Origin of the sequence: Lichenicoccus roseus (genome assembly GCF_005844085.1) — a bacterium.
Lineage (GTDB): Bacteria > Pseudomonadota > Alphaproteobacteria > Acetobacterales > Acetobacteraceae > Lichenicoccus > Lichenicoccus roseus.
This window is the reverse complement of the sequence record NZ_VCDI01000002.1, coordinates 571,518-627,728: the sequence shown is the minus strand read 5'-3', so window position 1 is coordinate 627,728 and position 56,211 is coordinate 571,518. Positions and strand designations below refer to the sequence as shown.

Below are 56,211 nucleotides of genomic sequence, written 5' to 3'. Positions count from 1 at the left end.
ATTCCGGCGTGCCGTCGGCGATGGGCTATTCGGTGGAGAGCGGCATCCCGTTCGAGCTCGGCATCATACGCAACCACTATGTCGGCCGCACCTTCATCGAGCCGACCGACCAGATCCGCAACCTTGGCGTCAAGCTCAAGCATTCCGCCAACCGCGCCACCATCGAGGGACGCCGCGTCATCCTGGTGGACGATTCCATCGTGCGCGGCACCACCAGCCGCAAGATCGTCGAGATGGTACGCGCCGCCGGCGCCACCGAGGTGCACATGCGCATCTCGTCGCCACCGACGACGCATTCCTGCTTCTACGGCATCGACACGCCGGAGCGCAGCAAGCTGCTGGCGGCGCAGCACACCGTCGAGGAGATGGCGCATCTCATCGGCGCCGACAGCCTCGCCTTCATCTCGCTCGACGGGCTGTATCGCGCGCTCGGCCGGCCGGGGCGCGATCCCGAGCAGCCGTTCTATTGCGACGCCTGCTTCACCGGCCAGTATCCGATCAGCCTCGCCGACGTGGATGTGGATAGCCAGGCGCGGCAGACGGAACTCGTCACCTCCCGCTGAACGTGCCGCCACCGCTGCAGGACAGCGTGGCGCTGGTCACCGGCGCCAGCCGCGGCATCGGCCGGGCCGTCGCCTGCGCGCTGGCGGCCCTCGGCGCGCACTGCGTGCTGACGGCGCGCAGCCCGGGCGGCCTCGAGGAGACCGACGATCTGGTCCGGACGGCGGGCGGGGCGGGCTGCACCCTGCTGCCGCTCGATCTCGAGGACGGCGCCGCCCTCGACGGCATCGGACCGAGCCTGGCCAGCCGGTTCGGGCGGCTCGACATACTGGTGCACGCCGCGGCCACCCTCGGCGCCCTCACCCCGGTGCCGCACGCCACCGACCGCGATTTCGCGCGTAGCCTGGCGGTCAACGCCACGGCGTCATGGCGGCTGATACGCACCACGTCGCCGCTGCTGCTGGCCTCACCCGCCGGTCGCGCCGTCTTCCTCACGGACGCCCATGCACGCTCCCCGGTCGCCTACTGGGGCCTGCTCGGCGCCGGCAAGGCGGCGATGGAGAACCTGGTGCTGAGCTGGGCCGACGAGGTCGCGTCGCACCGCCGGCTGCGCGTCAACCTGTTCGATCCCGGCGCGGTGGCGACCCGGCTGCGCGCGCAGGCGATGCCGGGCGAGGATGCCTCGGGGCTTCCCCGTCCGGAGGCGGTGGCGGATGCCGTCGTGGCGCTGTGCCTGCCAGGATCCGCGCGGCATGCCGATCTGGTGACGCCGGCCACCACGTCCACTCACCCCGACCGCCCCACGCGCGCGTAGAGAACCGGCGGCACGCCGACATGGCGGGTGAAGGCGGTGCTGAAGGTGCTGGCCGAGGCGTAGCCGACCTGCTCCGCGACCACCGCCACGCCGGTGCGCTCCCGGCGCAGCAGGTCCTTGGCCAGCGTCATGCGCCAGCCCAGCAGATACTCCATCGGCGCCACGCCGACCTCGCTGCGGAAGCGCTCGAAGAAGCCTGATCGCGACAGCGCCGCCCTGCGCGCCAGCTCGCCCACCGTCCAGGCCTGGCGCGGGCGGTCATGCATCTGCCGCAGCGCCACCGCCAGCCGGTGGTCGGCGAGACCGCGCAGCAGGCCGGGCGAAGCCGCAGGACCCGCGGTACAGCGCAGCGCCTCGATGAGCACGATCTCGAGCAGCCGCGCCAGCACCATGTCGCGCCCGGGTCGGTCGGCGCGCGACTCCTCGTTCAGGACGGTGACGAGCGTGGTGAGGCGCTGCTGCCCACGAACGTGCAGGAGGTGCGGCAGCAGCGATACCAGCAGATCGGCATCATCCGAGCCGAAGGCAAAATGTCCCAGCAGAACCCGTATGTCCGGCGGCGCATCGGCGTCGCCGAGCCGGAAAGTGCCGGGGCCGGTCTCGACCGGAACGAACTCGACGCCGGCCGGGGGCGCCTCGATGCTGCGCATGGTGAAGTCGTGAGCCGCCGGCACCAGCACGAAGTCGCCGGCTTGCAGGGTAAGCGGCGCCTCGCCCGGCAACAGCAGGCGGCAGGCGCCGTCGAGCAGCACGCAGTAGAACGGGCGCCCCTCCTCGGATCGGCGCACCGACCAGGCGCCGGAGGCGCTGACGCGTTTCGAGAACGAGGCATTGGGCTGCAGCAGGCCGACGACCTGGGTAAGCGGATCGGACATTTCTGGACTTTGGCCAATGCCTGGTGGACTGCGGATCGTATCACGTCCGTGGCTGCGGCCCTACCCTGCCGACTTCCCCCTTCGACAGGAGCCCCACATGGCAACTATCCTCATCACCGGATGCTCGTCCGGCTTCGGCCTCGACATCGCCGGGCTGTTCCTCGACCGCGAATGGAGCGTGATCGCGACCATGCGCACGCCGCGCCACGACCTGCTGCCGGCTTCCGACCGGCTACGCATCCTGCCGCTCGACGTGACCGACGCCGGCAGCATCGCGCAGGCGGTGGAGACCGCCGGCCCGATCGACGTGCTGGTGAACAACGCCGGCGTCGGGATGCTCAACACCGTGGAGGAGCTGTCGATGGCCAAGGCGCGCGAGGTCTTCGAAACCAACACGTTCGGCACCATCGCGATGACCAGCGCGGTGCTGCCGCAGTTCCGCCAGCGCCGGGCCGGCGTCGTCGTCAACGTGACGTCCAGCGTCACCCTGCGCTCGCTGCCGCTGCTCTCGGTCTACACCGCCAGCAAGGCCGCGGTGAACGCATTCACGGAGTCGATGGCGCTCGAGCTCGAGCAGTTCGGCGTCCGGGTCCGGCTGGTGCTGCCGGGCCGTGCACCGGATACCGCTTTCGGTGCCAACGTCCGTGCCCGCATGGGGCTGGACATCCCGCCTGCCTACACCGACCTGGCGGCGCTTGTGTTCGCCCGGTTGCATGAGACGACCGGTGCGGTGACCCACGCGGCCGACGTTTCCGAGGCGGTGTGGCGCGCAGCCACCGATCCGGCGTGTCCGATGAAGCTGCCTGCAGGGGCGGACGCGGTGGAGTGGTTCGGGCCGGCGTCGGCGGCGGCTTGAGCCGCGAACTTCAAGGTAGCGCCGGTCCGCCACCCGCCTGGATGCCGCCTTCCATGCCCATGCCGCCATTGGCGCCGCCCGGCCCCATCCCGCCATTGCCGAGATAGTCGGGCGTCGCCGGTCCGCTATCGTGGATGATCATCGGCGCCGGCTCGGATCCCGGCGGCAGCGGGCCGCAAGCGCACAGCCCGATGGTCAGGGCAAGGCAGGCAAGGATCGCGAGCGGCATCTTCATGGCGGGACCAAGCCTCCGGCACGCTGTCCGGTTGACGGCTCGCCACCTGTTGATGACCGGAACCCGGCCCCCGCGAACCGGCGCATCACCACTTCGGCCAGCAGGCTGGCGCCGGCGCCGGTCGCGCCCGGTGCGATACTGGCGCAGCGCCGCGCATCTGCAGGCGTTCGCCGGCGCCGCCGACCGCGCGCAGCTACCAGCCTGGCGAGCCTCCCGGCGTCGCGTCGGCACCGGTGGCGATCTCAGAATCTGGCATGAGACCTCCGTCATACCCGCCGGAGCCCACGGATCCCTCTACGTGAACATTCCGCCGCGCGGTCTCGGCCGGATCGGCAGGCTGGAACCGGCCCGGAAGCCGACGGGCCTCGGCGGCGGGGCGCCTCGCCGGGGCGGGCCGGCACGCCATGCCTCAGGCCGGGTAGCCCAGCACCGCCCCCTCGACCCGCAGGGCAACGATCCGGCCGGGTTCGGGCATCGCGTAGCCCGGCACCCGCGCCGAAACCAGCTCCCCCGAATGCTGCAGCCTGATCTCGACCAGCGAGTCGTGACCGCCGAAACCCGCGCGCTCCACCACGCCGCGCGGGCCGTCGTCCGAGGCAGTGGTCTCGATCAGCCGGATCTGCTCCGGGCGTATCATGACCTCGATGCGACCATGCGCCGGCCGCAGCAGATGGAGCGATCCCAGCGCACAATGCACCCGGGCGCCGTCTGCCTCGCCCGGTAACAGCACCGCCTCGCCGATGAAGCCGGCCAGCGCGGCATCCGCCGGCTGCCGGTACAGCACGTCCGGCGTCGCCACCTGCACCATCCGGCCGCTGCGCAGCACCGCTACCTGGTGCCCGAGCGACAGCGCCTCGGCCTGGTCGTGCGTCACCAGCACCGCGGTGGCGCCGACGGCGGCGAGCGCGGCGGCCACGCTGCTGCGGGTCTCCTCGCGCAAGGCGGCATCGAGCGCGGAGAACGGCTCGTCGAGCAGCACCAGCGCCGGCGACGGTGCGAGCGCGCGCGCCAGCGCCACGCGCTGCTGCTCACCGCCGGACAGCTCGTGCGGCTGGCGGGTGGCGAACCGGGCCGGCAGCCCGACCGCCTCCAGCAGCGCCGCCGCCCGCCCGAGGTCGCGACGCAAGGCGCGCGGCAGGCCGAACAGCACGTTCCCCGCGACCGTGAGATGCGGGAACAGCGCGCCATCCTGCGCCACGTAGCCGATCCGCCGCCGATGCGCCGGCACATGCAGGCCGTCCCCCGCCAGCAGCCGGCCGCCGACACGGATGCTGCCGGCATCGGCGCGCTCGAAGCCGCACAGCAGGCGCAGCAGCGTGGTCTTGCCGCCACCCGACGCGCCCAGCACGGCGAGCAGGCTGCCGGACGGCACCTGCAGGTCGATGCCGGACAGCACCGCGCGGCCCGCGAACGACTTGCCGAGGCCTTCGACGACGAGCTCGGCGGTCTCGGCCTGGCGGAGGCTCACGACATCCCCGCGACACCGGCGCCGTACCGGCGCACCAGCAGCCAGGTCGACAGCAGCGACAGCGTCACCATCAGCGCCGCGTAGGGCGCCGCGGCGGCGAAGGCCAGCGTCGAGGTGTCCACCCAGACCTGGGTCGCCAGCGTGCGGGTGCCGATCGGCGACAGCAGCAGCGTGGTGGTGAGCTCGGTCACGGTGGAGACGAACACCAGCGCCGCCGCCGCACCCAGCCCGGGTCCGGCCACCGGCAGCAGCACGCGCCGGAAAAGTTCCGGCCAGGCGAGGCCGAGCGACCGCGCCGCCTCGTCGAGACCGCGCGGCACCTGCGCGAAGGCGGTCCGCACGCCGACCAGCGCCAGCGGCAGGAACAGGATCGAGTAGGCCACCACCAGCAGGCCGGCGCTCTGGTACAGCGGACGCAGCAGCTGCACGGCGATGCCGACCAGCGCCAGCGCCACCACGATCCCCGGCACGCCCTGGGCCAGGAAGCTGGCACGCTCGAGCGTCGTCGCGGCGCGTCCCGGATGCCGCACCGCGAGGTAGCCGAGCGGGATTGCCAGTGCGACCGTAAGGCCGGCCGCCGCCGCCCCGAAGCCGACCGAGGCGAGCGTCGCCGACACCAGGCCGGACAAGGTCGCGAGCACCGGGCTGGACGCCGCCGAACCGGGCTGGGTCAGCCAGTACAGCACCATGCCGACCGGCACGCCGATGGTCAGCGCCACCAGCAGGGCGAGCCCGGCCAGCACCGGCAGCACGGTCCAGCCCAGTCCCAGCAGGGTCGCCGGGCGGCGGGTGAAACGGGCGACGCGGGCATAGCGGCTGCGGCCACGCAGGAAGGCCTCGCCGGCCAGCAGAAGCAGGCAGCCCAGCACCAGCACGGCGGCGAGCAGCGCGGCGCCGGATCCGGCAAAGCCGGTGCGGTATTCGGCATAGATCTCGGTGGTGAAGGTCCGGTAGCGCAGCAGCGAGAACGCGCCGAACTCCACCATGACGTTAAGTGCCACCAGCAGCATGCCGCCGAACAGGGCCGGGCGAAGCTGCGGCAGCACCACGCGCCAAAAGCAGGCCGACGGGCTGCAGCCGAGGGCGCGCGCGGTCTCCTCCAGTGCCGGGTCCATGCCGCGCAGCGCGGCCGCCACCGGCAGGTAGATCAGCGGATAGTAGGCGCTGGTGACCACCAGCAGGGCACCCGCGAAATCCTGCAGCCCGTCGCTCAGGGACACCCAGGCATAGGAGGTGACGAACGGCGGGATCGCCAGCGGCACCGCCACCAGCACGGCCCAGATCCGTCGCCCGGGCAACCGCGTCCGCTCGACGCACCAGGCGACGGCGGTGCCGACCAGGGCCGCTGCCACCGTGCTCGCCGCCACCAGCGACACCGTGTTTTCCAGCAGCCGGCCGACCAGCGGCCGGAACAGCAGCCCGGCCGCTTCCCCCGGGGCGATCCATGCCGCCTGGCCCAGGATGGTCAGGATCGGCACCAGCACGAGCAGCGGCCCGATGCAGGCGGCGGCCAGCAGGAGCCCGTGCGACGGCGGCAGCAGCCTCGCGCGGGCCGCCGCCGGGATCAGAGCAGGCCGGCCTTGCGCAGCAGCGCCACCGCCTGGCTGTCGTCGCCGAGCTTCGTCCAGCCGATTCGCGGCGGCGACAGCCTGTCGAGCGGCGTCAGCGCCGGGTTGGCGGCGATGCCGGGGCGCAGCGGATATTCGAAGGTGACGTTCGAGCGGCCCAGCCCGGCCTGCACCGGAGCGCTCACCAGGTAGGCCAGGAAGCGCTGCGCGGCGGCCTGGTGCTTGCTGGTCCTGAGCACCGCGGCGCCGGACACGTTGACCAGCGCGCCGACGTCGCCGGGGGCGAATTCGTGGATCGCGCTGCGCATGCCCTTGGCGCCGTGCTCCTCGCGCAGCCGCTCCCAGTAGTAGTTGTTGACGATGCCGGTGGCGACCGAACCGCGATCCACCGCCGCCACCACGGCCTCGTCGTCGTCGAAATTCTGCGCGTTGCGCTGCAGGCCGCGCAGCCATTGCAGCGCGCCATCCTCGCCCTTCATCGCGATCACCGCGCTGACCAGCGGCAGGAAGTCGCCATCGGACGGCGCGATGCCGACGCGCCCCTTCCAGGCCGGCTGCGCGAGATCGAGCACCGAGGCGGGCAGCGCGTCGGCGGCGACCTTGGAGGCGTTGTAGGCGAGCACGTTCTGGCGGGCGAGCACGCCGAGCCAGGCACCCTGGTCGGAGCTGTAGCGCGCCGGCACCTGCGCCAGCGTCGCCCGGTCCACCGGAGCCAGCAGCCCGTGCTCGGACAGCAGCTGCAGTTCCGGGGAGTTCTCGGTGAAGTAGATGTCGGCTGACGACGCCTTGCCTTCGGTCAGCAGCTGGTTGGCCAATTCCGGCCCCTCGCCGCTGTGCACCTTCACGACGATGCCGGTCTGCGTGCGGAAGCCCTCGACAAGCTGGTCGACGGTCTGCTCGTGCTGGCCGCTGTACAGCGTCAGGGTCTCGGCGGCGTGGGACGCGGCCGGCAGCGCCAGCGCCGCCAGCATCGCGCCGAGCAGGAAGGTGCGGCGGCCGGCGGCGGGCCGGCGCGGAAGATCGTGATGCATTCGGGAACTCCGCTACGGCGCGGCCCTGGGGCCGCGCCCTCGATCGCAGGTCAGACGCTGGCGAACAGTTTCTGGCCGATGAACTCGCCGGGCGCGACGCCGCCGGGGCAGGCGAACAGCCCGCTGGCGACATGGGTCGCGTACTGGTTGAGCAGGTCGAGCCTGGACATCCGGTCGAACATGCGCGTGAAGCCGGCGCGCGGGTCCTTCTGGTAGGCGACGAACAGCAGGCCGGCATCGTATTCGAGGCCCTGGCGCCAGGGCGGCCAGCGCTCGGCGACCATGCTGAGGCCGTCGTTGTAGGAGTAGGTGCGGCGCATGATGCGCGCGCCGTCGCTCTGCGACGCGGCGCCGAGGCGGACATGCGCGTTCTCTGCGATCAGCGGATTGCCGTCGGCGTCGGTGGCGTCGAGATCGATCGGATCGTATTCGTGCTGGCCGGTCAGCGGCGCGCCGGACGCCTTGCGCCTGCCGATCACCTGCTCCTGGAAATCGAGTTCGGTGCGATCCCAGTGCTCCAGCGACAGGCGGATGCGGCGCGCCACCATGTAGCTGCCGCCGCGCATCCAGTCCGGGCCCTGGTCCACCCAGACCACGTCGTCGAAGGTGCCGTTGCCGCTCAGCTTGCCGCCCGACTTCTCGGCCATGTGGCGGGAGCCTGGGTTCTGTGTACCGTCCTTGAAGCCGAGCAGGTTGCGCGGCGTCTCGCCGGCTGGGCTGTCGGGCAGGAAGCCGGTCTGGATCCAGCGCAGCCGCGCGGTGCCGGCATGCGCGCCGGTGGCGACGGTGGCACCTGCCCGCTTGCCGCCATAGCCCATCGCGGCATCGTCGGCGGACGCCATGCGGGCGAGCTGGCGGATGGCATGGAACGCCACGAAGCTGTCGTCGGCGCAGGCCTGGATGCAAAGGTCGCCGCCGCTGCGGGCGGGATCGAGCTGGTCGCCGGCGAACACCGGCAGGTCGGCAAGTTCGGGCGGACGCTGCCGCGCCAGGCCGTACCGGTCGCGCCCGTCCAGCTCGAACAGCCCGGGCCCGAAGCCGAACGTCAGCGTCAGGCGGCGCGCCCCGAGCCCGACGGTTTCGCCGCTATCCTCCGGGGCACGGCCGGCGGTGCCGCTGAGCGGCTCGACCGGCTGGCCCGCGGTTAGCCGGGCGGCGGCGCGCGTCCAGTCCTGCAGCAGGCTCACCAGGTCGGCCGCCGAGCGGGCGGTGAGGTCGAAGCTGGCGAACACCGTGTGGATCTGCTGCGGCGTCTCGATGCCGGCCTGGTGGGCGCCGAAGAACGGCACCGTGCCGTCCGCCGTGCTGGAGCCGGCGACGGCGGAGGCGGCCGGATTGACCGAGCCCGCAGGCGCGCGGCCGAGCGGCGAGGCGAGACCCGTGCCCAGCGCAGCGCCACCGGCCAGCAGGCCGCCGGCGGCGCCGAGCAGGCCGCGACGCGAGGTCGAGAAGGGACATCCACTCATTGCTATGGTCCGGCCGGTCAGTTCGCGAGCTGCAGCGTATTTACGTCGTCCTCGACGTAATAAAAGCCGTCGCCGGACGGTGTGGCGGCGATGCCGAACAGGTCGCCGCTGCCGGGGGGCGACTGCGCCTTGTCGCTGTCGAACCATTGCGCGCCGATCTGCCGGTGACCCTTGGGGTCGATCTCGACCACCTGGCCGTTCAGCCCGTTGGTGGTCAGCAGATGGCCTCCCGGCGCCTGCACCAGGGCGAGCGGCCGGTTCAGCAGCCCGTCGCGGCTGATCTCGCGCCCCTGCCCGGCGCTGGCGGTGCGGGTCAGCGCGTCGTCGATGGCGACGATGCGGTTGCCGAGAGCGTCCGAGGCATACAGCGTACCGTCGGCATCGAGCGCGAGGCCGGTCGGGCCGATGATGAAGACGCTCTTGTCGGCCTGCTCGCCGAGCCCGTCCGCCACCACCGTCTGGCCGGTCACGCGCGGCGGCTGCCCCGGCCCGAAGGCGAGCTCGATCCGCAGGATGGTGGCGCGCTGCACCACTGGCGGGGTGCCGTCCGCCGCGCCGACGCCGAAGCCGGTGTTGCTGACGAATAGCGTGGCGCCGCCGGGATGCTCGTGCAGCGCCATGTTGCCCCACGGCCCGTCGATCTGTGCACCGGTGATGCTCGACACCAGCTTGCCGGCACTGTCGAGCACCAGCAGGCAGCCCTGGCTCTTGGTCGTGGTGGTGCCGTCCTCGCTCGGCAGCGACCCCACGATCACATAGCCGCTGGAGAGCATGGTCAACGCCGTGGTCAGGCCGACGCCGCCCGGGCATTGCGGGCCGCCCGCGGGCAGGTGGCGAGGCAGCGTCGCGAAGGTCGACAGCGAGCCGCTGTCCGGATGGTAGGCGACGATGGTGGTGCCCAGGCCCTGCAGGTTCTTCGAGTTGTTGAAGTTGCTGATCAGGACGTCGTTCCTGTGGATGCTGCCGGCGCTCACCGGCGCCACCGCGATGCCGTACGGGTTCTGGTCGCCGTTGCGCGGCACCGTGGTGGTCAGCAGGTGATGATGATGCAGGTGACCGAGCACGGAGTCTGCTTCGAGCGCATGCGCCACCAGGGATTGCGTGCAGGCCAGCAGGGCAATGGCGACGACGAACGCTCGCCTGCTCCGCTGCAATCGCTTGCGGATGATGCCCAATCTGCCGCTCCCCCAACCGCTTCCATCCGCAACTGCGAATGATGATGAGAGTCATTCTCATCTCTGGGCGGGCGTGTCAAGCGATGTCCCGAAGCGAGGACGCCCGCCCGGATGGATCGGGCGGGCGCCTGTGACTTAAGGCATGGAGCGAATGCTAGGGATTGCCGGGGCTCTGCGGCACGCCCGCCGGCGTGGCGCCCGGCGCACCCACGAAGCGGTATACCGCCGGGGTGCCGACGCCGGTGGTGTAGTTGTAGAGGCGGCCCAGGCTGCCGTTGGCGACCACGCCGTCATAACCGGGGATCCCGCGGTGGAAGACGGTGGTCGGCTGGCTCGGCACCCCGCCGGCGATCGCCTGCGCCTGCGACGCGGCGTAGATGTAGTTGTTCAGGTTGCCCATCCGCCCGAACTGCTCGACCAGCAGCGCGGTCGCACCGGCGAGCTCCGGCGACGACACGCTGGTGCCGATCAGCCCGATGAAGGCGCCGTCCGATGCGACCCAGACATAGGAGCGGTCGGTGTTGCCGTTGCCGTCGATGGCCTGGTCGCCGCCGTTGCAGGGCAGCACCGCGATGCCGCCGGGGCAGCCGCCGACCTGCATGCCGATATCCGGCACCGCCCGCTTGGTCGACGAGCCGGTGTTGGAGGCGAACTGGAACAGCGGCTTGGCAAAGAGCGTGCTGACGCCGCCGCCGGCGCCCCAGTAGCCGCCCGACACGTTCGCCCCCTCGCCGTAGATGTCGTACGGGATCTCGGGATCGGACCACGCATTCTCGCCCACATAGGTGGAGTCGAGCGAGCCGGCGGTGCTGCGGGTCACCACGTTGGTGCCGCCGACGGCGGTCACGCTGGTGTCGGCGGCGGGCACCGAGACGCCGGGGACGAAGTTGCCGGCGGTGCCATCGACCGCGTAGTTGGCGCTCGGGCATTCCAGGCCGGCCTCGTCGCCGGAACTGGCCAGGAAGCTGATCCCCTGCGCGTTGCCCTGCTCGAACAGCTCGTGTTCGGTCTGCAGGATCGAGGTGTAGTCGACGCCGCTGTTGTAGGCGGCGGTGTAGGTCAGTTCGCAGCCACCGAACGACGAGCTCACCACGTCGGCCTCGTTGGCCTCGTCGATGGCCACGTAGCCGGCGATGACGTTCTGGTCCGAGAGGTCGGGGATGTCGTACAGCACGACATGCGCACCGGGTGCGCCGGTGATGCTCTCCTCGACATCAAGCGAGGCCTCGTCGATCGAGCCGCTGGCGATCCCCTCGGCGGTGGTGGCGCCGCCGTTCACAAGCACCCGCCTGTAGAGGGCCGGGTCGGCCACACCCGCATTGGTGCTGAAGTTCTCGTGGTCGAACACCGCCTTGATGTCGCTGTCGAACACGTCGCTCGACATCAGGATGCCGATGGTGGCGCCGGTCCCGTCAAGGCGCTGGCTCTTGCCGTTCACCGTCACCTTGGTCTGGTACGACGGATACTGGTAGGCCTGCTTGAGGTCGTCGTACCAATAGCCGCCGGTGCTGCTGGTGCGGTTCTGCGGCGCGACGCCCTGGGCTCCGATCGCGGTCCGGGTCCCGGCGACTTCCCTGGCGAAGGGATGCGCGAGATGCACGGTGTGGCCGAAATCGACCACGAAGCCCCCTGCCGCGGTGACCTCCGCCGGCAGGGACGGCGAGCGCGACGCCACCAGGTGCGGCCGTCCGTTCGGCAGGGTGCCGTGCATCAGGCTGATCGACAGCGCCCGGTTGACGGCGGCGGCACTGCCGGTGACGTGCAGGCTGCGCGAATGCGCCTCCACCGCGAGGCCGCGCGCCTGCAGGCTGGTGGTCACCCTGGCCACCGTCTCGGCGCCTGGCCCGTAGGCGGCGGCGAACTGCTGCGGCGTGATCCAGTGGTGGAACTGCGTCGAGGCCGGATCGTGCTGCGCTTTCAGCAGGGCCTCCAGCCCGGCCGCATCGCGCAGCGGCAGGATGATGTCGAAGCCCACGGATTGCGCCGCATCCACCGCGGTCGACATCCGTACCGTCGCCGCCCGGCCACCGGCCGCGGTCGCAGCCATCGCCAGGCAGGTCGCGCCGGCCAGTGCCGCGACCCGTCCGAGATCCCGCATTTCCATTATTTTATCCCACCTGTCCCGGCGCGACCCTCGCCCAGGCGGGGCATGATCTCAATAGGTTCGCAGGCAAAACGGGATCACGAACCTGCAAGCTTCCGGAGCGCGAGCCGGACAGGCTGGTCCTGGGCGGCGAGGCTGGCCGCCACCGCCTCCGCCGCCCTGATCCCGTCGACCCCGGCCGACAGGATACCGCCCGCATAGCCGGCGCCCTCGCCAGCCGGGAACAGTCCGGCGACGTTCAGGCTCTGGCCGTCGGCGCCACGCGGCACCCGCACCGGCGAGGAGGTGCGCGTCTCGACGCCGGTCATCACCGCGTCGGCGAGTGCGAAGCCACGCAGGCGACGCTCGAACTGCGGCAGCGCCTCGCGGATTGCTGCCACCGCATAGCCGGGCAGGCAGGAGGCAAGGTCGGTGGGGGTGACACCCGGCTTGTAGGAAGGCACCACCGCGCCAAGGGATTGCGACGCCCGGCCGGCCAGGAAGTCGCCCACCGTCTGCGCCGGCGCGTGGTAGGTGCCACCGCCCGCGGCGAAGGCGCGCTCCTCCCAGTGCCGCTGGAAGGCGATGCCGGCGAGCGGCCCCTCGGGATCGATGCCATCGGCCGTCTCGCCCGCACTGCGGAAATCATCCGGCACCAGGCCGACCACGATGCCGGCGTTGGCGTTGCGCTCGGCGCGCGAATACTGGCTCATGCCGTTGGTCACCACCCGCCCCGGCTCGGAGGCGGCGGCCACCACGGTGCCGCCGGGACACATGCAGAAGCTGTAGACGCCGCGGCCGTTGGCGGCGTGGTGCACCAGCTTGTAGTCCGCCGCACCCAGCATCGGATGGCCGGCCTGCTGGCCGAAGCGGGCGGCGTCGATCAGCGACTGCGGATGCTCGATGCGTACGCCGATCGAAAGCGGCTTGGCCTGGAGTGCGACGCCCGCGTCATGCAGCGCGAGCATGGTGTCGCGGGCGCTGTGCCCGGTCGCCAGCACCACCTGCCGCGCCTCAACGTAACCGCCGTCCGCCAGGTGCAGCCCCTCGATACAGCGCGCCCCATGGCGGTCGGCGCCGACCGAGAAGCCGGTGACGTGGGTCTCGAAGCGATACTCGCCGCCCAGCGCCTCGATGGTGGCGCGCATGTGCTCGACCATGCTGACCAGCCGGAAGGTGCCGATATGCGGCTTGGACACCACCAGGATCTCCTCCGGCGCACCGGCACGGACGAACTCCTCCAGCACCTTGCGGCCGTAGTGCTTGGGGTCGCTTATCTGGCTGTACAGCTTGCCGTCGGAGAAGGTGCCGGCGCCGCCCTCGCCGAACTGCACGTTGCTCTCCGGCGACAGCGTGCCGCGCCGCCAGAACGCGAAGGTGTCGACGGTGCGGTTCCGGACCAGCCGGCCTCGCTCGAGGATGAGCGGCCGCAACCCAATCTGCGCCAGTACCAGCGCCGCCATCAGCCCGCATGGCCCGGTGCCGATCACCACCGGCCGGGACGCGTCGGCGGCGGGACGCGGTACGAACCGGTAGGCGACGTCCGGCGTGCGGCCGAGGCGGCTGTCGCCGGCATGCGCCGCCAGTACGGCCTCCTCGTCGTCGAGGTCGAGATCCACGCTGTAGACCAGGCTGATGGCGCCGCGCTTGCGGGCGTCATAGCCGCGCCGGGCGATGCTGTGGCTGCGCAACGCGCCGGGCGGCAGCTGCAGGCGCTGCTGCACGGCCTGCTCGACGGCGTCCGGCGCATGGTCGAGCGGCAGCTTGATCTCGGTCAGTCTCAACATGCCGGTGACATACGCAGCGGCGCCCCGGTTCGCCAGGGGATGCCGGTAGCGCGGCGCTGGAGCGCCAGGGGCCGAGTTGCTAGGATCGCGCATCTCCAGATGGCGAGGCCATGGCCCACCTGCACTCCGACACGCACCTGCACCACGACCACGATCATGATGACGATCATCATGACGACGGTCACGCGCACGATGACGGGCATGCGCACGGGGGGCACTCCCACGCAGGGCATTCGCACGGACCGGGCGGCCACAGCCATGCGCCGGCGAGTTTCGGACGGGCGTTCGCGATCGGCATCGCGCTGAACACCGCCTATGTCGGCGGCGAGGCCGTGTTCGGCCTGCTCTCGCACTCCCTCGCCCTGCTGGCCGACGCCGGTCACAATCTCGGGGACGTGCTCGGCCTGGCCGCCGCCTGGCTGGCCCAGGGGCTCGGTCGCCGGAAGCCGACCGGCCGCTTCACCTACGGCCTGCGCCGTTCATCGATCCTGTCGGCGCTCGGCAATGCCGTGGTGCTGCTGGTGGTGACCGGTGCGATCGCCTGGGAGGCAGTGCGCCGCCTGCTGCTGGCGCCGTCCACGGTTGCCGGCGAGACGGTAATGGTGGTGGCGGCCGTCGGCATCGTGGTGAACGGCCTCACCGCGCTGATGTTCGCCGCCGGCCGCAAGGGCGACCTCAACATCAGGGCGGCGTTCCAGCACATGGCGGCCGACGCGTTGCTGGCCGCCGGCGTAGTGGTGGCGGGTGCCGTGATCTGGTTCACCGGGTGGCTCTGGCTCGATCCCCTGGTCAGCCTGCTGCTCAGCGGCGTGATCGTCGCCGGCACATGGTCGGTGCTGCGCCACTCGCTGGATCTCGCGCTCGACGCGGTGCCGCCGGGGATCGACCGGATCGAGGTCGAGATCTACCTCCGGCAACTGCCCGGCGTGGTGGATCTGCACGACCTGCACATCTGGGGCATGTCCACCACCGAGACCGCGCTGACCGCGCATCTGGTGCGCCCGGGTGCCGCCCTCGACGACGCCATGCTGCGCCAGGCCGCCGCCGACCTGCGCCGCCGCTTCGGCATCGGCCACGCCACCTTCCAGGTCGAGCAGGACACCGACGGACGCTGCACCCTGGCGGTGGCCGGCAGCGTCTAGGGCGACCCACTACTCCCCGGGGGACGCAACCAGGATCAGGCCGCGCAGCCGCTCGACGGTGACGCGCTCCGGCTTCGCGGTGCCGGGCACCGTGACGGCGGCGGCGCCGGCGGCGATCCCCCAGGCGAAGGCGTCCTCCGGCGCACGTCCATCGGCGAGTGCCATCACCATGCCGGCAAGGAAGCTGTCGCCGGCGCCGACGGTACCGTTGACCACCACATCCAGCGCCGGAAGTCGAAGGGTGCCGTGCTCCGAGGCCAGCACCGCGCCGTTCTCGCCAAGCGTCAGCGCGACCAGGCGGGCGCGGCCGCTCCGCACGATCTCCATCGCGGCGGCCTCCTGCGCGGCAGCGTCAGGCAGACGGCGGCCGACCACGCTCTCGAGCTCGGTCAGGCTCGACTTCACCAGCTCGACGCCACCCTCGGCCAGCCCCGCGCGCAACGCCGGCCCCGAGGTGTCGAGCACGAAGCGCATCGCCCGGCGCCGGGCCACCTGGCCGAGTTGCGCATAGAAATTCTCCGGCGTGCCGGGCGGCAGGCTGCCGCTGGCGATCAGCCAGCCGGCCTCGACGTGGCCGGCGGCGTCGAGCATCGCGGTCCAGTCCGCCTCGACCAGCGTCGGGCCCGGCGCGATGAAGCGGTACTCGTGCCCGGTCGAGGCATCGGTGACGGTGTGGCTGGTGCGCGTGCGGCCAGGGATCTGCACGATGCGGTGCGGCATGCCGCGCTCCTGCAGCAGCTCCTCGAGCAGCCGGCCGCTGGACCCGCCGGCCATCACCAGCGCCAGCGACTGCCCGCCGAGTGCATGCATCACGCCCGCCACATTGACGCCGCCGCCGCCCGGATCCTGCCGCTCGGCGAAGGTGCGGAGCTTGTGCGTCGGCCGCACGCTCTGCGCCTGCGAGGCGATGTCGATGGTCGGGTTCATCGTGACGGTGGCGATCAGGGGCAGGGTCGTGAATGGCGGCATGCACGGCACTCGGAGCGATTGCCGTCATCATGACGCGCCCGGCGACAATTGGAAGTCAGCCTCGTTGCAACCGGTCCGGCGGCGGAACGCCCGTCAGAACAGCGCCATCTGCGCCGGCACCGCGGCACGCACCCTGGACGCGGCCGCAGGATCAATCGGCACCAGGAACTGCGAGCTGTCCAGCGGCTGCCGCCCGGTCAGGCCGAGCTTGCCGGCGATGCGCCGGAAGCGTTGCGCCAGCATGTCGGCATAGACCCCCTGGCCGCGGAAGCGGTGGCCGAATCGGCTGTCGTTGAGCGCGCCGGCGCGGGTCTCGCGCACCAGGTTGAGAACGTGCCGCGCCCGCTGCGGATAATGCTGGTGCAGCCAGGTCTCGAACATCTGGCGCAGCTCGAGGGGCAGCCGCAGCAGCACGTAGCTCGCATCGGTGGCGCCCGCGGCGGCGGCGGCCTCCAGGATACGTTCCAGCTCGGCGTCGTTGAGGCCGGGGATCATCGGCGCCGCCAGCACGCCGGCCGGAACGCCCGCCGCATGCAGCCCGGCGATCGCCGCCAGGCGACGCTGCGGCGTGGCCGCGCGCGGCTCCATGCGACGCGCCAGCTCGGGATCGAGGGTGGTGACAGACAGCCAGACGCGCACCAGCCCGCGTCCGGCCATCCGCGCCAGGATATCGGTGTCGCGAAGCACGCCGGCGGACTTGGTGACGATGGTGACCGGATGGCCGAACCGCTCCAGCACCTCAAGCACCGCACGGGTCAGCGCCAGGGTGCGCTCGACCGGCTGGTACGGGTCGGTGTTGGAGCCGAGCTGCATGGTGTTGGCGACATAGCCCGGCCTGCGCAGCTCGCGTTCCAGCAGCCGCGCGATGTCTGGCTTGAAGGTCAGCCGGCTTTCGAAATCCAGCCCCGGGGAGAGCCCGAGATAGGCGTGGCTGGGACGGGCATAGCAATAGACGCAGCCATGTTCGCAGCCGCGATAGACGTTGACCGCGCGATCGAAGCCGAGATCCGGGCTCTCGTTCCAGGAGATCGCGCTGCGGCTGGCATCGCGCGTCAACGAGGTGGGGATGGAAGGCGGCGCAAGGCTCTCGGCGGCGATGCTCTCCCAGCCATCGTCGAACGGGGCCGACCCGTAGCGGTCGAACCGGTTGCCGACGTTGTCCGAGACGCCGCGGCCACGACGCAACGCCGGCACGGCGTCGGATTGCGGCCCGGCTTCAGGTTCGGCATCGAGGTTTCGCTGCATCGGCGGGTCCCCTGCAATGGGCGTCGGACAATCCGGAACATGGACCGAAGCCGCCCCCATGGCAAGAACGAAACATGAACTTGATTTGCCTGTTGCTGATTCCTCGCCGTGCGGGGCATGCGGGCGGCGGAAGCATCTCGCCCAAATGCGCCGCGCGGGATACAGCGCACGACGATGCAGGCCAGTCCCCTCAAGACCCTGCGCCGGATGCAGCGCCGCGCCCGGCACACGCGCGTGTTTTCACGCCAGCACGCCGGCCGGCGCGTGACCTACTGGCTTGGCGGAATCCTGGTCGGACTGATCGCGGTCGGCTTCGCCGGCGTCGCCGACTTCGTCGACCTGCAGCGCCGCCACCTGATTGCCGCCGCCGGGGGCTGGATCATGCTGCTGCTCGCGCCGTCCGGCCTGGCGCTGTCGATCTGGCTGACCCGCCGCTACGCCCCGGGAGCCCGGGGCAGCGGCATCCCGCAGGTGATCGCCACGCTGCACATGACGGAGCCGGGCCAGATCGACGATGTGCTGTCATGGCGGAACGCGGTCGGCAAGGTCGGCCTTACACTGCTCGGCCTGTTCTGCGGCGCCTCGATCGGGCGCGAGGGGCCGACGGTGCAGGTCGGCGCCACCCTGATGCACCTGCTCGGCCGCCGGCTCGGCGTCGTCGACGGCGCCGCCCGGCGCGCCCTGATCCTGGCCGGCGGCGCCGCAGGGATCTCCGCCGCCTTCAACACGCCATTGGCCGGCATCGTATTCGCGATCGAGGAGCTCAGCCACTCGTTCCAGAGCCGCACCAGCGGCACCATGCTGACGGCGGTGATCCTGTCCGGCCTCACCAGCCTCGCCATCCTCGGCAACTACACCTACTTCGGCCATGCCGGCGCCACCCTGCCGGTCGGCACCGCCTGGATCGCTGCGCCGCTCTGCGCGGTGGCGGGCGGCATCGCCGGCGGCAGCTTCAGCGCCCTGCTGGTGCGCATGTCGGGCGGGATCCCGGGCCGGGCGGGACGGCTGGCGGCGGCCCATCCGGTGCTGTTCGCCGCATCCTGCGGACTGCTGATCGCCGCCCTCGGGCTGGCCTCCGGCGGCCTGACCTACGGCACCGGCTACGCACAGGCGCGGCACATCGTCGACGGCGACGCGCACCTGCCGGCGGGATTCTTCGCGCTGAAGTTTGCCGCCTCGCTGATCTCGTACTGTTCGGGCATCCCGGGCGGCATCTTCGCCCCGTCGCTCGCCATCGGCGCCGGCATCGGCGGCTGGGTCGCGCATCTGCTGCCGCACGCTGCCCCCGGCATGGTGGTGCTGCTCGGCATGGCCGCGTATTTCTCCGCCGTAGTGCAGGCGCCGCTGACCGCGACCGTCATCGTGATGGAGATGACCGACAACCAGCAGGTCACCGTCGCCCTCCTGGCCACCTCCTTCCTGGCCTTCGGGATCTCCCGCCTGATCTGTCGCCGTCCGCTCTACGGCGCCCTCGCCCGGCACTTCCTGCGATCGCTCGCCCTCGCACGCAACCCGGGCGATGCGCCGACCTTAGGATCCGGAGAGCCGCCGCGGCATGATGCCAGGCCCGCCGGGTCCCAGCTTCCCCCAACGCGGCCTCCGGCCGCTCCGCACACGCCATGATGAGAGCCATGCCAGCTTCCGCGCTTCCGGAAGATCCCGCCCTGCGCCGGCATGTGCGGGAGACCGCGGCACATCGGGGGGACCGCGTCCGATGAGCCGCGACGATGACGCGATGTTCCAGGTGATCGATGCGGTCCCTGCCCTGGTCAGCGTCTGCGACGCCGACGGACGCTACGTGTTCGTCAATGCGCTGCATGCACGCCTTGCCGGCACGCATCCGGCCGCACTGGCCGGCCTGCGCCCTTCCGATGCCTTCGGCGAGGCGTATGAGAGCCGCCACCTGCCGCTGGACCGGCTGGTGCTGCGCACCGGCAACGCGCTGCCCAGCTTCGAGGAGGAGATCAGCGACCGCACCAACACCGTGCGCATCCTGCTCACCACCAAGACGCCGTTCCGCCCTCCCGTCCCCGGCGGAGGCGGAAGCCAGCCGCTCTGCATCCTGACCACCTCGCTCGACATCACCGAGCGGCGGCGTGCCGAGGCGCGGCTTACCCAGCTCGCCACCCACGACTCCCTGACCGGGCTCGCCAACCGACTGCTGCTGCGCTCCCGGCTGGAACGCCGGCTGGAGCAGCCGCGCAGCCGCACCACCTGCGCGGTGCTTTTCCTCGATCTCGATTTCTTCAAGCTGGCCAATGACCAGATCGGCCACGAGCAGGGCGACGCGCTGCTCTGCGAGGTGGCGCGACGGCTGGAAAAGGCGGTCGGCCCGGGCGACCTGGTTGCGCGCCTCGGCGCCGACGAGTTCGCCATCCTGCAGAGCATCCCCCAGCGTCCGGTGGATGCCGCCCCGGTCACCGTCCCCCCCGACTTTGCCACCCCCGACTCCGCCACCCCCGCTGCAGCAGCCGCACAGCCCGATGCCACCGAGAGCACGCCGAGCACGGTGCTGGCGCAGCGCGTGCTGCACCTGCTCGAAGCGCCGTTCCAGTGCGGCGGCGAAGCGGTGCACATCACCTGCAGCATCGGCATCGCGCTGCATCCGCAGGATGGCGCCACCGCCGGGGAGCTGCTGCGCAGCGCGGAGCTCGCCATGCACGGCGCCAAGTCCGACGGCCGCGCCTGCTGGCGGCTCTGCGTGCCGAACCTGAGCGAGCAGGCCGATCTCGCGGCCCGGCTGCGCACCGACCTGCGCGAGGCGCTGGAGCGTGGCGAGTTCGTGGTGCACTACCAGCCGCAGGTGGCGCTCTCCACCGGCCACATCGCCGGCGTCGAGGCGCTGCTGCGCTGGAACCGCCCCGGTGTGGGGCTGCTGCGTCCAGGCGACTTCCTGCAGGGCGCCAACGAAGCCGGGCTGACCGATGCGATCGACCGCTGGGTGCTGCAGCAGGCCTGCCAGGATGCCGCCGACTGGCACGCGATGGGGCTGCCGCGGGTGCGGCTCGGCATCAACCTGTCGCCACGCATCCTCGGCAGCGGCCAGGCACTGGATCTCGTCACCGAGACACTGGCGATCACCGGCCTGGAGCCGACGCTGCTGGAACTGGAGTTGACCGAGGGCGACCTGGTCGAGGATTTCGAAGCCGCCGGGGAGATGCTCGGATCGTTGCGCCAGCTCGGGGTCGCCATCGCCATCGACGATTTCGGCATGGGCTATTCGTCGCTGAACTACGTGAAGAGCTTCCCGGTCGACCGGCTCAAGATCGACCAGTCCTTCGTGCGCGACCTGGAGACCGAGGGCCAGGACGCCGCCATCGTGCATGCCATCATCGCCCTCGGCCACAGCCTGGGCCTGAGCATCGTGGCCGAAGGGGTCGAGACCGTCGGCCAGCTCAGCCTGCTGATGAACGACGGCTGCGACGAGATCCAGGGCTACTATTTCAGCGAGCCGCTGCCGCGCGGCGAGCTCGAGGACATCCTGCGGCGGGAGCAGGTGCTCGCCGGTCCGATGCCGGTGGAGCCCCTCTAGCAGCCCACCAGAGGACCTGGGCGCCTACTTCGGCGTCAGATCCACCACCGCCATCCGCCCGCCCTCGGTGCCGAAGGCAAGGCAGCCGCCGTCCGGCGAGTAGGCCAGCGCGGTCACCGCGGCATGGCCCTCGCCGCCATGCGGCCCACATACCGGCAGCACCTTCTTGGTGGCCACGTCCGCCATCAGCACGGTGCCGTCGACGAAGCCCGCCGCCACGATGTCGTGCTGCGGATGGAAGGCGACGCGGGTGCAGACCACGCCCTGGATGCCGGCGAGCTCCAGCGGCGGCTTGCCCATCGGGCCGCCGCCGAAGAACGGCCACAGCACGATGACGTCCGCCCCCGAGGTCGCCAGCCAGCGGCCGCTGCGCGAGAACGCGAACGACTGCGTCTTCTGCGGATAGCCGCTCATGCGCATGTTGTGGCCGTCCGGCAGCCGCCAGCCATGCAGCTCGTTCTCCTGCATCGCGGTGACCAGCGCGTCGCCGTTGGGATGCATGGCGATGCCGATATGGCTGCCCTTCCAGGCGAGCACGCGCGGCGCATCGGACTTCGTGTTCACGAAGCGCAGCGTGGCGCCGCCGTAGTGCGAGGTGGCGATGCGCTTGCCGCGTGCGTCGAACACCACGCCGGACACCGTGCTGTCGTGGTCGAGCGTGCGGGCCAGGGTGCCGTCCGCGTCGCGCAGCTCGACCTGCTTGCCGACGGCGGTGGCGATCAGGGCAGTGCGGCCATCGACCACGGTGGCGACATGCTCGACCCAGCGCCGGCCGCGCGACAGTTCGTGCACCGCGTCGTCGGCGTCGATGCGGCACAGCCGGCTGTCGTCGCCGCCGGTGAGGAAGCCCTGCGGCGTCACGTCCTGGGCGAGTGCGAGCGCACCACCGTCATGCACCTCGAGCCGGCGCCAGTGCTCCGCCTGGCCACGGCGCGGCGTCACGTGGACGATGCCGTCGCCGGTCGCGAACGCCATCCGGCTGGAGTCGCGGGAGATCGCGCAGGCGACGACGAAGCCCTCGGCCTGCTGCACGGCGCCGCGCGAATTCAGCAGCTCGTCGACCGGGACCGGCGCCGAACGATTGGCGAAGGTGGTGCTCATGCGGCGACACAGCTCTCGAAGCCGCGGCGCAGGCGCGGGCGGTTGAGGTTGCGGCCGATGAACACCAGGCGCGAGGTGCGCGTCTCGTCGGGGGACCAGGGTGCCACGAAGTCGCCGTCCGCCATCATGTGCACCGCCTGGAAGGCGAAGCGGCGGTTCTCGCCCTTGTAGGACAGGATGCCCTTCGAGCGCAGGATGTCCTGGCCCTGCTCCTGCAGCACGCTGCCGATCCAGGCCTGGAACTTCGCCGCATCGACCGGCGCCTCCAGCTCGAACGACAGGCTCTGCACCTCGTCGTCATGGCTGTGGCTGTCGCTCTCCAGGAAGTCCGGTGCGACCTCGAGTGCCCGCTTCAGGTCGAAGCCGCCCTGGTCGAGGATGGCCGCGACATCGACGTTGCCGCGCTGGGCACGATGGATGCGGGCGTACCGGTTGATGCCGCGTATGCGCGCCTCGACTGCCGCGAGGCCGGCCTCGTCCACCAGGTCGGTCTTGTTCAGCACGATGACGTCGGCGAACGCGATCTGGTTCTGCGCCTCGCGGCTGTCGGCAAGGCGGGCCGGCAGGTTGAGGGCGTCGACCACGGTCACCACCGCATCGAGCCGGGTGCGGGCCTTGACCTCCTCGTCGACGAAGAAGGTCTGGGCCACCGGCGCCGGGTCGGCGAGGCCGGTGGTCTCGACGATGATGCCGTCGAAGCGGCCGCGGCGCTTCATCAGGCTGCCCAGGATGCGTATCAGGTCGCCGCGCACGGTGCAGCAGATGCAGCCGTTGTTCATCTCGAACACTTCCTCGTCGGCATCGACGACAAGGTCGTTGTCCACCCCGAGCTCGCCGAACTCGTTGATCACGACGGCATACTTGCGGCCGTGCTCGGCGGTGAGGATGTGGTTCAGCAGCGTCGTCTTGCCGGCGCCGAGGAAGCCGGTGAGCACGGTGACCGGGATGAGGCCGGGCCCCGGGGCGGGGGCTGTGGCAGCGCCGGGTGGGGGTGCGGTCCGGGTCTCTGACATGAACTCAGCCTCGTGGTGGAACAGGAATCGGGGATGCAGGCCGCTGCATATAGGGCGTCGCCGCCGCCAGTCCCAACCCCAGGATCAGGAAGAACCAGCCACCGAGCGGCATGTTGGTGAAGGCGCTGGCCGAAGCGACCGGCCATTCCTGCAGCAGCACCGCGACGAACAGCCCGGTGCGCCAGGCGTGCTGCATGGCGCTCTGGGCGACGACCCTGCGACCTTCCATGCGACCCGGTCGCAGCGCCAGCAGCCAGGCCAGCACGAGCATGCAGAACAGCAGCAGGCCGGGCAGACCGGCATCGGTCAGCGCCTGCAGATAGTGGTTGTGCGGATGCTGCACGCAGAACGCGGCACCGCCGCCATCCGAGGCGGCGGGCGACAGTGGCGGCACGCCATGGAAATACGCCGGCAGCGGGCAGCCGGTGCGGAAGCCGTCGAAGCCGCGCCCGGTCAACGGGTTGGCGCGGGCGATCTCCAGCGCACGGCCCAGGATCAGGCCGTACGGGCTGCCGCCGAAATGCTCCATCTGCTGGCGGAACAGCAGCACGAGGTGACCGAAGCTGCGCGGCGAGACCACCGCCGAGATGCCCACCAGCACCGGCACCAGCGCCAGGCAGGCGAGCAGCGGCAGCCGCAGCCTCGGCAGGATGAGCCCGGCGACCAGCAGGCCGAGGCCGGCCAGCAGCAGCGGCACGCGCTGGCCGGCCAGCACCATCAGCGCGAGGCCGGCGAGCAGCACCGCGATGGCGGCGGCCACCACCGCCACCTGCCGCCCGCGACCGCCACCGGGACGCCGGCCGCGCATAATCAGCCAGGCGCAGGCCGGCAGCAGCGTCGGGAACAGCAGGCGGGACAGGGGTGCGGCGGCGCGGGGATGGTCGTATGGCCCGGTCAGGGTGCCGTCATGGAAGCGCGGCATGCCGAACAGGTTGTGGCCGATCACCGCCTGCAGCAGCAGCTGCAGCGCGATGTAGGCGAAGCTTGCCCAGAGCAGCCAGGCGAGCCAGCGCTGGTGCCGCACGTCGCGCAGCACCCAGCCCTGCAGGCCCGCCGCGAACAGCAGGAAGCGCACCGTCAGCAGCGCCTGGACGAACGACTTCTCGCCGCCCTGCCCGAGCGACGAGGTTGGGATCAGGTCCGGCGGTATCGAACAGAGCACCAGCCAGAGCCACCAGAGTGCTGCGATGCCGACCCAGGCCTGCCGGGTCCAGCGCCAGTCGCGTCGCACGGCAGAGCGCAGCAGAAACAGCACCGCGACCACGTCGATGCAGGCCTCGGCGAGGCCACGCCCATGCACCAGGAACAGCGGGCACAGCACTGTCGCACCCAGGGCGAGACGGTCGAGCAGACGGGTCATGCGGGTGCGCATTGGCCCGGAGCGAGGCTGCGCGCAAGGGCTTCGGCACGCATCGCCTGGAGCCGCCGCCGCGCCGGCTCGATGTCGAACTGCGGCGCCCGCTCGAGCGCCTGCCGGGAGAGGCTGGCCCGCAGCGCCGGATCGCCGGTCAGGCGCAGCAGGGCGTGCGCCAGCTGGTCCGGCTCGGCGCGCAGCGCGGCATCGCCCACCACCTCGACCAGGCCCGGACGCGGCGAGACGATCAGCGCGGCGCCGCATCCCATCGCCTCCAGGGCGGTCATGCCGAACGGCTCCTGCCAGCGGCTCGGCACCACCACGATGGCGGCCCGTGTCATCGCCTCGAGCACCGCCCGGTGCGGCTGGTGGCCATGCATGGCGATCCCCGCCGCCGCGGCAACCGGACGCAGCGCCGCCAGGAACGGCGTGTCGGCGGCGCTGGGCGAGAACCGGTCGGCGCCGATGATCTCCGCCCGCCAGCCTGGCCGCTGCGGCAGCACCTGGGCGCACGACGCCACGAAGGCATCGGCACCCTTGTCGGCGACCACGCGTCCCGCGAACAGGATCAGGTTCTCACGCTCCCGCTGCGGTGGCAGGGCGGCGAGATCGATGCAGTTCGGCAGCACCCGCACCTCGGCACCCTGTGGCAACCCGTCGAGGAACCGCGTGCGCAGCCACTCCGAGACGCAGGCGACCCGCATCCGACGCAACAGCGCGGCACGCTCCGACACGGTGCCCGCGCGGCGCATCGATCGTGGGTCGTTGTGCAGGATGAGGGTGAGCGACGTGCCGGGGAACCGGCGTGCCAGCTCGCGGGCGATCTCCGGGCGGTTATGAACCTCGATCAGGGCGGGCCGGACGCGATGCAGGACCGCGGCCACGGCGGCGGCATAGCGCAACGGGCCGAAGGGCGGCCAGAGGACCGGGGGGGCCGGCAGGAAGCGGCGCCCGGCGAAGGGTGGCGCGGCCAGCGGAGCGCCGATGATGCAGTCCGATGGCGGGCTCACCCGATCCACCAGCAGCCCGATCGCTCCCACCGCCTGCGCCGAGAAGCCCTCGCGCGGCGGCAGCACCACCGCAACGGGGCCGAAGTCGCTCAGGCGACTGATTCGTATCTGTCGAGCAGCCATGCCGCGGGTTCGCGTGCGGCCTCGTCGTACCAGCGCTGCATCAGCGGATGCGCGCGGATGCGGTCGCGATAGGTGCTCGCTGGCTCGCCAAGCGGCACGTCGTAGGACAGCAGGCGCGACACCACCGGTGCGAACATCGCGTCGGCGATGCCGAACGCCTCGCCATACAGGTAGGGTGACGCTGCCTCGCTCCAGATCGCCTCGATGCGGGCGATGTCGGCCGCCGCCTCGTCCGGGATCCCGCCCGCCAGCCTGCGCGCCTGCCGTCCGCAGTTCATCGGCATCGCGATGCGCAGGGCGCGGAAGCCGCCATGCATCTCGCTGGCGACGCTGCGCGCCGCTGCCCGTGCGACCGGATCCGACGGCCACAGGCCGGGCCTGTGCTCGGCGCAGTACTCGCCGATCGCCAGGCTCTCCCAGATCCGTGCGCCGCGATGCTCGAGATACGGCACCAGGCCGTTCGGCGTCGCCCGGGCGATCGCCTCGGTGCGGCCACCGGCGATCGGGATGACCTGCTCCTCAACATCGAGTGCTGCCAGATGCACCGCTAGCCACCCGCGCAGCGACCAGGAGGAGTAGCGCTTGGTGCCGATGACCAGCCGGCCGTCCGGCATGCCGCCGTCTCCCGTCAATGATCGTCTCGCCGGATGAAGCCGCCGCCCAGCACCCGGCTGCCCTCGTACAGCACGCAGGCCTGCCCGGGTGCGGCCAGCGCCGCGGTGTCGAGGGTGACCCCGGCGCCGTCCGCCGTACGCAGCACCGTCGCCGGACGCACGCCCTCCCGGGCGCGCAACTGTACCGTGCAGCGCAGCGGCGCATCGGGCGGCTCGATCAGCCAGTTCATGTCGCGCAGTCGAAGGCTGGTTCGTCCGGGCGCATCGCTGCGCGGTCCCACCACGACCCGCCGGCTGCCCGGCTCGACGCCCACCACCTGCTGGCGGACGCCGTCCTGCAGCGCGGCGGCACCGAGGCGCTTGCCCTGACCGATGGTGTAGCGCGCGATGCCCTGGTGGCTGCCGAGCACCCGGCCCGATGCATCGACGATCTCGCCCTCGCCGGCGATGCCGGGGCGCAGGCTCTCAACGATATCGGCATAGTGCCCGCCGGCCGGCACGAAGCAGAGGTCCTGGCTGTCCGGCTTGGCCGCCACCGCCAGCCCGAGCCGCTGCGCCTCGGCGCGCACCGCGGACTTGTCCGGCATGTCGCCAAGTGGAAACCGCAGGTATGCAAGCTGCGCCGGGGTGGTGGCGAACAGGAACCAGCTCTGGTCGCGGGAGGCGTCGACCGGACGATGCAGCTCGATGCCGTGCCCGGTCTCGACGCGGCGGACATAGTGCCCGGTCGCCATCGCTTCCGCGCCGAGTTCGCGCGCAAGCCCCAGCAGGTCGGTGAACTTGACCCCCATGTTGCACGCAACGCACGGCACCGGTGTCTCGCCGGCGGCATAGCTGTCGGCGAAGTTGCCGATCACGCTGTCGCGGAAGCGCTGCTCGGCATCGATCACGTAGTGCGCGAACCCGAGCCGGTCGGCGACGCGCTTCGCATCGCGTATGTCGCGCCCGGCGCAGCAGGCACCGGCCTTGGCCTCCGCCTCGCGCACGTCATACAGCTGCAGTGTCGCGCCGATCACCTCGTGGCCCTGCGCCGCCAGGGTGGCCGCCACCACGGAGCTGTCGACGCCCCCCGACATGGCGACCAGGATGCGCATCGCGGGCGCGCGTCAGCCGGTGCGCGGGAGGCGCACGACCAGGCCGTCGAGCGTCTCGGTCATGACGATCTGGCAGCCGAGGCGCGAGGTCTTCTCCAGCCCGAAGGCGAGATCGAGCATGTCCTCCTCGTCCTCGGTGGCGTCGGCGAGCTTGCCGGTCCAGGCCGGGTCGACCACGACATGGCAGGTGGCGCAGGCCAGCGAGCCCTCGCAGGCGCCCTCGAGATCGACGCCGTGGCGATGCGCGATCTCCAGAACGGACAGGCCGAGTGGCGCGTCCACTTCGCGCTGTCCGCCGTCGCGCTCGACAAAGGTCATCTTCGGCATGGTCTCATCTCAAGCAGTGGGGCATCGCGCGGGCTAGGTCGTGGGCCTGGTCGTGGGCGCGCAGCAGGATCGCGGACGCCTGCTCCAGATCGGCCGGTGAGGTAAAGCGTCCGATGGCCAGGCGCAAGCTTTCCGCCGCCTCGCCCCGGGTCAGTCCCATCGCCTGCAGCACCGCGGACGGCTCCACGGCGGCCGACGAACAGGCCGAACCGGTGGAGAGGCACAACTCCGGCGCATGCTCGATGATCGCCTGCGCCCGGACGCCGGGGAAGCGCAGGTTGAGATTGCCGGCAACGCGGTGGCGCAGGCTGCCATTGACGGCAAGCTCAGGGATGCCCGCCTGCAGATGCTGCAGCAGGCGGTCCCGCATCGTGCGCAGCCGGATCGCCTCTGCCGCCATCCCGTCCATCGCCACCGCCGCCGCGACGCCGAAGCCCACCACCAGCGGCACCGCCAGCGTGCCGGACCGGACCCCGCGTTCCTGGCCGCCCCCCGAGAACAGCGGCTGCAGGCGCACGCGCGGGCGGCGCCGGACATAGAGCGCACCGATACCCTTGGGACCGTACAGCTTGTGCGCGCTCAGCGAGGCGAGATCGAGATCGAGCGCCGCAACGTCGATGTCGATCTTGCCGGCCGCCTGGGCGAGATCGGAATGCAGCAGCGCGCCGGCTTCGCGCACCAGCGGCGCCAGGCCGGCGAGGTCCTGGATCACCCCGGTCTCGTTGTTCACCGCCATGATGCTGACCAGCAGCGTCGGTGTGCGCAGCGCATCGCGCAGGCATGCGGGATCGAGCAGGCCGTCGTAGCCGACCGGCAGCACCACCGGCTCGAACCCCTCGTGGCCGAGATCCCGCACGCTCTGCAGCACGCAGGGATGCTCGGTGGCCAGCGTGATCACCCGGCGGCGCGTGTCGCCGAACGCGCGCCGGTGACGCACCGCGCCCTTGATCGCCAGGTTGTTGCTCTCGGTGGCGCCCGAGGTCAGCACCAGGGCGCGCGGATCCGCACCGACCAGACGTGCGATGGCCGCACGGGCCTCCTCGCAGGCAGTGTCGGCATCCAGTCCCATGGCATGCTCCGCGCTGTGCGCGTTGCCGAAGCGCACCCCGAAGAACGGCAGCATCGCCTCGACCACGCGCGGATCGCATGCCGTCGTGGCCTGGTTGTCCAGGTAGATCGTGGGTGCGGGCGAAGTCATGCCGGGCGGGATCCTGCTTGGGTCGCCATGCGGATGTAAGCGGCGATGAAGCCGTCGACAGCCGCCTCCTGCACATCCCAGGGTAGCGACACCCGGATCGCCTCCCCCGCCAGTGAGCCGAGGCCCATCGCGGCCAGCACGTGCGAGCGCGCCACCTTGCCGGAGGAGCAGGCGCTGCCGGCGGACACCCCGTAGCCGGCGAGGTCGAGCGCGATCAGCTGGCTGGCCGCCGGACGCCCGGGCAAGGCGAGGCAGGTGGTGTTCGGCAGCCTGGGCGCCGCGGCGCCGCACGGGACGGCGCCGAAGGATATCGCGGCGTGCTCGATGCGGTCGCGCAGCGTCGCCTGCCGTGCGCCGGTCGTCGCCTGAGCCGCGACTGCCGCCGCCGCCGCCGCCGCGAAACCGGCGATCGCCCCGAGCGCCGGGGTGCCGCCGCGTCGGCCCTGCTCCTGGCCGCCACCCGCGATCATCGGCGGCAGCCGGCCGCGACGGGCGCCTGCGAGCAGCAGCGCGCCGGCGCCCTTGGGTCCGCCGAGCTTGTGTCCGGACAGCGCCACGCTGTCGGCCCCGAGGGACGCCACATCGAGCGGCAGGCGACCGGCTGCCTGCACCGCATCGACATGCAGCCAGGCGCCGTACCTGCGGCATAGCCGCGCGGCTCCGGCGACCGGATGCAGCACGCCGGTCTCGTTGTTGGCCAGCATCAGGCAGACCAGCGCCGGGCCGGGAGCTTCGGCCAACGCCCGGTCGATCGTCTCGAGCAAGATCCGCCCATCGGCCGGCACCTGGAGCGGGCGGGCGCCGGGCGGCAATGCCTGGCGGACCGCATCATGCTCGGTGGCGCCAAACAGTATTGGCCGGCCGACACCATGCAGCGCCAGCGCGTTGGCCTCGGTGCCACCCGAGGTGAAGACCAGATCGTCGGGTTCGCCGCCGAACAGGTCCGCCAGCTGCTCACGCGCCGACTCGAGTACGGCGCGGGCGGCCCGGCCGGCGCGATGCGGCGAGGCCGGGTTGCCGGCGAGGCGTTGCGCGGCGTCGGCTGCCGCAAGGGCAGCAAGACGCGGCGTCTCGGACGCGTTGGCGTCGAATAGCATAAATAAATCGTTAGACACATTTCTCATTCGGGTGACGAAACTGATCGAACACTGGAAGAAACTGGCTTGTTGTCACGCTGTCACAATCGCGTGTCTGTGTTTCCGCTGACGCAGGCCACGGGGCCATTGATTTCAGTGTAAATCTCCGGCGCACGTCGCTATACAGTCGCAAACGCATTGCCCGCGGCCCAATTTTGCAGCGTGGAGTCGCACTAAAAGGACTCGGTCAATGATTCTCTCCACCGCGACAACCGGGCTGCCTCTGTCGGCCTCGGAGCAGACCGGTATCGACGACAGGACAATTTGATACCGCCGACCCTTGCCCCATATACCGCCGCTCCGGTGCAGGTAGCCACCACGAGGCTGCGCAGCACCATTCGGCGCTAGTCGGCCGGTATCAGTCCAAACGAGTGAGAGCTGGACGCGTGGCGGAGCATCGCCGGGCGTTCGTAGCGCGTTACAACAATGCTCGTGCCCATGCCTCGAGGTGCGGCGAGAAACAAGAGCGGGACAAGATGCCTGAGGTCATGTTCGCTGGTCCTGATGGCCGGCTTGAGGGGCGCTACCATCATTCAAGTGAGCCGAACGCTCCGCTCGCTCTCATCATGCATCCGCACCCGCTGCACGGCGGGACCATGAACAACCGCATCACGTACGCGATGTATCGCTCGTTCGAGAAGCTCGGCTTCTCCGTCATGCGCTTCAACTTCCGCGGCGTCGGGCGCTCGCAGGGTCGTTACGACGGCGGCATCGGCGAGATCAGCGATGCCGCCGGCGCGCTCGACTGGATGCAGATGGTCAATCCGAACTCGAGCGGCCTGTGGATCTCGGGCTACTCCTTCGGCGCCTTCGTCGGGATGCAGCTGCTCATGCGGCGCCCGGAAGTGTCCGGCTGGGTCAGTGTGGCGCCCCCCGCGAACCATTATGATTTCGGCTTCCTGGCTCCCTGCCCCTGTGGCGGCCTCATGCTGCATGGCGACCAGGACGAGCTGGTGCCGGAGCCCGCGGTGCGCAAGCTGGTCGACAAGCTCAACACCCAGAAGGGTGTGCAGGTCGACTATCGGGTGTTCGCCGGCGCCGACCACGTGTTCGCCAACCATGCCGACCACGTCTCCGAGGCCATCGACGACTATGTCGGCCGCGTGGTGGCCCGCAAGACGATGGCGCTCGCCGCCGACTGAGGCCCATCCCGGCCTCCTGCCCGACATCCATGCGGCGCCGGTCTCCGGCGCCGCATTTTCTTTGCGCGCGGCGTATGACACGACCATCAGCCTATGTGCATTTGTACCATCTGCCTTGCAGATAGCGCATGACGGCACAACTAGGCAAGCCCGACCGCCGGATCGCATGCTACAGGCCGGTCGACCCAGCCAGAGCATCCAGGCCGCCCGCATGACCTCAAGCCCGTTCCGCAGCCCATTCCTCCAGGATGCCGAGGCACGCGGCTATATCTTCCAGGGCACGGACCTGGCCGGTCTGGACGCGGCCTTCGAGTCCGGCATCGTCGGCGGCTATATCGGTTTCGATGCCACCGCCGACAGCCTGCATGTCGGCTCCATGATCCAGATCATGATGCTTCGCCTGCTGCAGCGGCACGGCCATCGGCCGGTGGCGCTGCTCGGCGGCGGCACCACCCGGATCGGCGATCCGTCGTTTCGCGACGAGGCGCGGCAGTTGCTCGACGCGGCGGGCATCGAGCGCAACCGCGCCGGCATCCGCGCCAACCTCGCAGCGATGCTGCGCTTCGGTGACGGCCCGTCCGACGCGATCATGCCGGACAACGCCGAGTGGCTCGACCGGCTCGGCTACATCGACCTGCTGCGCGAGGTCGGCGTGCATTTCAGCGTCAGTCGCATGCTCGGCTTCGACAGCGTACGCCAGCGGCTGGAGCGAGAGCAGGGCCTGACTTTCCTCGAGTTCAACTATTCGATCCTGCAGAGCTACGATTTCCGCGAACTCTGGCGGCGCCATGGCGTGACCCTGCAGATGGGCGGCTCCGACCAGTGGGGCAATATCGTCTCGGGCGTGGACCTGGTGCGCCGCACCGACCAGAAGCAGGTGTTCGGCCTGACCACCCCGCTGCTGACCACCGCGTCGGGCGCCAAGATGGGCAAGACCGCAGCCGGCGCAGTCTGGCTCTCGGCGGCACGCCTTGCCCCGTTCGACTACTGGCAATTCTGGCGCAACACCGAGGACGCCGATGTCGGCCGGTTCCTCAAGCTGTTCACCGACCTGCCGGTGGAGGAATGCGACCGGCTAGGCGCACTCCCGGGGGCGTCCATCAACGAGGCCAAGAAGCGGCTCGCCACCGAGGCCACCGCCATCTGCCATGGCCGCGATGCCGCCGACCAGGCGCTTCAGGCAGCAACCGGGCTCTTCGAGTCCGCCGGGGGCGCCGCTTCGCGGGACGCGTTGCCGAGTCGCCCGCTCGACGCCGCGATCCTGTCCGCCGGCCTGCCGGCCTACCGCCTGTTCGCCGAGATGGGCCTGGTTTCGAGCAACGGCGAGGCGCGCCGGCTGATCAGGGGCGGCGGGCTCCGTGTGAACGACACGCCGGTGTCCAGCGAGGATCGCATGGTGTCGGAGGCCGACCTGCGGGACGGCGCGATCAAGCTCTCGGTCGGCCGCAAGCAGCACCTGCTGGTGCGGCCGGCCTGACGGCCTCGATCAGCCGGCGATCGCCTTGGTCGCCTTGCTGATCTGCATCGCGATCGCCTCGAGGGTGATGGCGGCCAGCGCATCGCGCATCGCGATCTCGGCGGCCCCGAAGCGTTCCCCGAAGATGCTTGGCACATGCCGTCCGACCGGGCATTCCGGATCCGGGTTGGCATGCAGCGGCAGCAACGGCAGCCGCACCGGATTAACCGCGAGCCAGACATCGTCCAGCGAGATCCGGCTCGGCGGCCGCCCGAGTGCTGCACCACCCTGACCACGGCGCACCCGCACCAGGCCGGCATGCGACAACAGCCGCATGATCCGCCGCACCACCACGGGGTTGGTGTTGACGCTGCCGGCGAGACGCGGGCTGGTGAGACGGCTGGCCGGTTCCAGCGTCATCAGCAGCATGATGTGGGTGGCGACTGAGAAACGGGTTGCGATCATCACAGGCTGAAACAGCTATCTCGCGGGAATGGTTGCGTTACCGTCGCATCATGAAATCGGGAAAGGCGAAGCGGAAAAGCCTGCGCCCGGGCATTGCGTTCGCCGGGCGCTTTCGGCATCACCGGGCCTGCATGCAGATCAGCCTGCCAGAGAACTCGCTCGCCATCCGGCGCGCCGCCGCCCGGCTCTGCGGCCAGCTCGGCTGGGTGCCGCTGCATGAAGTGCCGCTGCCGAACGGCAGGCGTGCCGACATCCTGGCGCTGCGGCCGGACGGTGGCTTCGCCTGCATCGAAGTGAAGTCCGGGCCACGCGACTTCCTGACGGACGGCAAGTGGCAGGACTACCGCGCCTACTCCGACGCGCTCTACTTCGCGGTCGACGAGCAGTTTCCGCAGACGCTGCTGCCGCACGATACCGGCCTCGTGGTGGCCTGCGTCGGGCCGCACTGCGCGCCCGGCTCGATGATCGCGCAGGATGCCGAGATCCTGCGCGAGGCGCCGGCGCACCTGCTGGCGCCTGCCCGACGTCGCGCGCTGATGCAGCGTTTCGCGACCATCGCCGCCCAGCGCCTCGCCATGATCGAGGACCCGGCGATCACCGCGTCGCTGCGCGCGGCGCTACGGGTCGAGTAGGGTGGCGGCTGCTTGCACCCGGGCATGCGCCAGCCCAGGGTGCCTGCCCCCGACATCTCCGAGGCATCCATGCAATCCAGCGCCCTGAACCAGCGGCTCGAAGCAGCCAGCGAGATCGTGGCCGAGGCGGCGACGCTTGCGATGCGGATGCGGCCGGCGGCAGGCAGCTTCACCGGCAACCTCAAGGGCGCGCAGGACTGGGTCACCGAGGCGGACGGCGCCGTGGAGGCGCTCATCGCCGGCCGCCTGCGGACCCTGTTCCCGGACGACGGCTTCAAGGGCGAGGAGACCGGCGAAAGCGCGGAAGGCGCCGGCGCAGCGTTGCGCTGGGTGGTCGATCCGATCGACGGCACCTCGAACTATGCCCGCGGACGGGATCGCTGGGCGGTCTCGCTGGGCCTGATGGACGGCGATCGGCCGGTCCTGGGCCTGGTGGCCGCACCGGTGCTCCGCGAGACCTTCATGGCCCGCGAGGGTGGTGGCGCCACGCTCAACGGCGCACCGATCCGGCCGGCCGATACCGCGGACATGCGGCGTGCCATGGTCGAGGTCGGCTGGAGCCCGAAGGTCACGGCGGAGGCGCATGCGGCGCTGACCGGTCGCATCGTCGCCCTGGGTGCCGCGCCGCGCACCGGCGGCTGCGGCGCCATCGCCCTGGTCGAGATCGCCTGCGGACGGCTCGACGCCTACATCGAGCCGTTCATCAACGTCTGGGACGTGGCAGGCGCGCTGCCGGTGCTGGCCGAAGCGCGGGTCAGGGTGTCGCCATTCCTGCGCGACGGCGGCATGACCGGCGCCTGGCCGATCCTGGCCGCCACCCCCGGCATCGCGGCTGCCGTCTCCGCCGCCAGCGGCATCGGCTTCGACTGACGGCATCGGACGGCATCGGACGGCTTCGGGGGCTCTCCCGGACGCCGGATTCTTGCTAGGCAAGACAACCTGGGCTTCCAGGCGGATTCGCCCCCTGGCGGGCGTTGGACGAGGATAGAGGATACGCCATGCGAACGCGCCGCGGCCTTGCAGCAGTCGCTTCGATCGTGCTGCCGTCGATGGTGGTCCTGCAGGCCCTGCCGACCGCCGCCCACGCCCAGGGCCAGCCTCCTACCGAGGCGCAGGAGCAGCAGCAGCGACTGGTCGATCGCGCGACGCTGACTGCGCAGGACATCCTCGACTGGCGCGCCAACGGCGACCAGGCCCGCCGTTTCCTCGCCCGTTCGCGCGGCGTGCTGATCTGCCCGAGCATCTTCCGCATGTCCTTCATCTTCGGCGGCTCCGGCGGCGGCTGCACGCTGCTGGCCCGCGACGGCTCCGGCTCCTGGTCGGCGCCGGCCTTCTACTCGATGGGTTCGGGCTCCTTCGGCCTGCAGGCCGGCATCCAGGATGCCGAGCTGATGCTGTTCATCATGAGCAGGCGCGGCCTCACCGCAATCATGGACAGCCAGTTCAAGTTCGGCGCCAACGCCGGCATCACGCTGGCCACCCTCGGCGCCGGCATGGAGGGCGACACCTCCGCCGCGTTCAACGCCGACATCGTGGTGATCGAGAAGAGCAAGGGCCTGTTCGCCGGCATCTCGTTGCAGGGCAGCATCCTGTCCTTCGACAGCATCGGCAACCGCGCCTACTACGGCCAGCCGGTCGGACCGCAGGACATCGCGGTGGCGATGCGGGTGAACAATCCCGGGGCCGATCCACTGCGGGCGGTGCTGATGCGCTACGGCGGCGCCGGCCCGGCCACGCCTCCGCCCGCCATCGGGCCGGACGCCGGAGAGGCGAGCAACCCGGACAACTACCCGCCCGCCTACCGGCGCGGTACCGCATACGGTGCTCCGAACGCCTACCAGGGATCGCCGGCCTACCAGGGCGGCCAGTCCTATCCGGCCAATCCCGACACCGGCCCGACCCAGCTGGCGCCGAGCGATCCGGTGCAGAGCCAGTCGCTGCCGCCGCCACGCTAGGATGCCCGGGGCATGACATCACCGGGCGTTGTACGGCAGGCGCTCGTCGCCGGCGCCAGCGGCATCATCGGACGTGGCGTGATCGAGGCCCTGCGATCGGCGCCGGGCTGGGAGGCGACGCGGTTGTCGACGCACGGCCTGCCGGATGGGCGCGCGATCGCCGCCGACCTGCTCGACCGCGAGGCGACCGCGCAGGCGCTGCAGGCCGCGTCGGGCACCACCCACCTGTTCTATGCGGCCTACCGGGCGCAGCCCGACTTCGTCGCCGAGGTCGCGGTCAACGGGCCGATGCTGGAGAATCTGCTGGACGGCTTGCGTCAGGTCGGCGCGCCACTGCAGCGCGTAGTGCTCTACCAGGGCGCCAAGGTGTATGGCGTGCATCTCGGCGAGGTGCAGGCGCCTTTCTACGAGGACAGCCCGCGGCACATCCCGCCCAACTTCTACTACACCCAGGAGGATACGCTGCGCCGTCGCGCGGCGGCGGGCGAGTTCGCGTTCTCGATCCTGCGGCCGGATGTCGTCGTGGGCGATGCCGTCGGCAATCCGATGAACATCGCCATGGTGATCGGCGTGTTCGCCACCCTGTGCAAGGCCACCGGCACGTCGTTCCGGTTTCCCGGCACGGCGCAGGTCCATGACGGCGTGCTGGCGCAGTTCACCGATGCGCGCCTGCTCGGCCAGGCCAGCCTGTGGAGTGCAACCGCCGACGCCGCGGCCGGCGAGGCCTTCAACTACGTGCACGAGCCGTTCCGCTGGCAGCGGGTCTGGCGGCAGGTCGCCGACGCCTTCGGCCTGGAGGTGGCGCCGCCACTGCGCATGAGCCTCGCGCAGCAGATGGCCGACAAGGCGCCGCTCTGGAACCGGCTGACGCAGGCGCACGGGCTGCAACCCGTGGCTTACGAGAAACTGGTCGGCTGGGCGTTCGGCGACTTCATCTTCAATACGCCGTTCGACATGATATCGGACATGGGCAAGATACGCCGCGCCGGCTTCAACGAGACGATCGACAACGGTGTGGCGCTGGTCGGCGCGATCCGCCGGCTGCAGGAGCAGAAGATACTGCCGCGCATCGACGAGATTTGACATTCTTCGAGATTAGCTGACGCCCCGACCCCGAGCGGCCGGTGGCGACAACAGCTTTTCGATGCAGCGATCGCAGACTTCATGCCACCTGAAACCGCAGAGTGGATGACAGGCACTTCCAACAGCGCGACAGACGAAGATCCTGCCCAGGGGTCCGGAAGCGGCGGCGCCAACTCGGCGCGGCATCGTGCTTCGGGGCGTGCCCGATCAGGTGATCTTCGGCAAGAACGAAGCCATCATCGAGAAGATGTCCGGCGACACGACTGTGTCGCGCGGGGTGGACGCGCTCCGGAAGCCTTCCAGCCACATCTCGATGGCCTCGCGCATACGCTCCGCCTGATCCGTGCAGTCAGGTCAGCAGATACGGACCCAACTGGCTCGGCCACTCGCCGCGAGGCTTCGCCTGCGTCACCGCCGACGGCAGCGTCACCGCCGAGCCACCGGCCGCGGACTGGTAGATCGCGGCAAGGATGCGCATGTCCTGCAGGCCCTCCTCGCCCGGCGTCAGCGGCACCGCCTTGTTGTGCAGGCTGAGCGCGAACGCATCCATCTCCACCGCGAACTGGTTCCTTGGCGTGAAGCGCCGTGTTTCCAGCGCACTCGCGCGCCCCGCCTTGCGGTCGATCTGCAGGGCGAGGTTGTCATAGCCGAACGCGGGATCGAGCCCGAGCCAGCCACGCTCGTTATGCACCCGCAGCTGACGGCTCTCGTGGAAGCTGTAGCCGGAACTGCCGGTGGCGATCACGCCCGACGGGAAGCGCATGGTGAACAGCGCCACGTCCTCGACCTCGCGGAAGCGCGGATCGTGCGGCGGGCGCGTCACCCGGCCGGTCACCTCGACCGGCTCCTCGCCGGTGATGTAGCGGAAGGCGTTGGTGCAATAGAGGCCGACGTCGGGCAGCGAGCCGCCGCCGGCCATCGCCAGGATCTGCCGCCACTGGCCGTTCGGCAGGTCATTCTGGCCATTCACCGCCTCGATCATGCGGATCGCTCCGTACTGGCCGCTGCGCGCCAGCCCGATCAGGGTGCGATGCGCCGGATCGTGCTGCAGCCGGTAGGCGATCATCAGCGTGCGCCTGGCCTGGCGGCACGCCTCGACCATCTGCTCGGCCTCGGCGACGGTCGCCGCCATCGGTTTCTCGCACAGCACGTGCTTGCCGGCGGCGGCTGCACGCAGGGTGAACTCGGCATGCATCGCGTTCGGCAGCACGATGTACACGGCATCGATGTCCGGATTGTCGCGTATGCCGTCGAAGTTGGCGTAGCTGTACAGGTTCTTCTCCGGCACCCCGTATTGCGCCGCGATCGTGCGGGCCTTCTCCGGCCGTCCGCTGACCAGTGCCGCGATGCGCACATGTGCCGCCTGGCCGAAGCCGGGCAGGATCTCCTCGAGCGCCAGTGTGCCGAGCCCGACCACCGCGATGCCCAGGCGCTTGCCCGGCGGAATCGGGTTCGGCACCTCGCCATTGGCCTCGCTCGGAGCATGCAAAGGCGGCAGGCCGACATGGCCGTCCGACACCGAGCCGCGCAGCGCGCCCGGTTCCTGCTGGCCCGCGCCGGGCGCCGCCGCGGCCACGGCGGTGGCGGCCAGCAGGGCAGTGCTGCCGAACAGGGTGCGGCGGGTCAGCTCGGTCATCGGCGGGCTCCATGTCGTGCTGGCTGACGGGCAGCCCTGCAGCCAACACGGCGCGGCAGAACGGGATTTACAGATGCACAGGCTTGTGTGGCATCTACCCGGATGGCTGAACGCTCCCGACCGCCGCCCGCACCCCGGGCCGCACCGCGCATCGTGATCATCACCGGCGGCTCGTCCGGAATAGGCCGCGCCGCCGCCGGCCTGTTCGCCCGGCGCGGCTGGTCGGTAGGGCTGATCGCGCGGGGAGCCGCCGGACTACAGGCCGCCCTTGCCGACGTGCAGGCCACCGGAGCCACGGGGGCCGTCGCAGTCGCCGACGTCGCCGATGCCGAGGCGCTCGACCAGGCGGCGCGCGCGCTGACCGCGCAGCTCGGGCCGGCCGATGCCTGGATCAACGCCGCCGGCAACGGCGTCTACGGCCGCCTGCTCGACGTGACGGATGCCGAGTTCCGCCGCGTCACCGACGTCACCTACATGGGCACGGTGAACGGCGTGCGGGCGGCGCTGCGCATCATGCTGCCGCGTGATGCCGGCGCCATCGTCAATGTCTGCTCCGGCATCGTGTTCCACGGCCTGCCGCTGATGTCGTCCTATGTCGGCGCCAAGGCGGCGGTACGCGGCTTCGGCCAGTCGATACAGGTCGAGCTCAAGATGGCGGGCAGCCGGGTGCGCCTGGCGACGATCTTCCCGCCGGCGGTCAACACCCCGTTCTTCAGCCACGCGCCCTCGCACATGGGCTTCCCGGCCCGGCCGGTGCCACCGGTGTACCAGCCGGAGATCGTCGCCGAGGCGCTCTATGTCGCAGCCACCGGGCGCTGCCGGGAGATGACGGTGACGTCGGTGGTCACCGCCTTCTCCTATGTCGCGCGGCTGTCGCCGGCGCTGGCGGCCTGGCTGATGGGGCGGCTGCGCTTCGATGCCCAGCTGTCGCGTGATCCCGAGGCGCTCGCCGCCGAGGAGCCGAGCCTGTTCCACCCGCCCTCGCGCGTGCTCGGCGTGCGCGGACCGTTCAACCGGCGCGCCCGTGGCTGGAGCGCGCAGGTCAAGCTGCTCGCGTTCCTGCAGCGCATCGCCGGCAGGGTTGGCGTCAATCCTGCGGCTGCAGATACGGCGCCGCCAGCGCCCGGCTCGCCGTCCATACCTGCGCCCGCAGCGACGGATCGACCGCCCGCCTGTTCGGCGGCACCGGCCGACGCCGTTTCAGGTAGGCTCCGCTGAGCCCGGCGCACTCCGGCGACAGTGCGGCATGGAGCGGAGTGTCGGCGCCCTCGCGCTCGCTCAGGATGAACGGCGCCATCAGCCGCCAGGCCAGGCCGACCATGCCGGGCTCGCGCACCAGACCGGTCGCCACCATGCCCGGATGCACCACGTTCACCGCGACCTGGGCCGGATCCAGCCGTTCGGCCAGCGTCATCTGGGTCATCAGCAGGGCGAGCTTGGAGCGGGCGTAGGCGCGCGTCATCCGCCAGCCCGCAGCCAGTTCGAGGTCGGCAGGGTCGATCCCGGCGCCGTCGGACGTCGAGGATCCGACGCTGACGACCCGGGCGCCGCCACCCTGGGCCAGCAGGGCCGGCAGCAGGGCGTGGGTCAGCACCAGCGGCGACAGGTGATTGACCGCGAGGGTACGCTCGTGGCCTTCCGCAGTCAGCACCCGGCGCGACTGCAAGGTGCCGGCGTTGTTCACCAGCAGCCCGACCGACGGTGCCTGGGCGCGTATGGCGGCGGCAGCCGCTGCCGTCTCGGCCAGCAGCGACAGGTCCGCCTGCACCGTGATCAGCCGGTCGCGGCTCTCCGGAACCCGGCCCGCGATCCAGTCACGTGCGCGCCCGAGGCGGGCGGGGTCGCGGCCGACGATGAACAGCCGATAGCCGGAGGCGGCAAGGCCGAGTGCGATCCAGCGCCCGATCCCGCCGGTCGCCCCGGTGATCACCGCCGCGCCGGCATGAGGCTCGTTCATCGGGACGGCTCCTTGGATGCGTGCGCACCTTCCAGTGCTCGCAGCCGCGCGACGTTCTGCAGGTGGGTGGGCAGGTCGGTGGCAAAGGCATGGCCGCCGCTGCCGTCGGCGACGAAATACAGCATGTCGCCGGCGGCCGGGTGCGCCGCCGCATCCAGCGCGGCCGGGCCGGGAGAACAGATCGGCCCGGGTGGCAGGCCGGTGACCAGGTAGCTGTTGTACGGATTGGGCTGCGCCAGATCGGCCCGGCTGAGCGGACGTGCGAGAGTTCCGAGCCCGCCTGATGCCCCGTAGATGACGGTCGGGTCGGATTGCAGCCGCATGCCGAGGTGCAGCCGGTTGAGGAACACGCGGGCCACCAGCGGGCGCTCCGCCGGCCTGGCGGTCTCGCGCTCGACCAGGCTGGCGAGGACGAGCAGGTCGCGAGGCGTCGGCAGCTCCGGCTGCGGCTGGCGGCTGGTCCAGGCCGACTGCAGCCGTCGCTCCATGGCCGCCTGCATGCGCGTCACGATCGCCGCGCGCGTGGTGCCGCGCTCATACGCGTAGGTCTCGGGCAGGATGCTGCCTTCCGCCACCACCGGGGTCGCACCCGCCAGCGCATCGGCGGACGCCAGCAGCAGCGCGATCTGCGCCACGGTCAGGCCTTCCGGTATCGTCAGCTGGTGCTGCACCGGGCGAGCCGTCCGCAGCACCAGCAGCAGTTCGCGCACCGAGGCGTGCGCCGGGAACTCGAACTCGGCGGCATGCACCGGACCGTCGCTGCGGGTAAGCCGCCCGGCGACGCGAAAGCCGAACAGGGCGGCCGGGCCATCGGGCAGTGCGTCCTCGCGCTGCAGGACGGCGCCGGCGCCGGCGAGCCCGCCATGCGGGATGACGATGGCCGTGGCTTGCGGCAGCGGTCCCGGCCTCCAGTACCACCAGAGCGCGCCGGCTGCCATGCCGGCGCCGAGCAGGACGCCTGCGAACAGGAAGGCCGCGATCAGGCCAAGCGTGCGGCGCATCAGGCCGGCGGCCCGGCGAAGGCGGGCGCGCTCAGGCGGCGCCGAGCACGATGCTGGCGTTGGTGCCGCCGAACCCGAAGCTGTTCGACAGCGCGTGCCGGATCGGCCGCCGTTGCGCCTCGCGGGCCACCCGGTCGATCACGCTCTCGCGGCTCGGGTTGTCCAGGTTGAGCGTCGGCGGCGCCACCCCGTCGCGGATCGCCAGCAGCGAGAAGATCGCCTCGATGGCGCCCGCCGCCCCAAGCAGGTGGCCGGTAGCCGACTTGGTGGACGACATCGCCAGGCCACGCGCCGCATCGCCGAACAGCCGCTCGACGGCGTCGAGCTCGAGATCGTCGGCCATGGTGGAGGTGCCGTGCGCGTTGACGTAGCCGATGTCGGCCGGTGACAAGCGGGCGCTCTTGAGCGCGGCCACCATCGCCCGGTAGGCGCCGACATGGCCTTCAGGCGGCGCGGTGATGTGATGCGCGTCGCCGGAGAGGCCGTAGCCGAGCACCTCGCCGTAGATCCTGGCCCCGCGCTTGCGCGCGTGCTCGTATTCCTCGAGCACCACGATGCCGGCGCCCTCGCCCATCACGAAGCCGTCGCGGTCGCGGTCCCACGGGCGCGAGGCGCGCTCGGGGGTGTCGTTGAAGTCGGTGGACAGCGCCCGCGACGCGCAGAAGCCGGCGATGCCCAGCGCGCACACCGCACCCTCGGCGCCACCGGCGATCATGACGTCGGCATCGCCCAGCATGATCAGCCGCGCCGCGTCGCCGATCGCGTGCACGCCGGTGGCGCAGGCGGTGACGGCGGAATGGTTGGGGCCCTTGAAGCCGTAGCGGATCGAGACGTGACCCGAGACCAGGTTGATCAGCGCCGAGGGGATGAAGAACGGCGACAGCCGGCGCGCGCGGCCCTCGTGGACCTGCACAGATGCCTCGTAGATGCTCTGCAGCCCGCCGATGCCGGACCCGATCATCACGCCGGTGGCGCACTGGTCTTCCTCGCTGGTCGGCAGCCAGCCGGAATCCTCGACCGCCTCGATGGCGGCGACCATGCCGAGATGGATGAAGCGATCCATCTTCTTCTGGTCCTTGTGCGGGATCCATTCGTCGAGATCGAGACCGCCGCTCGCGCGCGAGCCTGCCGGAACCTCGCCGGCAACCTGCGCCGGCAGGCCGGAGGCGTCGAACGAGCGGATCGCGCGGATGCCGCTCTCGCCTTCCACCAGCCGCGACCAGAACTGCCTGACGCCCACGCCGAGCGGTCCGGATATGCCCATGCCGGTCACGACGACCCGCCGTGCCCCGGCCCCGTTCAGCGTGGGGATCATGCTGGAAGCCCTGCAGCCGTTACGTCAGGCGGCCTTCTGCTTCTCGATGTAGTCGATCGCGTCCTTCACGGTCGAGATCTTCTCGGCCGCGTCCTCGGGGATCTCCACGCCGAACGCCTCCTCGAAGGCCATCACCAGCTCGACGGTGTCGAGGCTGTCGGCGCCGAGGTCGTCGATAAAGGAAGCCTCGGGGGTCACCTTGCTCTCCTCGACGCCCAGGTGCTCCACGACGATCTTCTTAACCTTGTCGGCGATCTCGCTCATCTGATCCTGCTTCCTCTCTGACCCGGAATAACCCGCGGTACGAACCCGTTCGTCCTGTTGATGCCGCCCGGCGCCGTGTCGTGGCACCCGACCATGCCGCCCGGCTCCGGACGAAGCAGCGGGCGATTAGCATGGATTTTCATCCCCCGCCAAGGCACCGGATCGATGCGCCTCCGCCGTCGATGGCGCAAGTGTTGCAGGCCGATGAATTTTCCGAAGCCTCAGGACATCGCCATGCCGCCATTGACGTGCAGCGTGGCGCCGGTGACCCAGGCGGCCTCGTCGGAGGCGAGGTAGGCAACGGCGGCGGCGATATCCGCCGGCTGCCCCATCCGGCCAAGCGGGATGGCGGCGGTCAGCTTCGCCCGCTGCGGCTCCGCCAGCGCATCGGTCATCGCGGTCTCGACGAAGCCGGGCGCCACCACGTTGACGGTGATGCCGCGCGAGCCGACCTCCTGCGCCAACGACTTGCTCATGCCGATCATGCCGGCCTTGGCGGCGGCGTAGTTCGACTGGCCGGCATTGCCGGTGACGCCGACGATGCTGGCGATCGAGACGATGCGGCCGGCGCGCCGCCGCACCATGCCCTTCAGCGCCGCGCGGCAGAGCCGGAACGGGGCGGCGAGGTCGACCTCCAGCACCCTGCCCCAGTCCTCGTCCTTCATGCGCAGGGCGAGGCCGTCGCGGGTCAGGCCGGCATTGTTCACCAGGATGTCGAGGCCGGTTCCGGTCGCCTGCTCGGCGGCCGCCACCAGCGCGTCGGGTGCCGCCGGATCCGAGAGGTCCGCCGGGCAGACATGCACCGGCGCCCCTGACGCCGCCGCCAGAGCCTCGGACAGGCTTTCGAGCGCCTCGCGCCTGGTGCCGGACAGCACCACCGCCGCTCCCTGGCCGTGCAGAGCGCGTGCGATCGCGGCGCCGATGCCGCCGGACGCTCCGGTCACCAGGGCGGTCTTGCCATCAAGCCTGAACATCGATGGGCCTCCTCGATTGCCGCGTGCCGGTCAGAGCAGCTTCAGCAGCTCTTCGATCTCTTCCGGGGTGCCGACGCTGCGCGTGGCGGCGTCCGGCGCGATGCGCTTGCACAGGCCGGACAGCACCTTGCCGGCGCCGAGCTCTATGAAGCTGTCGACCCCCAGCGCGGTCATCGCCTGCACGCTCTCGCGCCAGCGCACCGTGCCGGTGACCTGGCGCACCAGCAGGTCGCGTATCTCGTCGACGCCGGTCGCCTTGGCGGCGGTGACGTTGGCGATCAGCGGCAGCCCGGGTGCCGCGATGCTGGCCTCGCCGAGAGCCTCGCGCATGGCCTCCGCCGCCGGCGCCATCAGCGAGCAGTGGAACGGCGCCGAGACCGGCAGCGGCAGGGCGCGACGGATGCCGCGCTCCTTGGCGATCTCGATGGCCCTGGCGATCGCGCCGGTGGCGCCGGAGATCACCACCTGGCCGCCGCCATTGTCGTTCGCCACCTCGATGACTTCGTGACGGTCGGGCGCGCCTTCGGTGCGCAGCACCGCGGCGGCGGCGCAGATCTCGCGCGCCTGCTCGATCTCGGTGCCGAGCAGCGCCGCCATGCCGCCCTCGCCCGCCGGCACCGCCTGCTGCATCGCCAGTCCGCGGCGGCGCAGCAGACGGGCGGCGCCTGCGACGTCGAAGCTGCCGGCGGCGGCGAGTGCCGAGTATTCGCCGAGCGAGTGGCCCGCCACCACCGCGGCGCGGTCCGCCACCTGCAGCCCCGCCTCGCGCTGCAGCACACGCAGCACCGCGAGCGACACCGCCATCAGCGCCGGCTGGGTGTTCTGCGTGAGGGTAAGCTCCTCGATCGGACCGGAGAACATCAGCTTGGACAGCCGCTCGCCGAGCGCGTCGTCGACCTCCTCGAAGACCTCCCGGGCAGGTGCGAAGGCAGCCGCGAGATCGCGTCCCATGCCCGCGAACTGGCTGCCCTGTCCGGGAAAGATGAAGGCGTAAACAGGCATAGGTGCGGGATCCGATCCGGCCTGGCGCATGGAGCGTCACGCGCTGCTTGAGTTCGAGGCGGCGGTGCGCGCCCCCCGTGCGGAAGCTGGGACATGACGGACAGGCCATGAAGATGTCAATGTTGTGCCGGGTGAGGCAGAATTGTCGCAGCAGGCACGCGCGCCGGCCGAACCTCCGCCTGCCTGAACACCGGGGATGTCCGTCCGCATGAACGAACTCAGGGCCGTGCTGCGCCAGGGTACCCAGGCGGCGCATCAACGCCTGGACGCCAGGATGAGCACGCTGCCGCTGGACCGGCGGCCGTCCTATAGCCGCTTCCTGCACGTCCAGGCGGCGGCGCTGGTGCCGCTCGAGATCGCACTCGAACAGGCTGGCGTGGTCTATCTGCTGCCGGACTGGACCTGGCGCACGCGCCGCGCCGCACTGCTTGCCGACATCAGGCAGATGGACGGCGAGGAGGCGCCGATGCCAGGGCCGCAGGAGCAACCGGTCGACTGGATCGAGAGCCCGGCCGCGATGATCGGCGCCACCTACGTGCTGGAAGGCTCCCGGCTCGGTGGCGCCATGCTGCGCAAGCAGGTCATGGCGGCCGAGGATCCGGTGATCCGGCTGGCCAGCCGGTTCCTGAACCACGGCAACGGCGAGAACCTCTGGCTCAGCTACAACGACACCCTGAAGAACGCGCGGCTGGACGAGGCCGAGCGGGCGGTGATGGTGGACAGCGCCGTGCGCAGCTTCGCCCTGTTCGAGACGGCAGCCCCGGAAGCCGGTTCCTGAGCCACTCTCCCGGAGCTGCCGCAGGTATCCGGGTGCCGGATAGGGGCAGAGCGGGTGCGTGCAGGCGACCTGCGTGGGCGCCGCGTCGGCGAACAGCGGTCGTCCTTGTATCTGGTGGCGACGAACGGCCCCGGCGCGATCCCCGGCCCGGCGCTCGAGCGCCGCAATCACATCGTGGTCGGGATCGACACGCTCCGGTCGCGGGACGGCATTGCTGCCGGGAGAAGGCCGATAAGCGCCAGCCAGTACAGCGACCTCATCCACCTGTCTCCGGCATCTCGATCTCGAGCATCACCGCGCTCAGCGTCTTGCCGTGCGCATCGCGGGCCAGCGAGCGGGTGACGCCGCCGCCGAGCGCGCCCTCGAGGACGAAGTTGAGGGCGTGCAGCGCCGGCATCTCGTACCGGCGCACCGGCCCGCGCGCCAGCGACGAGAAATGCGCGGCGACGCGCTCGACGGTGACGGCGCGCAGCAGCAACGGGTAGTCCTGCGGCCGATATGCGATCACCGAGATGCTGGAAACGTCGCCCTTGTCCCCGGCGCGTGCATGCGCGATCTCCCGCAGCTTCATGTGCCGATCCATGTAGTGCTCGTCTCGACCAGCGCGCGATCGATCAGCGTGGAGACCACCGCGATCACCTCGCGCACCACGCTGCGCGCGCCGCCGCCGGCTGCCGGGCCATTGGTGTAGAGCGCCTCGACCTCGCGCCCGATGCGGGCGGCGTCGCGGCTGGTGGCGGCCCGGCCGGCGACCCTGATCCGGACCTCGCCGGGCTCGCGTCCGACGATGTCGACATGCAGCTCGGTGATCGGCGCGGCGGTCAGCTCGAGGCGCTCGCGCACGATGGCGATGGCGAGTGCGGCGCGCGCCCCGGCCCCCTCGCCGCGATACGAGATCTCGCCCTCGCCGACGAACGAGTCGCGGTAGCCGATCGATACCTTCAGCGTATCGGTCGGCGCGGTGCCGGTGGCGCCGGCGAGCGTCACCCGGTCGGCGCCGGCATAGGCCAGGGTGACCCGGCTGAAATCGGCGACCAGGTCGGGCTGCATGTAGCGGGCCGGATCGTGCACCTCGTAGAGCAGCTGTTCGGCGCAGATGGCGGCGTCCACCCGGCCGCCGCTGCCGGCGACCTTGGTGATGACCGCCGTGCCGTCCTCGGCAACCTCGGCCAGCGGAAAGCCGAGCCGGGCCAGCCCTTCGACGTCCTTGAGGCCGGGATCTGCGTAGTATCCGCCGGTGACCTGGCCGGCGCACTCGAGCATGTGGCCGACCGCGGTGCCGCAGCCGAGCCGGCGCCAGTCGTCGCGCGGCCAGCCGAAACTGTGCGCGATCGGCGCCAGGAACATCGCCGGATCGCCGATGCGGCCGGTGATGACGAGGTCGGCGCCGCCGGCCAGCGCATCGGCGACCGGCCAGGCGCCGAGGTAGGCGTTCGCCGAGATCATGCGATCCGCGACATCGCCGACCACGCCCTGCGTCTCGACCAGCGGGCTCTCCGGGCGCGCGCGCACGAGATCGGTGACGTCGTCGCCGGTAATCGCGGCAATGCGCAGCTTCAGACCCAGAGACCGGGCGATGCGTGCGGCCTCGCGGGCGGCGGCAAGCGGATTGGCGGCGCCCATGTTGGTCACGATCCTGGTGCCGTGGGCGATGCAGGCGGGCAGCACGGTCTGCAGCCGCTCGGCGAGGTACGGGTCGAAGCCGGCCTCCGCGTTGCGCTGCCGGGCGAGCTGGGCCAGCGCCACGGTGCGCTCGGCGAGGCATTCGAAGACCAGGAAATCCAGCGCGCCATGCCCGGCAAGCTCCAGCGCGGGCTCGATGCGATCGCCGGAATAGCCGGCGCCGGCGCCGATGCGGACGGTCCTCATAGCGGGAACACCCCGAACAGCACCGCGGCGAAGGTCATCAGCACCGAGGCGGCGAGCAGGAACGGGATGGTGAACCGCTGGTGCGCGGACAGGTCGATGCCGCACAGCCCGACCACCAGGAAGGTCGCCGGCGTCAGCGGACTGATCGGAAAGCCGGTGGTCATCTGGCCGAGCAGGGCCGCCTGCCCCACCGCCAGCGGATGGCCGCCGAGACGGTGGGCAACGTCGGCGATTACCGGCAGCACGCCGAAATAGAAGCTGTCCGGATCGAACACCAGGCTCAACGGCATCGAGAGCAGGCCGAGGACGAACGGGATCTGCCGTCCGGCGCCGACCGGCACCGCGGACACCGCCGCCTGCGCCATCGCGTGCAGCATGCCGGTATGGCCCATGATGCCGGTGAAGGCTCCGGCGGCGAGCAGGATCGCCGCCATCAGCAGCGCCGGCCTCGCATGCGCGTCGATGCGCGCGCGCTGATCCGCCGGGCGCGGGTAGTTGAGCATCAGCGCGATGACGGTGCCGACCATGAACGCCACCACCGGGGCAACGATGTCCGAGATCATCACCGCGAAGACGGCCACGGTCAGCAGGAGATTGACGACGAACAGGCGCGGCCGGCGCAGCGCCGGATCGCTCATCGCGGCGGCCGGCGCCGTTGTCGCCGGTGTTGCGCCGGTGGCGGCGATCGCGCCGATCCGCCGTGCCTCGCGCCGGCCGAGCACGATGGCGGTCGCGAAGACGAAGAGCTGGCCGGTGATCTGCACCCCGATCAGCGGCCGGAACAGCTCCAGCGGCGAGACATGCAGCGCGGCGGCGGCGCGCAGGGTCGGCCCGGTCCAGGGCAGGAAATTGACGCCGGCGGCCATCGAGGTGACGCAGGCGAGCACCCGCCGGTCCAGCCCCAGTCTCTCGTAGAGCGGCAGCATCGCCGGGATGGTGACCAGGAAGCAGACCGCGCCGGAGCCGTCGAGATGCACCAGCAGGGCGAGAGCCGCGGAGCCGACGACGATGCGGGTCGGGTCCGAGCCTGCCACGCGCAGGATGAAGCCGATGATCGGCTCCAGCAGCCCGGCATCGGCCAGGATGCCGAAATACAGGATGGCGAACACGAACAGGCCGGCGACCGGTGCGATGGCGGAGATGCCGGCGACCATGAAGCCCGCGGTCTTGAGACCGAAGCCGCCGAGCAGCGATGCCACCACCGGCACCCCGATCAATGCCACCAGCGGCGAAGCCAGGTCGAGGATGATCACCGCCAGCAGGACGAGGATGGTCAGCGCACCGAGGGTCGCGAGCATCGTGTCTCCCCTTCATCCGGTCTGGCGCCGATGCCGCGAACTCTGCCGCGACCAACCCATGCGGACAATGACGGGTGATGGATATATTGATGCGGAATGCGCCTGACGCCGACCATCGCCCGGCGCGAGGCGTTCCTTCAGGTGGCCGCGGCCGGCAGCTTCAGCCGCGGCGCTGTTGCGGCCGGGGTGGGGCAGTCGACGCTCAGCCGCACCGTGCAGGCATTGGGGCAGGCGCTCGGCCTCGTGGCGCGGCCGCTGGCCGCACCGGTGATGCGCCGCTCCATCGGGGTGGTGACGCGGTCCGGACGCCCGCTCCCGGTCGCCGCCACCGCTCTGCTGGCGGCGATCGGTACGGAGTTCCGCGCCGTGCAGGTAATCAGCCTCCGGGATGCACCCGATCACCCTGCATCCGGTCCCACAGGTCGCAGCGATGGGCGGCCCTGAACGCGGCGGCGGGTTCGGATACCGGCTGTCCGATCGTCAGCGACAGCAGCTCGTGGCTTTGGTTGAACGTCGGCCAGGCCACCTGGCCGCCGACGTCCGGACGGCCGTTCGCCACGAAGGCGCCCCAGTAGCGGACCAGCTGGTCGGACAGCCTGTGCTCTGCCGGGGTGAAACGGGCATAGTCGATGCCGCCATCGTGGCCGGGATACAGGTAGACCAGCTCGGTCGCATGGCCCGCACCCCACACGTAGTGCGGGATCGGATACCAGCCGGGGCCATTCCGGTAGGCGAACTCGTAGGCGTGCACCGGAACCTGACGCGCCAGCGTGTCGCGCAGCCAGGCCGCGCCGCAGCCGCCGATGCCCCACTCGACATTATCCGCGCCGAGAATGCCCGCATCCGTTGTCGCGGCGGCGAACCGGTAGGCCGGGGCCTGGGGGGACGGATCGGCGGGCGGGGGATAGGCAGCGAGCACCGCCGCGGCGTCGCGGCCGAAGCGAAGCCGGATGGCGGCCAGGTATTTCGCCCGGGTCCAGCCGATGTCGTTCATCGTGAAGGAGCGCTGCTCGTCGAGGGTGGAGCCGATCAGCACCGGGACATGCGCGAAATCGCCCTGCACGACGGCGACACGCGGATCCCTCGGCAGCACGTCGTTGTCGCGCGTCGGGACGTAGCCGGCGGCCTGGTGGTCGAGCAGCTCCACCACCGGCTTGCGGCGCAGGCAGGCGAGCATGGCACCCCGCTCGTCGCAGCCGAGGCTGCGCGCGTAGGCCTCGCCGTCCGTCGTGGAGCGCGCGAGGCTGCGGCTGAAGCAGGACCCGCTCTCGATGATCGCCTGCTGGAACAGGCCGCGCGAGCCGGGCGCCACCAGATGGGCGCACACCGAGTAGCCGCCCGCCGATTCGCCACCGATGGTGACATGGCCCGGATCGCCCCCGAAGGCGGCGATGTTGTCGCGTACCCAGCGCAGCGCCAGTTGCTGGTCGAGCAGTCCGGCATCCCCCGCCGCGCGATCCTCGCCCTGCATCCCCGGCAGGGCGAGGAAGCCGAGCGCGCCGAGCCGGTAGTTCAGCGTCACGCCGATGATGCCGTCGCGGCGCACCAGCAGGTCCTGCCCGTCGCGCGCGCTCGAGCCGGAGGTGAAGCCGCCGCCATGGATGTAGACGAACACCGGTAGCCGGGCCCCGGGCACGGTCCCCGCCGGGCGCTGCACGTTGACGAACAGGCAGTCCTCGTCGACGACGATGGTCGGCGAGCGCAGGCCGCGCGGCTGCGGGCAATAGCTGCCATAGGCGGCGGCGGAGCGTACGCCGGCCCAGGGCGCGACCGGGTGCGGCGCCCGCCAGCGCAGGTCGCCGACCGGCGGTTCGGCGTAGGGGATACCGAGGAAGTTCTCGATGCCGCTGGCCTGCTCGCCGAGCACCGGGCCGCCGGTGGTCCGGACCAGCAGGCGCTGCGACGGCGCCGGGTCCGCCGCCCGTGCCACCGTGGCACCTGCGATCGCCAGCATCAGGCCGGCCGCCACGCCGCGCCAGAGCGAGAGTTTCGACATGTGTTTCCTCCCGGTATCTCCGTACCGTCGTCGAGCCTGAGTCGTTTCAGGCCGGATGTCCATGCTTCACCATGAGCCGGGTTCTGCCAGCCGTCCGCATCGTCCACGGATCGAGGCACGAAGGGCCTGTCGGCATCAGTCCACCCGGTCGGGTGGAGAAGCCGCCACCGCTGCATCCATCACTCTCTGCGCGAGGTCGATCGAGGCGACAGGCGCTGCAGCCCGTCTACCCGGAAGAGTTCGGCTGTCGCGGGCAGTCTCCCGGCTTCAGCCTGCCGTTCAGATCATGGTCCGCGTATCGACAGGCCGCAGGGTTCGAGGTCTTCCGGCCGTCCGGCTTCGACCGGATCAATCCGCCGCCTCCGACAATTCCTCCACCGGCGGGCACGAGCAGATGAGGTTGCGGTCGCCGTAGCTGTTGTCCAGGCGGCCTACGGGGGGGAAATACTTGTCGGTGCGTCGCGCGCCGGCCGGGAAACAGCCCTCCTCGCGGGAGTACGCACGCTGCCAGTCGGTCGCAAGAAGATCGGCAACGGTGTGCGGAGCATGGCGCAGGGCGCTCTCCGCCGCCGTGATGCGGCCCTGCTCGACGGCGCGGATCTCGGCGCGGATCGAGATCAGCGCATCGCAGAAGCGATCCAGCTCAGCCTTGTTCTCGCTCTCGGTCGGCTCGATCATGAAGGTGCCGGCGACCGGAAAACTCACCGTCGGCGCATGGAAGCCGTGATCGACCAAGCGCTTGGCGATGTCGTCGACCGTGATGCCGGTGGCATCCTTGATCGGGCGCAGATCGATGATGCATTCGTGCGCGACCCGGCCATGATCGCCGCGATACAGCACCGGATAATGCGACGCCAGCCGGCTCGCGATGTAGTTCGAGTTCAGGATCGCGATCTCGCTGGCGCGACGCAGACCGGCGCTGCCCATCAGCATGATGTAGGCATACGAGATCGGCAGGATCGACGCCGAGCCGTATGGCGCCGCCGACACCGCATGGCTGTCGAACGCCTCGCTGTGCTGCGGCAGGAACGGTGCGAGATGCGCGCCGACGCCGATCGGACCCATGCCGGGACCGCCGCCGCCATGCGGGATGCAGAAGGTCTTGTGCAGGTTGAAGTGGCTGACGTCGGCGCCGTAATGGCCGGGGCGGCACAGACCGACCTGGGCGTTGAGGTTGGCGCCGTCGAGATAGACCTGGCCGCCCGCATCGTGCACGGCCGAGCAGATCTCGCGCACGCTCTCCTCGAACACGCCGTGCGTCGAGGGATAGGTAATCATGATCGCCGCCAGCCGGTCGGCGTACTTCTCGATCTTCGCGCGCAGGTCGGCGACGTCGACGTTGCCGCTGCTGTCGCAACCCACCACGACCACCTGCATGCCAACCATCTGAGCGCTGGCGGGATTGGTGCCGTGCGCGGAGGCCGGGATCAGGCAGATGTCGCGATGCGCCTCGCCGCGGCTTCGATGGTAGCCGCGTATCGCCAGCAGGCCGGCATACTCGCCCTGCGCGCCCGAGTTCGGCTGCAGCGAGACGGCGTCGTAGCCGCTGATCTCGCAGAGCGAGGCCTGCAACTCGGCGAACAGCCGCGCATAGCCCTGCGCCTGGTCGGTCGGCGCGAACGGATGCATGTCGCAGAAGCCGGGCCAGGTGATCGGCATCATCTCGACGGTGGCGTTCAGCTTCATCGTGCAGGAGCCGAGCGGGATCATGGTACGGTCGAGCGCCAGGTCCTTGTTGGCCAGCCGGCGCAGGTAGCGCAGCAGGTCGGTCTCCGAGCGATGCGCGTGGAACACCGCATGGTCGAGCAGGCGACCCTGCCGGCGCAGCGCCTCCGGGATGCCCTCCGGCATGGCGTCGAGTTGCGGCCGCGAATCGCCGGCCACCGCCTGCCACACCGCGCGCACCGTCTCCTGCGTGCTGGTCTCGTCGAGGCTGATGCCGATCAGGCCGCTCTTCTCGCCGACATGCCGGCGCAGGTTGAACCCGGCCGCCACCGCGCGCGCATGCACCGCGTCGGCATCCTTGCCGGCATCGATGGTCAGGGTGTCGAAGAAAGCGTCGTTGCGGACATCGACGCCGAGCTTCCGAAGTCCCGCCGCCATGATCTGCGTCAGCCGGTGCACCCGGCGCGCGATCGCGGTCAGGCCCTCGGGGCCGTGATAGACCGCATACATCGAGGCGATCACCGCCAGCAGCACCTGCGCGGTGCAGATGTTGGAGGTCGCCTTCTCGCGGCGGATATGCTGCTCGCGGGTCTGCAGCGCGAGCCGGTAGGCCGGCCTGCCGTGGCTGTCGATCGAGACGCCGACCAGCCGCCCCGGCAGCGAGCGCTTGAACCCGTCGCGGACGGCCATGTAGGCGGCATGCGGCCCGCCATACCCCATCGGCACGCCATAGCGCTGCATCGAGCCGATCGCGATATCGGCGCCGAGTGCGCCGGGCGGGGTCAGCAGGCACAGCGCCAGCGGATCGGCCGCCATCGCCACCACCGCACCGGCCGCATGCAGCGACGCGATAGTCGCGCGATGGTCGCGCACCGCGCCGGAGCTGCCCGGATACTGCAGCAGCGCGCCGAACACGCTGCCGGCTTCGAGATCGGTTGCCGGATCGCCGACCACCAGCGTCCAGCCGAGCGGCTCGGCGCGGGTGCGCAGCACCGCCAGCGTCTGCGGATGGGTGTCGGCATCAACGAAGAAGTCGTTGGCGCGGACCTTGGAGCTGCGACGCGCCAGAGCCATCGCCTCCGCCGCCGCGGTGGCCTCGTCGAGCAGCGACGCATTGGCGACATCGAGACCGGTGAGTTCGCAGACCAGGGTCTGGAAGTTCAGCAGCGCCTCCAGCCGGCCCTGGCTGATTTCCGGCTGGTATGGCGTGTAGGCGGTGTACCAGGCCGGGCTTTCCAGGATGTTGCGCTGGATCACCGGCGGCAGCACGGTGCCGTGGTAGCCCTGGCCGATCAGCGAGGTCAGCACCCGGTTCTCGCCGGCGATGCCGCGCAGACGGTCCAGCACCTCGGTCTCGGTCAGGCCCGGCGCCACGCCATCGGCCAGCGGCTCCAGGATGGAGGCGGGCACCGTCTCGGCGATCAGGCTGTGCAGGTCCGGCGCCTCGACCACACGCAGCATGGCGGCGACCTCGCCGGCATCCGGTCCGATATGCCGGCCCATGAAGGCCTGCGCGTCGGGGCCGGTGCCCTCCCAGATGGCAGCTTCGGTGATGGTCATGCTGCGGTCCTCTTGGCGTTTCGCTTGTAGCCGGGGGTGACGAATGGAAGCGGTGCGACGCGGACCGGCACCGGGCGGCCACGCAGCTCGGCGACCAGCCGGGTGCCGTCGGCCGAGTGACCGGTTTCGACCATCGCCATCGCCATCGGCGCGTTCAGGGTGGGCCCGAATGCCCCGGACCGGACGGTGCCGATCGAAGGCGCGTTGAAATCCTCGCTGGCGAACAGCCTGGTGCCGCCTCGCAACGGCGCGCGGCCTTCCGGCAGCAGCCCGACCCGCCGCCGCCCTGCCCCGGAGCCCAGTTCGGCCAGCACGCGGTCGGCGCCGGGGAAGCCGCCGGCGCGGACGCCGCCGATACGACGGCTCTTCTGGATCGACCATTCGAGCGCCGCCTCGGCCGGGCTGGTGCCGGCATCGAGATCGGTGCCGTACAGGCACAGGCCGGCCTCGAGTCGCAGGCTGTCGCGGGCGCCGAGGCCGATCGGCAGCACACCCGGTTGCGCCAGCAGCGCCTCGGCGACCCGCACCACATCGGTCTGCGGGATGCCGAGCTCGTAGCCATCCTCGCCGGTATAGCCGGAGCGCGAGACCATGCAGGACACGCCCGCCACGTCGAGCGGGCGGACGTCCATGAAACTCATCGCGGCGGCCTCCGGGGCGAGCGCCGCCAGCGCCGCTTCCGCGCCGGGGCCCTGCAGCGCCACCAGCCCGCGCTCGAACAGCGGCTCGACGGTGCAGGCGTCCGACAGGTGGGCGCGCAGGTGCAGCAGATCGGTCTGCTTGCAGGCGGCATTCACCACCAGGAGCAGGTGGTCGCCGAGATTGGCCACCATCAGGTCGTCGAGGATGCCCCCCTGCGGATCGGTGAACAGCGTGTAGCGCTGCCGGCCGGGTGCGATCGAGACGATGTCCGCCGGCACCAGCCGTTCCAGCGCCAGCGCCGCATCAGCCACCAGGCCCGAGCGCGGCCGCAGCCGGATCTGCCCCATGTGCGAGACGTCGAACAGCCCGGCCCTGGCGCGGGTGTGCAGATGTTCGGTGAGGATGCCGGCGGGATATTGCAGCGGCATCTCGTAGCCGGCGAACGGCACCATGCGGGCGCCGAGCGAGACATGCAGGGCGTGGAGCGGGGTGCGGGCGACGGCGACGTCGGACAGGGCCATGGGACACACCTCGCTGGCCGGCGTAGTGCCGGTCCGTTGGTGCCCCTTCTGTCGGTTGGCCTGAGATCGTTATCCCGTCGGCGGGCGCGCGAGACGCCACTTTCCAGAAGCTAGAGCTGGGCGGTCCTTTTGCCTGAGAGTTTCCGGGGCGGTTGCTCCTTCGGCGCCGGGTGTCACCGGTCTCTCCCGCGTCAGCCCATCCTAGATCGCGTTGCGCTGCACCAAAGTCAAGGAATTCCCGGGTGATCGGGCCCCGCTGCCTGCCGCCAGAAGCCGAGGCTGCGGGCGCCGATCGCCTGCGCGCCGCCGGGCGCCGCGTACACCCGCTCCAGCGCCGCCAGCGTCAGGGTCGCCTCGTGGCCCAGCCCGGCCAGCGCCAGGCAGCGCAGGATGCGGCTGATGCGCAGCATGTTGTGGTCGCCGGGCCGCATCCAGTGCGCGCGCACGACACTGGCCGCATCCAGCGCCGCCACCGGGGCGCCCGGGGCGGCGATGGCCTCCAGCCGGTAGAACGCCAGCATCCGCCGCCAGGATCGCCTCAGCGCCTCCTGCAGCCCGGGGTCGTGCTTCAGGGTGGCGATGTCGGTGCCGGTCAGGATCGGCGCGTCCGGGTTGAAGCCGCTGGCTTCCGGAAGCGGGAACAGCCACTGGATGTAGTCGTGCACCGCTTCGAGCCGGCGGTCGTCCCAGGCCTGGATCTCCTCGATCCGGCGTCCGCTGCCGTCGGTTCCGGCGCCGCTCAGGAAGTCGAGGATGCGGGAACTGGTCGCCATGAAGAAACTCCGCCGTGGCCTGCCTGGAGCTGTAAAGCTCCGGCGTGCCACGGCGGATGCATTCCGGAGTGTGTGACCAGGACCCGGCTTGCAGGCCGGATCGGTCGGTTCAGGCCGCGGTCGCGCTGGCGGAGTTGTGGTTGGCGACGATCAGCGTGCTGGCGCTGGCGGTGCCGGCGGGCATCAGCGCGGTGATGCTGCCGGTCGCGGTCTTGGTGAAGTCGTAGGTGGCGGTCGTGCTGGAGCCGTCGAGCGTCAGCTGCAGCACATGGGCGCCGGCGGTGACGTCCTGGATGTGCATGCTGAAGGCGCCGTCCTTCAGTCCGTCGCGCAGGGTGCCGAGATAGTGGCCGTCCATGGTCTCGCGCATGGTGGCGGCGCTGCCGATCTCCTTGTCGCCGGTCATCAGCAGCAGGCCCTTGTCCTCGGTGAGGCTGGAGATGGTGAGGCCGCTCGGCGTGGCGGTGCTGCTGGACGAGCCGCCGGCCGGCTGCGTGCCGGTCGGGGCGA

At 70.9% G+C, this 56,211-nt stretch carries 50 protein-coding genes, 3 pseudogenes and 1 riboswitch (2 of these 54 running past the window's edge); of the genes and pseudogenes, 17 read left to right on the top strand and 36 right to left on the bottom strand.

The features are described from left to right. A protein-coding gene (gene purF, locus FE263_RS08235) for an amidophosphoribosyltransferase (RefSeq protein WP_138325454.1) crosses the window boundary here: on the top strand, positions 1-563 show its final stretch. 958 nt of this gene lie to the left of the window's left edge; 563 of the gene's 1,521 nt are visible here — the last part of the coding sequence; its start codon lies beyond the left edge, outside the window; it ends in the stop codon at positions 561-563. Positions 564-565: 2 nt separating this feature from the next. Continuing rightward, a complete protein-coding gene (locus tag FE263_RS08230) occupies positions 566-1,315 on the top strand; it encodes an SDR family NAD(P)-dependent oxidoreductase (protein WP_138325453.1) in 750 nt (249 codons plus the stop codon). On the opposite strand, the gene FE263_RS08225 is transcribed toward FE263_RS08230, so the two are convergent. After that, on the bottom strand, positions 1,288-2,190 hold the full coding sequence (locus FE263_RS08225) for an AraC family transcriptional regulator (protein WP_138325452.1): 903 nt from the start codon (positions 2,188-2,190) through the stop codon (positions 1,288-1,290). The two genes, FE263_RS08230 and FE263_RS08225, sit on opposite strands and share 28 nt — an antisense overlap. Positions 2,191-2,287: 97 nt before the next feature. Between FE263_RS08225 and FE263_RS08220 the strand changes: the two genes are divergently transcribed. Then, complete coding sequence (locus FE263_RS08220) at positions 2,288-3,046, top strand: SDR family NAD(P)-dependent oxidoreductase (protein WP_138325451.1); 759 nt, start codon at positions 2,288-2,290, stop codon at positions 3,044-3,046. Positions 3,047-3,056: 10 nt separating this feature from the next. On the opposite strand, the gene FE263_RS08215 is transcribed toward FE263_RS08220, so the two are convergent. Further along, positions 3,057-3,281, bottom strand: coding sequence for a hypothetical protein (locus FE263_RS08215; protein WP_138325450.1), 225 nt, complete (start codon positions 3,279-3,281; stop codon positions 3,057-3,059). Between FE263_RS08215 and FE263_RS22910 the strand changes: the two are divergent. Further along, positions 3,181-3,591 (top strand): annotated as a pseudogene (locus FE263_RS22910) (monooxygenase family protein); the annotation flags it as partial. The gene FE263_RS08215 and the pseudogene FE263_RS22910 sit on opposite strands and share 101 nt — an antisense overlap. A 99-nt stretch (positions 3,592-3,690) precedes the next feature. Here FE263_RS22910 and FE263_RS08205 read toward each other — a convergent pair. The 7 genes from FE263_RS08205 to FE263_RS08175 all read right to left on the bottom strand — a co-directional run bounded on the left by FE263_RS08205 (position 3,691) and on the right by FE263_RS08175 (position 13,859). After that, the gene (locus tag FE263_RS08205; RefSeq protein ID WP_138325449.1) at positions 3,691-4,749 is read right to left on the bottom strand and encodes an ABC transporter ATP-binding protein; all 1,059 of its coding nucleotides are present in this window, start codon (positions 4,747-4,749) and stop codon (positions 3,691-3,693) included. Further along, positions 4,746-6,233, bottom strand: coding sequence for an ABC transporter permease (locus FE263_RS08200; RefSeq protein ID WP_205880308.1), 1,488 nt, complete (start codon positions 6,231-6,233; stop codon positions 4,746-4,748). Before FE263_RS08200 ends, FE263_RS08205 begins: the two co-directional genes overlap by 4 nt. An 80-nt stretch (positions 6,234-6,313) precedes the next feature. Further along, a complete protein-coding gene (locus tag FE263_RS08195) occupies positions 6,314-7,348 on the bottom strand; it encodes an iron ABC transporter substrate-binding protein (RefSeq protein ID WP_138325448.1) in 1,035 nt (344 codons plus the stop codon). 50 nt (positions 7,349-7,398) lie between these two features. Next, the gene (locus tag FE263_RS08190; RefSeq protein ID WP_138325447.1) at positions 7,399-8,814 is read right to left on the bottom strand and encodes a Dyp-type peroxidase; all 1,416 of its coding nucleotides are present in this window, start codon (positions 8,812-8,814) and stop codon (positions 7,399-7,401) included. Between the two features lie 17 nt (positions 8,815-8,831). Next, positions 8,832-9,989 (bottom strand): NHL repeat-containing protein, encoded by a 1,158-nt coding sequence (locus FE263_RS08185; protein ID WP_240759206.1) that lies wholly within the window; start codon positions 9,987-9,989, stop codon positions 8,832-8,834. 154 nt (positions 9,990-10,143) lie between these two features. Further along, positions 10,144-12,093 carry a S53 family peptidase gene (locus tag FE263_RS08180; RefSeq protein ID WP_138325446.1) on the bottom strand — a complete coding sequence of 650 codons (1,950 nt, stop codon included), beginning with the start codon at positions 12,091-12,093 and terminating at the stop codon, positions 10,144-10,146. 77 nt (positions 12,094-12,170) lie between these two features. Next, positions 12,171-13,859 carry an NAD(P)/FAD-dependent oxidoreductase gene (locus FE263_RS08175; RefSeq protein ID WP_138325445.1) on the bottom strand — a complete coding sequence of 563 codons (1,689 nt, stop codon included), beginning with the start codon at positions 13,857-13,859 and terminating at the stop codon, positions 12,171-12,173. 110 nt (positions 13,860-13,969) lie between these two features. Here FE263_RS08175 and FE263_RS08170 point away from each other — a divergent pair, with 110 nt between their 5' ends. Continuing rightward, entirely contained in the window at positions 13,970-15,001 is a 1,032-nt protein-coding gene (locus FE263_RS08170) for a cation diffusion facilitator family transporter (RefSeq protein ID WP_138325444.1), read from the top strand. Between the two features lie 9 nt (positions 15,002-15,010). Here the strand turns inward: FE263_RS08170 and FE263_RS08165 are convergent, their stop codons facing one another. Next, on the bottom strand, positions 15,011-15,970 hold the full coding sequence (locus tag FE263_RS08165) for a 1-phosphofructokinase family hexose kinase (RefSeq protein ID WP_138325443.1): 960 nt from the start codon (positions 15,968-15,970) through the stop codon (positions 15,011-15,013). A gap of 93 nt (positions 15,971-16,063) precedes the next feature. Next, entirely contained in the window at positions 16,064-17,215 is a 1,152-nt protein-coding gene (locus tag FE263_RS08160) for a PA0069 family radical SAM protein (protein ID WP_138325442.1), read from the bottom strand. Between the two features lie 174 nt (positions 17,216-17,389). Between FE263_RS08160 and FE263_RS08155 the strand changes: the two genes are divergently transcribed. The 3 genes and pseudogenes from FE263_RS08155 (at position 17,390) to FE263_RS08150 (ending at position 20,747) form a co-directional block, all read left to right on the top strand. Further along, positions 17,390-18,838: a chloride channel protein gene (locus FE263_RS08155; protein ID WP_171034001.1), complete on the top strand. Its 1,449-nt coding sequence runs from the start codon at positions 17,390-17,392 to the stop codon at positions 18,836-18,838. Further along, positions 18,771-19,301, top strand: a pseudogene (locus FE263_RS22905) (PAS domain-containing protein); the annotation flags it as partial. The gene FE263_RS08155 and the pseudogene FE263_RS22905, both read left to right, overlap by 68 nt. Beyond that, positions 19,275-20,747, top strand: a complete 1,473-nt coding sequence (locus FE263_RS08150; RefSeq protein WP_408886175.1) for a putative bifunctional diguanylate cyclase/phosphodiesterase — start codon at positions 19,275-19,277, stop codon at positions 20,745-20,747. The pseudogene FE263_RS22905 and the gene FE263_RS08150, both read left to right, overlap by 27 nt. Positions 20,748-20,771: 24 nt before the next feature. On the opposite strand, the gene FE263_RS08145 is transcribed toward FE263_RS08150, so the two are convergent. The 9 genes from FE263_RS08145 to FE263_RS08105 are packed head-to-tail and all read right to left on the bottom strand — an operon-like array spanning position 20,772 to position 29,678. Beyond that, a complete protein-coding gene (locus FE263_RS08145) occupies positions 20,772-21,848 on the bottom strand; it encodes a WD40 repeat domain-containing protein (RefSeq protein WP_138325440.1) in 1,077 nt (358 codons plus the stop codon). After that, on the bottom strand, positions 21,845-22,861 hold the full coding sequence (locus FE263_RS08140; protein ID WP_138325439.1) for a CobW family GTP-binding protein: 1,017 nt from the start codon (positions 22,859-22,861) through the stop codon (positions 21,845-21,847). Before FE263_RS08140 ends, FE263_RS08145 begins: the two co-directional genes overlap by 4 nt. A 4-nt stretch (positions 22,862-22,865) precedes the next feature. Continuing rightward, entirely contained in the window at positions 22,866-24,221 is a 1,356-nt protein-coding gene (locus FE263_RS08135) for an O-antigen ligase family protein (protein WP_240759204.1), read from the bottom strand. Further along, on the bottom strand, positions 24,218-25,348 hold the full coding sequence (locus FE263_RS08130) for a glycosyltransferase family 4 protein (protein ID WP_138325437.1): 1,131 nt from the start codon (positions 25,346-25,348) through the stop codon (positions 24,218-24,220). Before FE263_RS08130 ends, FE263_RS08135 begins: the two co-directional genes overlap by 4 nt. Then, entirely contained in the window at positions 25,315-25,962 is a 648-nt protein-coding gene (locus FE263_RS08125; protein ID WP_138325436.1) for a glutathione S-transferase, read from the bottom strand. The genes FE263_RS08130 and FE263_RS08125 overlap by 34 nt, the downstream gene beginning before the upstream one ends. Positions 25,963-25,976: 14 nt before the next feature. Next, positions 25,977-27,056 (bottom strand): tRNA 2-thiouridine(34) synthase MnmA, encoded by a 1,080-nt coding sequence (gene mnmA, locus FE263_RS08120; protein WP_138325435.1) that lies wholly within the window; start codon positions 27,054-27,056, stop codon positions 25,977-25,979. Between the two features lie 12 nt (positions 27,057-27,068). Next, complete coding sequence (locus tag FE263_RS08115; RefSeq protein WP_138325434.1) at positions 27,069-27,383, bottom strand: ferredoxin family 2Fe-2S iron-sulfur cluster binding protein; 315 nt, start codon at positions 27,381-27,383, stop codon at positions 27,069-27,071. Positions 27,384-27,387: 4 nt separating this feature from the next. Continuing rightward, the gene (locus FE263_RS08110) at positions 27,388-28,581 is read right to left on the bottom strand and encodes a cysteine desulfurase family protein (RefSeq protein WP_138325433.1); all 1,194 of its coding nucleotides are present in this window, start codon (positions 28,579-28,581) and stop codon (positions 27,388-27,390) included. Further along, positions 28,578-29,678, bottom strand: a complete 1,101-nt coding sequence (locus FE263_RS08105; protein WP_138325432.1) for a cysteine desulfurase family protein — start codon at positions 29,676-29,678, stop codon at positions 28,578-28,580. The genes FE263_RS08110 and FE263_RS08105 overlap by 4 nt, the downstream gene beginning before the upstream one ends. A 515-nt stretch (positions 29,679-30,193) precedes the next feature. Here FE263_RS08105 and FE263_RS08100 point away from each other — a divergent pair. Both FE263_RS08100 and tyrS read left to right on the top strand, forming a co-directional pair. Then, positions 30,194-30,859: an alpha/beta hydrolase gene (locus FE263_RS08100; protein ID WP_138325431.1), complete on the top strand. Its 666-nt coding sequence runs from the start codon at positions 30,194-30,196 to the stop codon at positions 30,857-30,859. Positions 30,860-31,070: 211 nt separating this feature from the next. Beyond that, positions 31,071-32,336 carry a tyrosine--tRNA ligase gene (gene tyrS / locus FE263_RS08095; protein ID WP_138325430.1) on the top strand — a complete coding sequence of 422 codons (1,266 nt, stop codon included), beginning with the start codon at positions 31,071-31,073 and terminating at the stop codon, positions 32,334-32,336. 9 nt (positions 32,337-32,345) lie between these two features. On the opposite strand, the gene FE263_RS08090 is transcribed toward tyrS, so the two are convergent. Then, positions 32,346-32,780, bottom strand: a complete 435-nt coding sequence (locus FE263_RS08090; protein ID WP_138325429.1) for an Rrf2 family transcriptional regulator — start codon at positions 32,778-32,780, stop codon at positions 32,346-32,348. Between the two features lie 131 nt (positions 32,781-32,911). On the opposite strand from FE263_RS08090, the gene FE263_RS08085 reads away from it, so the two are divergent. From FE263_RS08085 to FE263_RS08070, 4 genes are all read left to right on the top strand, one after another. Next, positions 32,912-33,412, top strand: a complete 501-nt coding sequence (locus FE263_RS08085; RefSeq protein WP_138325428.1) for an MmcB family DNA repair protein — start codon at positions 32,912-32,914, stop codon at positions 33,410-33,412. Positions 33,413-33,436: 24 nt separating this feature from the next. Next, on the top strand, positions 33,437-34,282 hold the full coding sequence (locus tag FE263_RS08080) for an inositol monophosphatase family protein (protein ID WP_408886165.1): 846 nt from the start codon (positions 33,437-33,439) through the stop codon (positions 34,280-34,282). A gap of 128 nt (positions 34,283-34,410) precedes the next feature. Further along, positions 34,411-35,367: a lipid-binding SYLF domain-containing protein gene (locus FE263_RS08075; protein WP_138325427.1), complete on the top strand. Its 957-nt coding sequence runs from the start codon at positions 34,411-34,413 to the stop codon at positions 35,365-35,367. Positions 35,368-35,379: 12 nt separating this feature from the next. After that, positions 35,380-36,450 (top strand): SDR family oxidoreductase, encoded by a 1,071-nt coding sequence (locus tag FE263_RS08070; RefSeq protein WP_138325426.1) that lies wholly within the window; start codon positions 35,380-35,382, stop codon positions 36,448-36,450. Between the two features lie 349 nt (positions 36,451-36,799). On the opposite strand, the gene FE263_RS08065 is transcribed toward FE263_RS08070, so the two are convergent. Continuing rightward, the gene (locus FE263_RS08065; RefSeq protein WP_138325425.1) at positions 36,800-38,086 is read right to left on the bottom strand and encodes a Gfo/Idh/MocA family protein; all 1,287 of its coding nucleotides are present in this window, start codon (positions 38,084-38,086) and stop codon (positions 36,800-36,802) included. A gap of 102 nt (positions 38,087-38,188) precedes the next feature. Here FE263_RS08065 and FE263_RS08060 point away from each other — a divergent pair. Further along, positions 38,189-39,130: pseudogene (locus FE263_RS08060) on the top strand (SDR family oxidoreductase); the annotation flags it as partial. A 43-nt stretch (positions 39,131-39,173) separates the two neighbouring features. Here the strand turns inward: FE263_RS08060 and FE263_RS22515 are convergent. The 6 genes from FE263_RS22515 to fabD form a co-directional block, all read right to left on the bottom strand. Beyond that, the gene (locus FE263_RS22515) at positions 39,174-40,043 is read right to left on the bottom strand and encodes an SDR family NAD(P)-dependent oxidoreductase (RefSeq protein WP_138325423.1); all 870 of its coding nucleotides are present in this window, start codon (positions 40,041-40,043) and stop codon (positions 39,174-39,176) included. Beyond that, a complete protein-coding gene (mltG, locus tag FE263_RS08050; RefSeq protein WP_171033998.1) occupies positions 40,040-41,044 on the bottom strand; it encodes an endolytic transglycosylase MltG in 1,005 nt (334 codons plus the stop codon). The genes FE263_RS22515 and mltG overlap by 4 nt, the downstream gene beginning before the upstream one ends. Positions 41,045-41,075: 31 nt before the next feature. Then, positions 41,076-42,359 (bottom strand): beta-ketoacyl-ACP synthase II, encoded by a 1,284-nt coding sequence (fabF, locus tag FE263_RS08045; protein ID WP_138325422.1) that lies wholly within the window; start codon positions 42,357-42,359, stop codon positions 41,076-41,078. A gap of 24 nt (positions 42,360-42,383) precedes the next feature. Next, on the bottom strand, positions 42,384-42,623 hold the full coding sequence (locus FE263_RS08040; protein ID WP_138325421.1) for an acyl carrier protein: 240 nt from the start codon (positions 42,621-42,623) through the stop codon (positions 42,384-42,386). A gap of 221 nt (positions 42,624-42,844) precedes the next feature. After that, a complete protein-coding gene (fabG, locus tag FE263_RS08035) occupies positions 42,845-43,597 on the bottom strand; it encodes a 3-oxoacyl-[acyl-carrier-protein] reductase (protein WP_138325420.1) in 753 nt (250 codons plus the stop codon). Positions 43,598-43,627: 30 nt separating this feature from the next. After that, positions 43,628-44,599, bottom strand: a complete 972-nt coding sequence (fabD, locus tag FE263_RS08030) for an ACP S-malonyltransferase (protein WP_138325419.1) — start codon at positions 44,597-44,599, stop codon at positions 43,628-43,630. Between the two features lie 208 nt (positions 44,600-44,807). Between fabD and FE263_RS08025 the strand changes: the two genes are divergently transcribed. Then, positions 44,808-45,377, top strand: coding sequence for a biliverdin-producing heme oxygenase (locus FE263_RS08025; protein ID WP_171033997.1), 570 nt, complete (start codon positions 44,808-44,810; stop codon positions 45,375-45,377). Between the two features lie 256 nt (positions 45,378-45,633). On the opposite strand, the gene FE263_RS08020 is transcribed toward FE263_RS08025, so the two are convergent. The 3 genes from FE263_RS08020 to FE263_RS08010 are packed head-to-tail and all read right to left on the bottom strand — an operon-like array spanning position 45,634 to position 48,544. Further along, positions 45,634-45,948 carry an AtuA-related protein gene (locus FE263_RS08020; RefSeq protein ID WP_138325417.1) on the bottom strand — a complete coding sequence of 105 codons (315 nt, stop codon included), beginning with the start codon at positions 45,946-45,948 and terminating at the stop codon, positions 45,634-45,636. Next, positions 45,945-47,246: an acyclic terpene utilization AtuA family protein gene (locus FE263_RS08015; RefSeq protein ID WP_138325416.1), complete on the bottom strand. Its 1,302-nt coding sequence runs from the start codon at positions 47,244-47,246 to the stop codon at positions 45,945-45,947. Before FE263_RS08015 ends, FE263_RS08020 begins: the two co-directional genes overlap by 4 nt. Beyond that, positions 47,243-48,544 (bottom strand): CitMHS family transporter, encoded by a 1,302-nt coding sequence (locus tag FE263_RS08010; protein WP_138325415.1) that lies wholly within the window; start codon positions 48,542-48,544, stop codon positions 47,243-47,245. Before FE263_RS08010 ends, FE263_RS08015 begins: the two co-directional genes overlap by 4 nt. 96 nt (positions 48,545-48,640) lie before the next feature. Between FE263_RS08010 and FE263_RS22900 the strand changes: the two genes are divergently transcribed. Beyond that, positions 48,641-48,988, top strand: coding sequence for a LysR family transcriptional regulator (locus tag FE263_RS22900; RefSeq protein WP_138325414.1), 348 nt, complete (start codon positions 48,641-48,643; stop codon positions 48,986-48,988). Here FE263_RS22900 and FE263_RS08000 read toward each other — a convergent pair. The 5 genes from FE263_RS08000 to FE263_RS07980 all read right to left on the bottom strand — a co-directional run. After that, positions 48,921-50,540 (bottom strand): carboxylesterase/lipase family protein, encoded by a 1,620-nt coding sequence (locus FE263_RS08000; RefSeq protein ID WP_205880307.1) that lies wholly within the window; start codon positions 50,538-50,540, stop codon positions 48,921-48,923. The two genes, FE263_RS22900 and FE263_RS08000, sit on opposite strands and share 68 nt — an antisense overlap. A 348-nt stretch (positions 50,541-50,888) precedes the next feature. Then, complete coding sequence (gcvP, locus tag FE263_RS07995; protein ID WP_138325413.1) at positions 50,889-53,765, bottom strand: aminomethyl-transferring glycine dehydrogenase; 2,877 nt, start codon at positions 53,763-53,765, stop codon at positions 50,889-50,891. Beyond that, a complete protein-coding gene (gcvT, locus tag FE263_RS07990; protein WP_138325412.1) occupies positions 53,762-54,928 on the bottom strand; it encodes a glycine cleavage system aminomethyltransferase GcvT in 1,167 nt (388 codons plus the stop codon). Before gcvT ends, gcvP begins: the two co-directional genes overlap by 4 nt. Before the next feature lie 111 nt (positions 54,929-55,039). After that, positions 55,040-55,127: riboswitch (glycine riboswitch) on the bottom strand. Between the two features lie 28 nt (positions 55,128-55,155). Then, positions 55,156-55,701: an opioid growth factor receptor-related protein gene (locus FE263_RS07985; protein WP_138325411.1), complete on the bottom strand. Its 546-nt coding sequence runs from the start codon at positions 55,699-55,701 to the stop codon at positions 55,156-55,158. 109 nt (positions 55,702-55,810) lie between these two features. Continuing rightward, a protein-coding gene (locus tag FE263_RS07980; RefSeq protein WP_138325410.1) for a family 16 glycosylhydrolase crosses the window boundary here: on the bottom strand, positions 55,811-56,211 show its 3' end. Its footprint extends 2,335 nt past the window's final position; 401 of the gene's 2,736 nt are visible here — the last part of the coding sequence; the start codon falls outside the window, past its right edge — the gene reads right to left on this strand; the stop codon is at positions 55,811-55,813.

Coding starts and splice junctions, on each gene's coding strand:
- FE263_RS08160 (WP_138325442.1), bottom strand. CDS start 17,215: ATGCAGCGAAACCTCGATGCCGAACCTGAAGCCGGGCCGCAATCCGAC.
- FE263_RS08130 (WP_138325437.1), bottom strand. CDS start 25,348: ATGGCTGCTCGACAGATACGAATCAGTCGCCTGAGCGACTTCGGCCCC.
- FE263_RS08180 (WP_138325446.1), bottom strand. CDS start 12,093: ATGGAAATGCGGGATCTCGGACGGGTCGCGGCACTGGCCGGCGCGACC.
- gcvP (WP_138325413.1), bottom strand. CDS start 53,765: ATGACCATCACCGAAGCTGCCATCTGGGAGGGCACCGGCCCCGACGCG.
- FE263_RS08015 (WP_138325416.1), bottom strand. CDS start 47,246: ATGAGGACCGTCCGCATCGGCGCCGGCGCCGGCTATTCCGGCGATCGC.
- FE263_RS08110 (WP_138325433.1), bottom strand. CDS start 28,581: ATGACTTCGCCCGCACCCACGATCTACCTGGACAACCAGGCCACGACG.
- FE263_RS08100 (WP_138325431.1), top strand. CDS start 30,194: ATGCCTGAGGTCATGTTCGCTGGTCCTGATGGCCGGCTTGAGGGGCGC.
- tyrS (WP_138325430.1), top strand. CDS start 31,071: ATGACCTCAAGCCCGTTCCGCAGCCCATTCCTCCAGGATGCCGAGGCA.
- FE263_RS08000 (WP_205880307.1), bottom strand. CDS start 50,540: ATGTCGAAACTCTCGCTCTGGCGCGGCGTGGCGGCCGGCCTGATGCTG.
- mnmA (WP_138325435.1), bottom strand. CDS start 27,056: ATGCGCATCCTGGTCGCCATGTCGGGGGGCGTCGACAGCTCCGTGGTG.
- FE263_RS08145 (WP_138325440.1), bottom strand. CDS start 21,848: ATGAGCACCACCTTCGCCAATCGTTCGGCGCCGGTCCCGGTCGACGAG.
- mltG (WP_171033998.1), bottom strand. CDS start 41,044: ATGCGCCGCACGCTTGGCCTGATCGCGGCCTTCCTGTTCGCAGGCGTC.
- FE263_RS08105 (WP_138325432.1), bottom strand. CDS start 29,678: ATGCTATTCGACGCCAACGCGTCCGAGACGCCGCGTCTTGCTGCCCTT.
- FE263_RS08155 (WP_171034001.1), top strand. CDS start 17,390: ATGCAGGCCAGTCCCCTCAAGACCCTGCGCCGGATGCAGCGCCGCGCC.
- FE263_RS08220 (WP_138325451.1), top strand. CDS start 2,288: ATGGCAACTATCCTCATCACCGGATGCTCGTCCGGCTTCGGCCTCGAC.
- FE263_RS08010 (WP_138325415.1), bottom strand. CDS start 48,544: ATGCTCGCGACCCTCGGTGCGCTGACCATCCTCGTCCTGCTGGCGGTG.
- FE263_RS08215 (WP_138325450.1), bottom strand. CDS start 3,281: ATGAAGATGCCGCTCGCGATCCTTGCCTGCCTTGCCCTGACCATCGGG.
- FE263_RS07985 (WP_138325411.1), bottom strand. CDS start 55,701: ATGGCGACCAGTTCCCGCATCCTCGACTTCCTGAGCGGCGCCGGAACC.
- FE263_RS08195 (WP_138325448.1), bottom strand. CDS start 7,348: ATGCATCACGATCTTCCGCGCCGGCCCGCCGCCGGCCGCCGCACCTTC.
- FE263_RS08165 (WP_138325443.1), bottom strand. CDS start 15,970: ATGCCGCCATTCACGACCCTGCCCCTGATCGCCACCGTCACGATGAAC.
- FE263_RS08090 (WP_138325429.1), bottom strand. CDS start 32,780: ATGATCGCAACCCGTTTCTCAGTCGCCACCCACATCATGCTGCTGATG.
- FE263_RS08170 (WP_138325444.1), top strand. CDS start 13,970: ATGGCCCACCTGCACTCCGACACGCACCTGCACCACGACCACGATCAT.
- fabG (WP_138325420.1), bottom strand. CDS start 43,597: ATGTTCAGGCTTGATGGCAAGACCGCCCTGGTGACCGGAGCGTCCGGC.
- gcvT (WP_138325412.1), bottom strand. CDS start 54,928: ATGGCCCTGTCCGACGTCGCCGTCGCCCGCACCCCGCTCCACGCCCTG.
- FE263_RS08020 (WP_138325417.1), bottom strand. CDS start 45,948: ATGAAGCTGCGGGAGATCGCGCATGCACGCGCCGGGGACAAGGGCGAC.
- fabF (WP_138325422.1), bottom strand. CDS start 42,359: ATGATCCCCACGCTGAACGGGGCCGGGGCACGGCGGGTCGTCGTGACC.
- FE263_RS08190 (WP_138325447.1), bottom strand. CDS start 8,814: ATGAGTGGATGTCCCTTCTCGACCTCGCGTCGCGGCCTGCTCGGCGCC.
- FE263_RS08075 (WP_138325427.1), top strand. CDS start 34,411: ATGCGAACGCGCCGCGGCCTTGCAGCAGTCGCTTCGATCGTGCTGCCG.
- FE263_RS08115 (WP_138325434.1), bottom strand. CDS start 27,383: ATGCCGAAGATGACCTTTGTCGAGCGCGACGGCGGACAGCGCGAAGTG.
- FE263_RS08225 (WP_138325452.1), bottom strand. CDS start 2,190: ATGTCCGATCCGCTTACCCAGGTCGTCGGCCTGCTGCAGCCCAATGCC.
- FE263_RS08040 (WP_138325421.1), bottom strand. CDS start 42,623: ATGAGCGAGATCGCCGACAAGGTTAAGAAGATCGTCGTGGAGCACCTG.
- FE263_RS08175 (WP_138325445.1), bottom strand. CDS start 13,859: ATGTTGAGACTGACCGAGATCAAGCTGCCGCTCGACCATGCGCCGGAC.
- FE263_RS08125 (WP_138325436.1), bottom strand. CDS start 25,962: ATGCCGGACGGCCGGCTGGTCATCGGCACCAAGCGCTACTCCTCCTGG.
- FE263_RS08135 (WP_240759204.1), bottom strand. CDS start 24,221: ATGACCCGTCTGCTCGACCGTCTCGCCCTGGGTGCGACAGTGCTGTGC.
- FE263_RS08025 (WP_171033997.1), top strand. CDS start 44,808: ATGAACGAACTCAGGGCCGTGCTGCGCCAGGGTACCCAGGCGGCGCAT.
- fabD (WP_138325419.1), bottom strand. CDS start 44,599: ATGCCTGTTTACGCCTTCATCTTTCCCGGACAGGGCAGCCAGTTCGCG.
- FE263_RS08085 (WP_138325428.1), top strand. CDS start 32,912: ATGCAGATCAGCCTGCCAGAGAACTCGCTCGCCATCCGGCGCGCCGCC.
- FE263_RS08065 (WP_138325425.1), bottom strand. CDS start 38,086: ATGACCGAGCTGACCCGCCGCACCCTGTTCGGCAGCACTGCCCTGCTG.
- FE263_RS22515 (WP_138325423.1), bottom strand. CDS start 40,043: ATGAACGAGCCTCATGCCGGCGCGGCGGTGATCACCGGGGCGACCGGC.
- FE263_RS08140 (WP_138325439.1), bottom strand. CDS start 22,861: ATGTCAGAGACCCGGACCGCACCCCCACCCGGCGCTGCCACAGCCCCC.
- FE263_RS08070 (WP_138325426.1), top strand. CDS start 35,380: ATGACATCACCGGGCGTTGTACGGCAGGCGCTCGTCGCCGGCGCCAGC.
- FE263_RS22900 (WP_138325414.1), top strand. CDS start 48,641: ATGCGCCTGACGCCGACCATCGCCCGGCGCGAGGCGTTCCTTCAGGTG.
- FE263_RS08080 (WP_408886165.1), top strand. CDS start 33,437: ATGCGCCAGCCCAGGGTGCCTGCCCCCGACATCTCCGAGGCATCCATG.